This is a genomic window from Pseudomonas sp. PL-6 (assembly GCF_054110165.1).
Genome location: NZ_CM134189.1, coordinates 1,835,408 through 1,890,642 on the forward strand (window position 1 = coordinate 1,835,408; position 55,235 = coordinate 1,890,642).

The window sequence follows — 55,235 nt, forward strand, 5'->3', positions numbered from 1 at the left end:
GCCGAACTGTCGGTTCATGACACCTTCCCCATGCTCAAGGCCATGAGCGAGCTCAAGCTGGGCGCCGCCTCGGTGGACCTGGGCAAGCTGGTCGCCAAGTACAAGGCCGAGGGCGCCGGGCGCGGCGTCGAGCAGTTCGTCAAGGACGAGCTGGCCGACGTGGTCGGCAAGCAGAATGGCGCCGGTCGCGAAGGCACCGACGTGGTGCTGTACGGCTTCGGCCGTATCGGTCGCCTGCTGGCACGTATCCTGATCGAGAAGACCGGTGGCGGCGACGGCCTGCGCCTGCGCGCCATCGTCGTGCGCAAGGGCGCCGACAACGACCTGGTCAAGCGCGCCAGCCTGCTGCGTCGCGACTCGGTACACGGCAAGTTCGATGGCACCATCACCATCGACGAGGAGCACAATACCCTCACCGCCAACGGCAACCTGATCCAGGTGATCTACGCCAAGTCGCCGGCCGAGGTGGATTACACCCAGTACGGCATCAAGAACGCCCTGCTGGTGGACAACACCGGCGTATGGCGCGACGCCGACGGCCTCGGCCAGCACCTCAAGTGCCCGGGTGTCGACCGCGTGGTGCTGACCGCGCCGGGCAAGGGCGCGCTGAAGAACATCGTGCACGGCATCAACCATGGCGAGATCACCCTGGACGACAAGATCATCTCCGCGGCCTCCTGCACCACCAACGCCATCGTGCCGGTGCTCAAGGCGGTCAACGACAAGTTCGGCATCGTCAACGGCCACGTCGAAACCGTGCACTCGTACACCAACGACCAGAACCTGATCGACAACTTCCACAAGGGCAGCCGCCGTGGCCGCAGCGCCGCGCTGAACATGGTGATCACCGAGACCGGTGCCGCCACCGCCGCCGCCAAGGCGTTGCCGGTGCTCAAGGGCAAGCTGACCGGCAACGCCATTCGCGTGCCGACGCCGAACGTGTCGATGGCCATCCTCAACCTGAACCTGGAGAAGGCCACCACGCGCGAGGAAATCAACGAGTATCTGCGCCAGATGGCCATGCACTCGGATCTGCAGAAGCAGATCGACTTCGTCAGCTCGCAGGAAGTGGTGTCCACCGACTTCGTCGGCTCGCGCCATGCCGGTGTGGTCGATGCCGAAGCCACCATCTGCAACGACAACCGCGTCGTGCTCTATGTCTGGTACGACAACGAGTTCGGCTACAGCTGCCAGGTGGTGCGAGTGATGGAAGACATGGCTGGGGTCAACCCGCCGGCCTTCCCGCGCTAAGCGCCAGGGGTAATAAAGAACGGGAGCTTCGGCTCCCGTTTTTTATTGGCCGGCCAGCAGCTGGTCGCGCAGTTTGTCGGACAGACCGTCGGGCGCCAGCCAGATGCCCAGGTAGGCGTCGGCCAGCTCGGGGTTGGCGCTGCGAAAGGCGGTTTCGCCATTGCGCAGCAGGCGCAGGCCCTGCTCGCGGTCGTAGTCGAGGGCGTAGCGGTCGCCGGGGCGAATGTCCTTGAAGGTCGCGTGCAGGGCGTCCAGCTCATCGCGCAGGGCGGCCAGGCGTTGGGCGTCGAGCTGGCGTTCGAGGGTGAGCCAGGCGGCCTTGATCACATCGCTGCGCGCGATGTTGCGGAAGTAGTAGAGCTCCAGGCGTTTGGCGTGCGGGCCGTTCAGTGCCTCGCGCGGGCTGATGCCGTTGGGGGTGTAGAGCGCGGCGGCGTAGACGTCGGCCCACAGGTAGGTGAGCACCGCCTGGTTCTTGCGTTCGAGCTGCGCCACCTGCGGGGCGAAGGCCGCTTCGCGCAGGCGCAGGTCGCTGTTGGCCAGCAGCAGCGGGCTGGCGAGGGTCAGGAGGAGGGCGAGCAGGGCGCGCGGCATGGCGGCTATCCCCGGGCTGGAAAGGCTCTATTTAATTGCGCCGAAGGCTGATCCGGGTCAAGTCGCGATCTGTTGCGCGCTGTTACCGAAAAGTCAAAAAAAGCAAGCGCTTGGGTGGCCAGCCTCGGGGGGCGTCTTTATAATCAAGCGGATTTTTTACCCAGGTTCGGCATCATCATCCACGCCAATAATGCATCGGCGTGGTTGAGTCTATTAGACCTTCGGCTGCTGCCCCTGTCCTATAAAAAGCTTTCTAAATCAGTGGTTAGGCAAACCTATGATCAAACTAAAGCATGGGCTCGATTTGCCCATAACGGGTGCGCCGGCACAGCGTATCGAGGCCGCCAGGCCCGTGCGCAGTGTCGCCGTCATCGGCTTCGACTATCACGGGATGAAGCCGACGATGGAAGTGCAGGTCGGTGATCGGGTCAAGCTCGGTCAACTGCTCTTCACCGATAAGAAGACCCCCGGCGTGCGTTACACCGCACCGGCTGCCGGCGTGGTCAGCGCCATTCATCGCGGCGAGAAGCGCGTGCTGCAGTCGCTGGTGATCGATATCGACGGCGACGAGCAGGAAACCTTCGCCCAGTACCCGGCCGCTCAGCTCGATGCGCTGAGCGACGCCCAGGTGCGCGAGAACCTGCTGCAGTCCGGCCTGTGGACCGCGCTGCGCACGCGTCCGTTCAGCAAGGTGCCGGCCATCGATGCCGTGCCCAGTTCGATCTTCGTCACCGCCGTCGACACCCATCCGCTGGCCGCCGATCCGGCCGTGGTGATCGCCGAGCATGCCGCCGATTTCGAAAATGGCCTGAAAGTGCTGGGTAACCTGGCCAAGGTCTTCCTGTGCAAGGCCGATGGCGCCAACCTGCCCGGCGAGAAGCTGGCCAAGGTGCAGAGCGAGGCTTTCGCCGGCCCGCATCCGGCCGGCCTGCCGGGTACCCACATTCATTTCCTCGACCCGGTCGGCGCCAGCAAGAGCGTGTGGCAGATCGGCTACCAGGACGTGATCGCCGTGGGCAAGCTGTTCACCACCGGTCAGCTGTTCGTCGAGCGCGTGGTCGCGCTGGGCGGTCCGGTCGCCGAGCAGCCGCGTCTGCTGCGCACCCGTCTGGGCGCCAGCCTGGAAGAGCTCACCGCCGGCGAACTCAAGCCCGGCTTCAATCGGGTGATTTCCGGCTCGGTGTTCGGCGGGCGTACCGCTCAGGGCGCCTTCGCCTTCCTCGGCCGCTACCACAACCAGGTGTCGTGCCTGGGCGAGGGCAACGACCGCGAGATGATGCATTACCTGCGTGCCGGGGTTAACAAGCACTCGGTGCTGAACATCTTCGTCTCCAAGCTGGCCGGCGCCAAGCTGTTCAACTTCACCACCACCACCAACGGCAGCCCGCGCGCCATGGTGCCGGTAGGCAACTACGAAGCGGTGATGCCGCTGGACATCCTGCCGACCCAACTGCTGCGCTACCTGATCGTCGGCGACACCGAGATGGCCCAGAAACTGGGTTGCCTGGAACTCGACGAAGAAGATCTGGCGCTGTGCACCTACGTCTGTGCCGGCAAGTACGAATACGGCCCGATCCTGCGGGATAACCTCAGCCGCATCGAGAAGGAGGGTTAAGCCATGGGCATTCGTGCATTCCTCGACAAGATCGAGCACAACTTCGAGAAGGGTGGCAAGTACGAGAAGTGGTACGCCCTCTACGAGGCCATCGACACCTTCTTCTACCGCCCCGGCAGCGTGACCAAGACCACCGCCCACGTGCGTGACGGCATCGACCTCAAGCGCATGATGATCACCGTGTGGCTGTGCACCTTCCCGGCGATGTTCTTCGGCATGTGGAACACCGGCTACCAGGCCAACCTGATCTTCGCCCAGAGCCCCGAGCTGCTGGCGAGCCAGGAAGGCTGGCGCTTCGCCCTGATCGGCTCGCTGGCCGGCTTCGATCCCAGCAGCCTGTGGGACAACTTCGTCCAGGGCGCTGCCTGGTTCCTGCCCGTCTATGCGGTGACCTTCATCGTCGGCGGCTTCTGGGAAGTGCTGTTCGCCTCGATCCGCAAGCACGAGGTCAACGAAGGCTTCTTCGTCACCTCCGTGCTGTTCGCCCTGATCCTGCCGCCGAGCATTCCGCTGTGGCAGGTGGCCCTGGGCATCAGCTTCGGCGTGGTGATCGGCAAGGAAGTGTTCGGCGGTACCGGCAAGAACTTCCTCAACCCGGCGCTGACCGGCCGTGCCTTCCTGTTCTTCGCCTACCCGGCGCAGATGTCGGGCGATGCGGTGTGGACCGCGGTGGACGGCTTCGCCGGCGCCACCTCGCTGAGCCTGGCGGCTTCCGGCGGCGTGGAGAACGTGATCAACCACGGCATCACCTGGATGGACGCCTTCGTCGGCACCATTCACGGCTCGCTGGGCGAGACCAGCACCCTGGCCATCGCCATCGGCGGCCTGGTGCTCTTGATCACCAAGATCGCCGCCTGGCGCATCGTCGCCGGCGTGATGCTGGGCATGATCGGCCTGTCTCTGCTGCTCAACGCCATCGGCTCGACCACCAACCCGATGTTCGCCATGCCCTGGTACTGGCACCTGGTGGTGGGCGGTTTCGCCTTCGGCATGTTCTTCATGGCCACCGACCCGGTGTCGGCCTCCATGACCAACACCGGCAAGTGGATTTTCGGCGCCCTGATCGGTGTGATGGTGGTGTTGATCCGCGTGGTCAACCCGGCCTTCCCCGAGGGCATGATGCTGGCGATCCTGTTCGCCAACCTGTTTGCACCGCTGATCGACCACTTCGTCGTTCAAGCCAATATCAAGCGGAGGCTGGCACGCAATGTCTAGTCAAAAAGAATCCACCGTCCGCACCCTGACGGTGGCCCTGCTGGTGTGCCTGGTGTGCTCGGTGTTCGTCGCCGGCGCCGCCATCGCCCTGAAGCCGACCCAGGTGGAAAACCGCCTGCTCGACAAGCAGCGCAGCATCCTGGCCATCGCCGGTCTGGGCGAGGCGGGCATGTCAGCGGCCAAGGTCAAGGAGCTGTTCAACAGCACCATCACCGCCAAGCTGGTGGACCTGGAGAGCGGCAAGTTCTCCGATGCGCACAACCCGATCACCTTCGATCCGCTCAAGGCGTCCAAGGACCCGAGCCTGTCCAGCGTGCTGAAAGGCAGTGACGACATCGCCGGGATCAAGCGCCAGGAGCGTTTCAGCACCGTGTACATGGTGGAGAAGGACGGCCAGGTGGAAACCCTGATCCTGCCGGTGCGCGGCTACGGCCTGTGGTCGACCCTGCACGGCTTTATCGCGGTGAAAGGGGATCTGAACACCGTGGTGGGCATGGGCTTCTACCAGCACGGCGAGACCCCCGGTCTCGGCGGCGAGGTGGACAACCCGAAGTGGAAGGGCCAGTGGCCGGGCAAGACCCTGTTCGACGACAACGGCGAGTTGGCCGTGGAAGTCGTCAAGGGCAGCGTCGATCCGCAGGGTCCGAAGGCCGCGCACCAGGTCGACGGCCTGGCCGGCGCCACCCTCACCGGCAAAGGTGTCGACAACCTGCTGAAGTTCTGGCTCGGCCAGAACGGCTTCGGTCCGTTTATCGCTAACCTGCGTGCAGGGGAGGCCTGATCATGTCGCAGCCGACTATTAAAGAAGTCCTGCTCAATCCGATCTTCAACAACAACCCCATCGGCCTGCAGATCCTCGGGATCTGCTCGGCCCTGGCGGTGACCTCGAACCTGCAGACCGCGCTGGTGATGTCCGCCGCGCTGACCCTGGTGACCGGTTTCTCCAACCTGTTCATCTCGCTGATCCGCAGCCAGATCCCCAGCTCGATCCGCATGATCGTGCAGATGGTGATCATCGCCTCCCTGGTGATCGTGGTGGATCAGGTGCTCAAGGCCTACGCCTTCAGCCTGTCCAAGCAGCTCTCGGTGTTCGTCGGTCTGATCATCACCAACTGCATCGTGATGGGCCGCGCCGAGGCCTTCGCCATGCAGAACCCGCCGGTGCTGTCGTTCTTCGACGGGATCGGCAACGGTCTCGGCTACAGCGCCATGCTGATCGCCCTGGGCGTGATCCGCGAGCTGTTCGGCGCGGGCAAGCTGATGGGCTACGAGATCTTCTCGGTGGTCAACGACGGCGGCTGGTACCAGCCCAACGGCATGCTGCTGCTGCCGCCTTCGGCCTTCTTCCTGATCGGTCTGTTCATCTGGGGCATCCGCGCCTGGAAGAAAGACCAGGTTGAGAAGAACGCCTACAAGATGGCGCCTCAGGTATCCAACAAGGAGGCCTACTAATGGAGCATTACATCAGCCTGTTCGTCCGTGCGGTGTTCGTCGAGAACATGGCGCTGGCGTTCTTCCTCGGCATGTGCACCTTTATCGCCATCTCCAAGAAGGTGGAAACCGCCATCGGTCTCGGTATCGCCGTGGTCGTGGTGCTGGGTATCACCATGCCGGTGAACAACCTGATCTACACCAACATCCTCAAGGATGGTGCCCTGGCCTGGGCCGGCCTGCCTGAGGTGGACCTGTCCTTCCTCGGCCTGCTGACCTTCATCGGCGTGATCGCGGCCATCGTGCAGATCCTGGAAATGACCCTGGATAAGTACGTGCCCTCGCTGTACAACGCCCTCGGTGTGTTCCTGCCGCTGATCACCGTGAACTGCGCCATCATGGGTGGCTCGCTGTTCATGGTCGAGCGCGACTACAACCTGGCCGAGAGCACCGTCTACGGCGTCGGTGCCGGCGTCTCCTGGGCACTGGCCATCGCTGCGCTGGCGGGCATTCGCGAGAAGCTCAAGTACAGCGACGTGCCGGCTGGCCTGCAGGGTCTGGGCATCACCTTCATCACCATCGGTCTGATGTCGCTGGGCTTCATGTCCTTCTCCGGCGTGCAGCTGTAAGGAAAGGATGAGCAGATGATCAATTACGAAATCTTCCTCGCCATCGGCATGTTCACCGCCATCGTTCTGGCGCTGGTGCTGATCATTCTCGCCGCGCGCGCCAAGCTGGTGTCCAGCGGCGACGTGAGCATCGAGATCAACGGCGAAAAAACCATCGTGGTGCCGGCCGGCGGCAAGCTGCTGCAGACCCTGGCCGACAACAACGTGTTCCTGTCTTCCGCCTGCGGCGGCGGCGGCACCTGCGCCCAGTGCAAGTGCATCGTCGAATCCGGCGGCGGCGAGATGCTGTCCACCGAAGAGTCGCACTTCACCAAGCGCGAGGCCCGCGAGGGCTGGCGCCTGTCCTGCCAGACCCCGGTCAAGCAGGACATGAAGATCGAGGTGCCGGAAGAAGTCTTCGGCGTGAAGAAGTGGGAGTGCACCGTCGAGTCCAACCCGAACGTGGCCACCTTCATCAAGGAGCTGACGCTCAAACTGCCGGAAGGCGAGAACGTCGACTTCCGCGCCGGCGGTTACGTGCAGCTGGAATGCCCGCCGCACACCGTGTACTACAAGGACTTCGACATCCAGGAGGAGTACCGCGGCGACTGGGACAAGTTCAACCAGTGGAAGTACGTGTCCAAGGTCGACGAGACCGTGATCCGTGCCTATTCCATGGCCAACTACCCGGAAGAGCGCGGCCTGGTGAAGTTCAACATCCGTATCGCCTCGCCGCCCCCCGGCAAGGACGATCTGCCGCCGGGCAAGATGAGTTCCTACGTGTTCAGCCTCAAGCCGGGCGACAAGATCACCGTGTACGGACCCTTCGGCGAGTTCTTCGCCAAGGACACCGACGCCGAGATGGTCTTCATCGGTGGTGGTGCCGGCATGGCGCCGATGCGTTCGCACATCTTCGACCAGCTCAAGCGCCTCAAATCCAAGCGCAAGATCAGCTTCTGGTACGGCGCGCGCTCCATGCGCGAGGCCTTCTACGTCGAAGAGTATGACCAGCTGCAGGCCGAGAACGACAACTTCAAGTGGCACCTGGCGCTGTCCGACCCGCTGCCTGAAGACAACTGGACCGGCCTGAAAGGCTTCATCCACAACGTGCTGTACGAGAACTACCTGAAGGACCACCCGGCTCCGGAGGATTGCGAGTTCTACATGTGCGGCCCACCCATGATGAACGCCGCGGTGATCAAGATGCTGACCGACCTGGGCGTCGAGCCGGAGAACATTCTCCTCGACGACTTCGGCGGCTAAGCATGAGCTTTGCGCTACTCCAGCCCGTTATCGCTGTCGCCCTGGCGGCAGCCCTAACGGGCTGCTTGCATTCTAAACGGATCGAAGAGTTCGGCGGCCCGACCATGGGCAGCACCTATTCGGTCAAGTACGTGCGCAGCGACGGCGTGGCGGCGCAGGCCGAACTCAAGGCGGCGACCGAGGCGATCCTCGCCGAAATCGACCAGCAGATGTCCACCTACCGCGCCGACTCGCTGATCGAGCAGTTCAACCGCGCGCCGGCCGGCACCTGCCAGGCCATGCCGCCGGGGGTGCTGGAGCTGGTGCGCGCCGGCAATCGCCTGCATGCAGAGAGCCAGGGCTCGTTCGACCTGACGCTGGAGCCGCTGCTCGACCTCTGGGGCTTCGGTCCCAAGGGGCAGGGCGAGGCGGTGCCGAGTGCCGCGCAGCTGGCCGCGGTGCGCCAGCGGGTCGGTCAGCAGCACCTGCGCATCGACGGCGAGCGGCTGTGCAAGGCGGTCGACGTACAGGTCGACTTCAACAGCATCGCCGCCGGCTATGCGGTCGACCGCATCGTCGCCCGTCTGGCCGAACTGGGCGTCACCAGCTACCTGGTGGAAGCCACCGGCGAGCTCAAGGCGGCCGGCCTCAAGCCCGACGGCAGCCATTGGCGCATCGGCCTGGAGGCGCCGCGCGACGACCAGCGGGTGGCCCAGCGCATCCTCCAGCTCGACGGTTACGGCATCTCCACCTCGGGCGATTACCGCAACTACTTCGAGGAAAACGGCCAGCGCTACTCGCACACCCTCGATCCGCTGACCGGTATGCCGGTCAATCACCGGCTGGCGGCGGTCACCGTGGCCGATCCATCGACCTTGCGCGCCGATGGCTTGTCTACCCTATTGATGGTGCTCGGTCCCGAGGCTGGTCTGGCCTTCGCCGAGCGCAACGGTATCGCGGCGTTTTTCGTGACGCGTGAGGGCGAGGGCTTCGTCACACGCGGCAGCACCGCATTCGAGCAGCTATTCGCTGCAGGAGAGGAACAATGACTTTCTTGGTAGTTTTCCTGGCCATGCTGCTGGTCGTCGGCATGATGGCCGTGGGCGTGATCATGGGCCGTAAGCCGATCGCCGGTTCCTGCGGCGGCATCGCCAACCTGGGCATCGAGAAGGAATGCTCGATCTGCGGCGGTAGCCGCGAGAAGTGCGAAGAGGTCAACCGCGACCCGGCCGAGGCGCCGCGCACCGATCTGGCCTACGACGCGAGCAAGCGCTGATCCCCGTTTGATTGATTGCCGGCACCGCCCGTGCGGTGCCGGCCCTGCCGCGGCTGCGCCATGCGCGCCCCGGTCTGATGCGAAGGAGTAAACATGGCGGTCTACAACTACGATGTGGTGGTGCTGGGCTCCGGGCCAGCGGGCGAGGGCGCGGCGATGAACGCGGCCAAGGCCGGGCGCAAGGTGGCAGTGGTGGACAACCGTCCGTTGGTCGGCGGCAACTGCACCCACCTCGGCACCATCCCGTCCAAGGCGCTGCGCCACTCGGTGCGGCAGATCATGCAGTTCAACACCAACCCGATGTTCCGCCAGATCGGCGAGCCGCGCTGGTTCTCCTTCCCCGACGTGCTCAAGAGCGCGGAGAAGGTGATCGCCAAGCAGGTCACCTCGCGCACCGGCTACTACGCGCGCAACCGCATCGACACCTACTTCGGCACCGCCAGCTTCGCCGACGAGCAGACCGTGGAAGTGGTCTGCCTCAACGGCGTGGTGGAAAAACTGGTGGCCAAGCAGGTGGTCGTCGCCACCGGTTCGCGCCCCTACCGCCCGGCCGACGTCGACTTCCGGCACCCGCGCATCTACGACAGCGACACCATCCTCAGCCTCGGTCACACCCCGCGCCGGCTGATCATTTACGGCGCCGGGGTGATCGGCTGTGAATACGCCTCGATCTTCAGCGGCCTGGGCGTGCTGGTGGACCTGATCGACAACCGCGATCAGCTGCTCAGCTTCCTCGACGACGAGATCTCCGACGCACTCTCCTATCACCTGCGCAACAACAACGTGCTGATCCGCCACAACGAGGAATACGAGCGCATCGAGGGCCTGGAGAACGGGGTGATCCTGCACCTCAAGTCCGGCAAGAAGATCAAGGCCGACGCGCTGCTCTGGTGCAACGGTCGTACCGGCAACACCGACCAGCTGGGCCTGGAGAACATCGGCATCAAGGTCAACAGCCGCGGGCAGATCCAGGTCGACGAGCACTACCGCACCGAGGTCAGCAACATCTACGCCGCCGGCGACGTGATCGGCTGGCCGAGCCTGGCCAGCGCCGCCTCCGACCAGGGCCGTTCGGCGGCCGGCAGCATCGTCGACAACGGCAGCTGGCGTTTCGTCGACGACGTGCCGACCGGGATCTACACCATTCCGGAGATCAGCTCGATCGGCAAGAACGAGCGCGAACTGACCCAGGCCAAGGTGCCCTACGAAGTGGGCAAGGCCTTCTTCAAGGGCATGGCGCGGGCGCAGATCGCGGTGGAGCCGGTGGGCATGCTGAAGATCCTGTTCCACCGCGAGACGCTGGAAGTGCTGGGCGTGCACTGCTTCGGCTACCAGGCCTCGGAGATCGTGCATATCGGCCAGGCGATCATGAACCAGAAGGGCGAGGCGAACAGTATCAAGTACTTCGTCAACACCACCTTCAACTACCCGACCATGGCCGAGGCCTATCGGGTGGCGGCGTTCGACGGCCTCAACCGGCTTTTTTGAGCGGCTCCGGCCGGTGGCCTGAGCCGGTCGGGGAGACGGGCTGGGAGGATGCTTCCGAGTGGCGCTGGCCGAATCGGGAGAGCTTCTAGCGCACCAGGCGGCAAGACGAAAAAACCGGCCATTGGCCGGTTTTTTCGTTCTCGGGCGTTGCTTGTACGGGGCCTGGGGCGAGGGCATCCCCGGGTTGCATCCGGGCTACGCGGGGTAAAGCCGCCGAGCCTCAGCCGCGCAGCGTCTGCACCGCCAGGCCGGGGAAGTCGGTGATGATGCTGTCGGCGCCGAAGTCGGCGAGGCGGCGCATCAGCGCGGCGTCGTTGACCGTCCACACCGACACGTGCAGCCCCTGTTTCTGCGCCTTGAGCAGGCGTTCCGGGGTGCACAGCGTCCAGTTCAGCGCGAGCAGGTGACAGCCGTAATGGGCGGCCACCTTGAGCGGGTCGAGCCAGGCGTATTCGGCCACCAGGCCCAGCTGCAGCTGCGGGGTCAGCTCGCGGGCGGCCTTGAGCACCTCGCGCGAGCTGGAGGTGATGGTCACCTGCTCGTGCAGGCCGAAGCGCTCGGCCAGTTCGGCGATGGCCAGCACGGTGCGCGCGGCGCGCACCTTGGAGGCGCTCTTCACTTCCAGCTGCCAGTGGGCGAAGCGGCACTGCTCGAACAGTTGCTCCAGGCGCGGAATCGGGCAGGGACGCACCCAGCCGGGGCCGCCCTTGCGCGCGTCGTATGTCGCCAGTTCGGCGGCGTCGTGCTCGACCACCTTGCCGCGCAGGCCGGTGGTGCGTTTGAGGGTCGGGTCGTGAATCACCATCAGCTCGCCGTCGCGCGACAGGTGCAGGTCCAGCTCGCAGCGCTCGACGCCGTGCTCCAGGCAACGCTGGAAGCTGGCCAGGGTATTTTCCGGGGCTTCGCCCTTGGCGCCGCGATGGCCGTAGATAAGGGTCACTGTTGCTCCTTGGCGGGGTCCAGATGGCGCGGCCGGTGGTGGCGCACGCTGTTGATCACGTGGTCGTATTCGAAGTAGACGCTGAACTCGCGGTAGTCCCAGCGGGTGATCGGCGGCTGACCGACCGGCCGGTGTTCCTCGTCGGCCAGGCCGAAGCGCTCCAGCACCGAGCCTTTGGACTCGCCTTTTTGCGGCAGGTTGCGCGCATCGAGATCGGCGCCCTGGCTGCCCAATGGAACGGTCAGGGTGTCGGCGAGCAGGGTGGTAGGGGTGAGCAGGGCGAGCAGTAGCACGAAGCGATACATGAGGGTTCCTTGGCGGCGGTCATTCGCGGGCCTGGCGACGTTCCAGGGCCTGCTTCTGCAGGATATGCCGGGCCAGCAACTGGCGCTGTGCGTCGGTCAACGCTTCGAACTCGGTGCCGATCTCGTACTGGCCGTTCGCACGCGGACTGCAATGCACCACCTGGGCGCGCAGCAGCAGGCCGAGGGCTTGCGGCATCAGCACCATCTTGATCGCCAGGTGGCTGCCGGGCGCCACGGCCTGGCCATGGTTGAAGCTGATGCCGCCCTCGGACAGCGACACCTGGCGCGGCACGCCGATATCGCGCAGCAGGCTCTGCGCCACGGCCTGGCCGAGCAGGTCGATGCGCTTGTTGATCACCTTGAGGTAGTTGGCCAGGGTGCGGTCGCGCTCGCTGATATGGCGCAGCAGGTGCTGCGACTCGAAGTCCATCAGGTGCAGGTCGCTGAGCAGGTTGAACAGCGGCGAGGCATCGTGAAGCGCGTCGCTGGCCTGGGCTTCGGCGCCCGACAACAGGCTGAATTCCAGTGCTATCGTGTCGTCGATACGATAGTATTCGCGGCGATCATCTTCATCGTGTGTCGACATGGCGAACCCATGGCAGCAGTGGTGGTCTGAGTGTAAAGCTGCTCGCCGGGCCCTGCCACAAGGACGTTCCTCTTTCTCCGAATCCTCCCCGACATGTTCAGACCTCTGTTCGTATTTATCGGTACGCGCTATACGCGGGCCAAGCGCCGCAACCATTTCGTTTCCTTCATCTCCCTGACCTCCATGCTCGGCCTCACCCTCGGGGTGATGGTGATGATTCTGGTGCTGTCGGTGATGAACGGTTTCGACCACGAGATGCGTACCCGGGTGCTGGGCATGATTCCCCATGCCACGGTCGAGTCGCCCACCCCGGTGAGCGACTGGCCGTCCCTGGCGCGCCAGGTCGAGCGCCACCCGCGGGTCGAGGCGCTGGCGCCCTTCACCCAGATGCAGGGCCTGCTGACCCACCAGGGCAAGGTGCAGAAGGTGCTGATCAATGCCGTCGATCCCGAGCAGGAGCGCAAGGTGTCGATCATCGACGACTTCTTCCAGCAAGGCAGCCTCGACAGCCTGCAGCCGGGCGAATTCGCCATGGTCATCGGTGACAAGGCGGCGGCCAAGCTGGGTCTCGCGCTAGGCGACAAGGTCACCTTCGTCGCCCCCGAGGTCACCGTCACCCCGGCCGGCATGTTCCCGCGCCTGAAGCGCTTTACCGTAACCGGCATCTTTCACGTCGGCGCCGGCGAGATCGACGGTGCACTGGCCCTGGCCAATATCAGCGACCTGGCGCGCCTGCAGCGCTGGAAGCCGGATCAGGTACAGGGCCTGCGCCTGAAGTTCGACGACCTGTTCCAGGCGCCGCGCAGCGCCTGGGAAATCGCCCAGACCCTGGATGGCGACTTCTATGCCCGCGACTGGACGCGCAGCCACGGCAATCTGTACCAGGCCATCCGCATGGAGAAGACCATGATCGGCCTGCTGCTGCTGCTGATCGTCGCGGTGGCCGCGTTCAATATCATTTCCACCCTGGTGATGGTGGTCACCGACAAGAAGGCCGACATCGCCATCCTGCGCACCCTGGGCGCCACGCCGCGGCAGATCATGGCCATCTTCATGGTCCAGGGCACGGTGATCGGCGTGGTCGGCACCCTGATCGGCGCCGCGCTGGGCATCCTCGCCGCGCTCAATATCAGCAGCCTGATCGCCGGCCTGGAAAGGCTGCTGGGGATCAAGTTCCTCAACGCCGACGTGTATTTCATCGACTACCTGCCGTCGCAGCTGCAGACGGCCGACGTGGTCATGGTCTGCACCGCGGCGCTGTTCCTGAGTTTCTTCGCCACCCTGTACCCGGCCTGGCGCGCCGCGCGTACCCAGCCGGCCGAGGCCCTGCGTTATGAATGACCTGACCAACGAAAATGCCATGCAACAGCAGACCGCCGTGCTCAGCTGCCGCAACCTGGGCAAGCGTTATGACGAGGGCCCCGAGTCGGTGGTGGTGCTCGACGGCCTGGAGCTGGAACTGCTGGCCGGCGAGCGGGTGGCCATCGTCGGCAGCTCCGGCTCGGGCAAGAGCACCCTGCTGAACATGCTCGGCGGCCTGGATACGCCCAGCGCGGGCAGCGTCTGGCTGGCCGGCGAGCAGCTGTCGGCGCTGAGCGAAACGGCCCGCGGCCTGCTGCGCAACCGCGCGCTGGGCTTCGTCTACCAGTTCCATCACCTGCTGGCCGAATTCACCGCACTGGAAAACGCCTGCATGCCGCTGCTGATCGGCAAGACGCCGATCGCCGAGGCGCGCCAGCGCGCCACCGCACTGCTGGAGCGGGTCGGTCTGGGCCATCGCCTCAATCACAAGCCGGCCGAACTCTCCGGCGGCGAGCGCCAGCGCGTGGCCATCGCCCGCGCCCTGGTCAACCGCCCGGGGTTGGTGCTGCTCGACGAGCCCACCGGCAACCTCGACCACCACACCGCCGAAGGCATCCAGCAGCTGATGCGCGAGCTCAGCCGCGATTCCAACACCGCGTTTCTGGTGGTGACCCACGACATGCAGCTGGCGCGGCAGATGGATCGCGTGCTGAGCCTGCAGGACGGCAAGCTGGTGGCCCTCTGATGTTCCGCCCGCTGAGTCTCTTCATCGGCGCCCGCTACACCCGGGCCAAGCGCCGCAATCACTTCATTTCCTTTATCTCGCTGACCTCGATGATCGGCCTGGGCCTGGGCGTGCTGGCGATGATCGTGGTGCTGTCGGTGATGAACGGCTTCCAGAAGGAAATGAGCTCGCGCATCCTCGGCATGGTGCCGCACGCCACGCTCTACGGCGCCGAGCCGGTCGCCGACTGGCGCGCCCTGGCCGGCAAGGCCCTGGCCAATCCCCAGGTGCTGGCGGCGGCGCCGTTCGCCGAGCTGGAGGGCATGCTCTCGCATCGCGGGGTGATGCAGCCGATCCAGATCCACGGCATCGACCCGGCCGAAGAGGCCCAGGTGTCGATCCTGCCCGGGCATATCCGCCAGGGCAGCCTGGACAACCTGCAGCCGGGCGAATACGGCGTGGTCATCGGCGACATCACCGCACGGCGTTTCGGCCTGCAGGTGGGCGACAAGCTGACCCTGATCATTCCCGAGCTGAGCAGTGCCCCCGGCGGCGTCACCCCGCGCATGCAGCGGTTGAACGTGGCGGCGGTGTTCAAGGTCGGCGCCGAACTGGACAGCTCGCTGGCGCTGATCCACGTCGCCGACGCCGCCGCGCTGCAGCGCCTGCCGGAGGGCAGCGTGCCGGGCGTGCGCCTGGCGCTCAAGGACCTGTACCAGGCGCCGCAGGTATCCACGGCGCTGGCCGCGCAACTGGGCGAAGGCTACCGCACCGACGACTGGACCCATACCCAGGGCAGCCTGTTCAGCGCGATGAAGATGGAGAAGACCATGATCGGCCTGCTGCTGCTGCTGATCGTCGCGGTGGCGGCGTTCAACATCATCGCCACGCTGATCATGGTGGTGGCCGACAAGGGCGGCGACATCGCCATCCTGCGCACCCTGGGCGCCACGCCGCGGCAGATCATGGCGGTGTTCATGGTCCAGGGCACGGTGATCGGCGTGGTCGGCACCCTGGTCGGCACCCTGCTCGGCGTGCTCGCCGCGCTCAACGTCAGCGCCCTGGTGGCCTGGCTGGAATCCTTCGCCGGCCAGCAGGTGCTGAGCTCGGACGTCTACTTCATCAGCAGCCTGCCGTCGGACCTGCAGTGGCTCGACGTGGTGCTGATCTGCTCGGCGGCGCTGATCCTCAGCTTCCTCGCCACCCTCTATCCCTCCTGGCGGGCGGCGCAGGTGCAACCGGCCGAGGCGCTACGCTACGAGTGAAAGCAAAAAAGCCGTCGAATCCGACGGCTTTTTTCCAGCTCAACGCTGCTCGCGCTGGCGTCGATTTTCCTGGCGCTTGCGCCAGTTGTGCTGCACCCACCAGCGCCAGTAGAGCATGGTCAGCACATAGCCCAGAACGGCGAGCACCAGGCCGGAGACGAACGAGCCGATCAGCAGCGGCTTCCACAGGATGGCCAGTTCGGCGGTGATCCACTCCAGGCTCAGGTGGCTGGGCATCTTCATCGCCGGGGTCTGGGTGATCCAGGCGCCGAGCTTGTAGGTGCAGTAGAACACCGGCGGCATGGTGATCGGGTTGGTCAGCCACACCAGGCCGATGGAGATCGGCAGGTTGGCCCGCAGCGGAATGGCCACGGCGGCAGCGGCGAGCATCTGCATGGGCATGGGGATCATCGCCCAGAACAGGCCGATGGCCATGGCGCGGGCCACCGAATGGCGGTTGAGGTGCCAGAGGTTGGGGTCGTGGATCAGGCTGCCGAGAAAGCGCAGGGATTTGTTGCCCTTGATGCTGTCGGGATGGGGCATGTAGCGCTTAAATAAACGACGCGGCATGAAGAGTCTCTGGGCAGGCTGAAGCGCCGGTATTATGCACAGATTCATGACCGTTCGCTTTCTTAAGATTGTGACAGCGGGTGAGCGCTGCAAGGGTTTGCCAGGCGCTTTCGGACGAGGAAATGAGGATGCGCACAGGGATGTTGGCGCTGGCCGCGGGCTTGCTGTCGCTGCGATTTTTGCCGCAGTTGCCGCCGGGATGGCTGCTGGCGCTGCTGGCCGGCGCCGGGCTGCTGCTGTTGCTCTCGCGGCTCTATTTCATCGGCTGCTTTCTGCTCGGTTTGGCCTGGGCCTGCTGTTCGGCGCAGTGGGCCCTGGACGATCGCCTGGCGCCGGCGCTGGACGGCCGCACCCTGTGGCTGGAGGGGCGGGTGGTCGGCCTGCCGGAGGTCGGTGAGGGCGTGGTGCGTTTCCAGCTGGAGGGCGCCCATTCGCGCCGCGCCGAGCTGCCGCGGCGGCTGCGCCTGGCCTGGTATGGCGGGCCGGATATTCGCGGCGGCGAGCGCTGGCGCCTGGCGGTCAACCTCAAGCGCCCGCATGGTCTGGTCAATCCGCACAGCTTCGATTACGAGGCCTGGCTGCTGGCGCAGCGCATTGGCGCCACCGGTACGATCAAGGCCGGCCAGCGGCTGGCGCCGGCCAGTGGCCTGGGCAGCTGGCGCGATGGCTTGCGCCAGCGTTTGCTGGCGGCTCCGGCCTTCGGCCGCGAGGGCGGTATCGCCGCCCTGGTGCTGGGCGACGGCTCGGGGCTGACGAGCGCCGACTGGCGCCTGCTGCAGCACACCGGCACGGTGCACCTGATGGTCATTTCCGGTCAGCACATCGCCCTGCTGGCGGGGTTTCTCTATGGCCTGGTGGCCTTCCTGGCACGTGTGGGGGCCTGGCCACGGCGCTGGCCCTGGCTGCCGGCCGCCTGCGTCCTGGCCTTGGTCGGCGCCCTGGGGTACGGCCTGCTCGCCGGTTTCGAGGTGCCGGTGCGGCGGGCCTGCGTGATGGTGGCGCTGGTGCTGCTGTGGCGCCTGCGCTTTCGTCATCTCGGCGCCTGGTGGCCGCTGCTGCTGGCCTTGCTCGCGGTGTTGCTGCTGGAACCGCTGGCCTCGCTGCAGCCGGGCTTCTGGTTGTCCTTCGCCGCGGTGGCGATCCTGATTCTGGTGTTCGGCGGCCGCCTGGGCGTGTGGGGCTGGTGGCGCGGGCTGACCCGCGCGCAGTGGACCATGGCCATCGGCCTGCTGCCGCTGATGCTGATCCTCGGCTTGCCGGTCAGCAGCAGCGGGCCGTTGGCCAACCTGATCGCCGTGCCCTGGGTCGGTCTGCTGGTGGTGCCGCTGGCCTTGCTCGGCACCCTGTTGCTGCCCGTGCCGGGCTTGGGCGAGGGTCTGCTGTGGCTGGCCGGCGGCGCCTTGCAGCTGTTATTCCTGTTGCTCTGCCATATCGCTGGCTGGCTGCCGGCCTGGTTGCCGAGCAATCTGCCGCTGTGGGCCTGGCTGCTGGCCCTGGGCGGGGCGCTGCTGTTGTTGCTGCCGGGCGGGGTGCCGCTACGCCTGCCCGGCCTGGCCCTGCTCTTGCCGGCGCTGTTTCTGCCGCCGCCGGCGTTGCCGGAGGGGCGCGCCGAGGTCTGGCTGCTGGACGTGGGGCAGGGGTTATCGGTGCTGGTGCGCACCCGCGCGCACAGTCTGCTGTACGACGCCGGGCCGCGTTTCGGCGATTTCGACAGCGGCGAGCGTATCGTCCTGCCGTCGTTGCGCGCGCTGAACCTGCAGCACCTCGATCTGCTGTTGCTCAGCCATGCCGACAACGACCACGCCGGCGGCGCCGCCGCGATCGTCGCCGGCCTGCCGGTGGCGCGCCTGCTCAGCGGCGAGCCCGAACGCCTGGGGGCGCGGCTTGCGGCCGAGCCCTGCGAGTCGGGCCGGCAGTGGCAGTGGGATGGCGTCAGCTTTCGCCTGTGGCGCTGGGTGCAGGCGGCGCCTGGCAACCAGAGCTCCTGCGTGCTGCTGGTGGAGGCGGGCGGCGAGCGCCTGCTGCTGACCGGCGATATCGATGCGCGCGCCGAGCAAGCGTTGCTGCAGGATGACTTTCCCCTGGCGGCGCACTGGCTGCTGGCGCCGCACCATGGCAGCCGCAGCTCCTCCAGCCGGGCCTTCGTCGACGCGGTGGCGCCGCGCCATGTGCTGATCGCCCGCGGCCGTCACAACAACTTCGGCCATCCCCATCCGCAGGTGTTGGCGCGTTACCGCGAGGCCGGCGCCCGGCTGCACGACAGCGCCACCAGCGGCGCCCTGCGCCTGCTGCTGGGCGAGCAGGGCGAGGCGCAGGCGTTGCGACGCCAGGCACGTTTCTGGCGGGAAAAATGAGAACGGCGGCGGTCGGCGAGGGCGGCACCCTATGCTAGAGTGGCGCCACTTTTTCGAGGGGGATTCTCTACCGTGTGGGAACTGGTCAAAGCTGGCGGCTGGATGATGCTGCCGATCATTCTCTGCTCCATCGCCGCGGCCGGCATCGTTGCCGAGCGCCTGTGGACCCTGCGGCCCGCCCGCGTCACCCCGGCCAACCTGCTGGCCCAGGTCTGGCGCTGGATCAAGGACAAGAAACTCAACAACCAGAAGCTCAAGGAGCTGCGCGAGGACTCGCCGCTGGGGCAGATTCTCGCCGCCGGCCTGGCCAACTCCAAGCATGGTCGCGAGATCATGAAGGAGTGCATCGAGGAGGCCGCTGCCCGCGTCATCCACGAGCTGGAACGCTACCTCAATGCCCTCGGCACCATTGCCGGCATCGCGCCGCTGCTCGGCCTGCTCGGCACCGTGCTGGGCATGATCGAAATCTTCAGCTCCTTCATGGGCTCGGGCATGGCCAATGCGCCGATGCTCGCCGGTGGTATCTCCAAGGCGTTGATTACCACAGCAGCCGGCCTGATGGTGGCGATCCCGGCGCTGTTCTTCCACCGTTACCTGCAGCGTCGCGTCGACGAGCTGGTAGTCGGCATGGAGCAGGAAGCGATCAAGCTGGTGGAAATGGTGCAGGGTGATCGCGACGTCGACCTGGGTGAGGGCAAGGCGTGAAATTCCGGCGCAAACCGCGGGAGAACGTCGAGATCAACCTGGCCTCGTTGATCGACGTGGTATTCATCCTGCTGCTGTTCTTCGTGGTCACCACCACCTTCACCCGCGAGACCCAGCTCAAGGTCGACCTACCCGAGGCAGCCAGTGGCACGCCGCCCGAGCAGACCGAACTGAAGCAGGTCGAGGTGCTGATCGGCGCTGATGGCGCCTACTCGGTCAATGGCAAGGCGCTGCTGGAAAGTAACCTGAGCAATCTCATGGCGGCGCTGCAGAAGGAGTCCGACGGCGACAACAGCCTGCCGTTGATCATCAGTGCCGACGGCAAGACCCCACACCAGGCGGTGATCACCGCCATGGACGCCGCCGGCAAGCTGGGCTTCTCGCACTTGCGCATTACCACGGTGGAAGCACAGGAAAATCCTTAAGTGAGCGCTGCTGATCGCTTGCTCGAGGCCTGGTATCGCGGCCACCCGGCGCTGGCGCTGCTGCGTCCGCTGGAGTGGCTGTACCGCCGCGTGGTGCAGGGCAAGCGCGCGCGCTTTCTCGCCGGCGCGGGCGAAATCTACCGTGCGCCGGTGGCGGTGCTGGTGGTGGGCAACATCACCGTCGGCGGCACCGGCAAGACTCCGTTGATCCTCTTTCTGATCCAGCACTGCCGTGCCCGCGGCCTCAAGGTCGGCGTGGTCAGTCGCGGCTATGGCGCCACGCCGCCGAGCCTGCCCTGGCGGGTGCGCGCCGAGCAGCCGGCGGCGCAGGCCGGCGACGAGCCGCTGTTGATCGTCCAGCGCACCGCTGTACCGCTGATGATCGACCCGGATCGCGGCCGTGCGGTGCGTGCGCTGTTGGCCGAGGAGCCGCTGGATCTGATCCTCTGCGACGACGGCCTGCAGCACTACCGCCTGGCGCGCGACCTGGAGCTGGTGCTGATCGACGCCGCCCGCGGCCTGGGCAACCGCCGCTGCCTGCCGGCCGGACCGTTGCGCGAGCCGGCCGAGCGCCTCGATGAGGTGGACGCCGTGCTGTTCAACGGCGCCGAGGCCGATCGCGCCGACGGCTACGCCTTCCGCCTGCAGCCGACCGCCCTGGTCAACCTGGCCAGCGGCGAGCGCGTGCCCCTGGATCATTTCCCCGCCGGCCAGGCCGTGCATGCGGTAGCCGGCATCGGCAACCCGCAGCGTTTCTTCGCCACCCTCGAAGCGCTAAACTGGCGACCGGTTCCGCACCCTTTCGCCGACCATGCCCGGTACGACGCCGCGCAGCTCCGTTTCGAGCCGCCGCTGCCCGTGCTGATGACCGAGAAGGATGCGGTGAAATGCCGGGCCTTCGCCGCCGCCGACTGGTGGTACCTGGCCGTCGATGCCGTGCCCACGCCGGCCTTCGTCGCCTGGTTGGACAAGGAGTTGGCCCGCCTCATACCGGGGTCTTCATGACCCCATCAAGGACTCCGCCATGGACCCTAAACTGCTCGATATCCTCGCCTGCCCGATCTGCAAGGGCCCGCTGCAGCTCTCCGAAGACAAGACCGAACTGATCAGCAAGGGCGCCGGAGTGGCCTACCCGATTCGCGACGGCATCCCGGTGATGCTGGAAAGCGAGGCGCGCACCCTCAGCACCGACGAGCGCCTGGACAAGTAAATGAGCGCAGCCTTTACCGTCGTCATTCCCGCCCGTTACGCCTCCACCCGCCTGCCCGGCAAGCCGCTGCAGGACATCGCCGGCAAGCCCATGGTGCAGCACGTCTGGGAGCAGGCGAAGAAGAGTTCCGCCGCCCGTGTGGTGGTGGCCACCGACGATGCGCGCATCGTCGAGGCCTGCCAGGCCTTCGGCGCCGAGGTGCTGCTGACCCGCGAGGATCACAACTCCGGCACCGACCGCCTGGCCGAGGTCGCCAGCCAGCTCGGCCTGGCCGACGATGCCATAGTGGTCAACGTGCAGGGCGACGAGCCGCTGATCCCGCCGGCGATCATCGACCAGGTGGCGACCAACCTGGCGGCCAATCCGCAGGCCGCTATCGCCACCCTGGCCGAGCCCATCGAGGACGTCCAGGCGTTGTTCAACCCCAATGTGGTCAAGGTGGTCGCCGACAAGAATGGTCTGGCCCTGACCTTCAGCCGCGCGCCGCTGGCCTGGGCGCGCGACGCCTTCGCCCAGAGTCGCGACGTACTGCCACAAGGCGTGCCCTATCGTCGTCATATCGGCATCTACGCCTACCGCGCCGGCTTCCTCCACGACTTCGTCGCCTGGGGCCCGTGCTGGCTGGAAGACACCGAGTGCCTGGAGCAGCTGCGCGCGCTGTACCACGGCGTGCGCATCCATGTCGCCGATGCCCTCGAGGCGCCGGCCGCCGGCGTGGATACTGCCGAAGACCTGGAGCGGGTGCGCCGCCTGCTGGGGGCCTGATGAAAGTTCTGTTCGTCTGCCTGGGCAATATCTGCCGTTCGCCCACGGCCGAAGGCGTCTTGCGCCACAAGCTGCGCGCCGCCGGCCTGGAGGATCGGGTGCAGGTGGATTCCGCCGGTACCGGCGACTGGCATGTCGGCAAGGCGCCCGACAGTCGCACCCGCATCGCCGCGCAGCGCCGCGGCTATGACCTGTCGGCGCTGCGCGCGCGGCAGGTCGAGGCGGCCGATTTTCAGCGCTTCGACCTGATCCTGGCCATGGACCAGAGCAATCTGCGCAATCTGCAGGCGCTGCGTCCGGCAGGTGCCCAGGCGGATCTGGATCTCTATCTGCGTCGCTATGAGCTGGCCCTGGACGAAGTGCCTGATCCTTATTACGGCGGCGAAGATGGCTTCGAGCAGGTGCTGGACCTGATCGAGCAGGCCAGCGAGGCATTGCTGACCGAGATCAGGGGGCGCCTGTGAGCCTGCATCTGCAGAGCGAGGTTTCGCTCAAGGCCTTCAACAGCTTCGGCGTCGAGGTAAGCGCCCGACTGTTTGCCCAAGCCCATAACGACGACGAAGTGCGCGAAGCGCTGCGTCTGGCTGAGTCACATGATCTGCCGCTGCTGGTGATCGGTGGCGGCAGCAACCTGCTGCTGACCCGCGATGTCGAGGCGCTGGTGCTGCGCATGGCCAGTCGCGGCATTCGCATCCTCGAAGACGATGGCGAACGGGTGCTGGTGGAGGCCGAAGCCGGCGAACCCTGGCATCCCTTCGTGCTGTGGAGCCTGGAACAGGGGCTTAACGGTCTGGAGAATCTCAGCCTGATCCCCGGCACCGTCGGCGCCGCGCCGATGCAGAACATCGGCGCCTATGGCGTCGAGCTCAAGGACCTGTTCGTCGGCCTCACCGCGCTGGATCGGCAGAGCGGCGAGCTGCGCGACTTCAGCCTGGACGAATGCGCCTTCGCCTACCGCGACAGCCTGTTCAAGCGCGAGGCGGGGCGCTGGCTGATCCTGCGCGTGCGCTTGCAACTGAGCCGTGTGGCGGCGCTGCGCCTGGATTATGGCCCGGTGCGCCAGCGCCTGGCCGCGATGGGCATCGAGGCGCCGACCGCCAGCGATGTGAGCCGGGCGATCTGCGCCATCCGCAGCGAGAAGCTGCCGGATCCGGCCGAGCTGGGCAATGCCGGCAGCTTCTTCAAGAACCCGCTGGTGTCGAACGCGGTCGCCGAGCGCATTCGCGCCGAGCATGCCGATCTGGTCGGCTATCCGGCGGGCGAGGGGCTGCTGAAGCTGGCCGCCGGCTGGCTGATCGAGCGGGCAGGGTGGAAGGGCTTTCGCGACGGCGATGCCGGGGTGCACCGCCTGCAGGCGCTGGTCCTGGTCAACTATGGCCAGGCCAGCGGCGAGCAACTGCTGGCCCTGGCGCGGCGTATCCAGGCGGATATTCAGGCGCGCTTCGGCGTCGAGCTGGAAATCGAACCCAACGTGCTCTGAGCGCCAGGTTCGAGCCCATTCGCGGATACCACTGCATGGATGCAGGAGGTAGGGCGAAGCAGGATGCCAGAGCCGAAAGCCGCCCCCACAGGAACTGCACCGCTCTCGTAGGAGCGGCTTCAGCCGCGAACGTGCAAAGTCCAAGGCGCTTTTCGCCCAGACATAAAAAAGGGGATGCCTAGGCATCCCCTTTTTCATTGCGAGCCGAGCATCAAACCTGCGGCTTGACCTCTTCCTTCTCGCTTTCCACTTCGCTCTCGGCGTTCGGCTGTTCGTCGGTCGCTTCGCTCGGCTGTTGAACGGCTTCGCTCGGCTCGACCACTACCTGCTCGCTGGCAACCGGGGCGCTTTCGACGCTTTGCTCGGTCGCAACGGCCGGCTGAGCTTCGACCGGAGCGGCCTCGGCTTCGGCAACAACGGCGTGCGCTGTCGGAGCGGCGGCGGCTGCTTCGGCGGCTTCGCGGGCCAGGCGCTCGGCTTCGCGCTGACGACGGCGCACTTCGCGCGGATCGTTCGGCGCGCGACCGCCGCTGCTGAGCGGAGCCGCGGCAACCGGCTCTTGCGCCGCTGCAACCGGAGCTTCTGGCACGGCTGCCGGGGCTTCTTCCTGCACGGCGGCTGGCGCGGCCGCTGGTTCGGCTACCGGCGCTTCGACGACCTGGGCTTCGGCAGCCGGAGCAGCCTCGGCCACGACTTCGGCGACCTGCTCGGCTACCACCGCAGGCTCACTCGGTTCGGCGGCGACAGCGACCTCTACCGGCGCGGTGGGTTCTTCGCTGGCTACTTGCGCGGCGGGCGCTGCAACCGGCTCGACGGCCTGCACTTCGACCGCGTGCTGTTCGTCGCTGCTGGCGGCCACTACCGCGGCTGCCGTGGCGGCGGCTACGGCGAGCTGGGCGCTCTGCGCGTCGCCTTCAGCGGTTTCTTCGGCGCCTTCGATCAGGTTGCCGTCGGCATCGCGCTGACGCTCGCGGCGATTGCTGCGACGACGCTGGCCGCGCGAACGGCGACGCGGACGCTCGCCCTCGTTGCTGTCCTGCTCGTCGTCCTGCAGTTGTTCCTCGTTCGGCAGGACTTCGTCTTGCAGGGCTTCATCCTGCAGGGCCTCGGCCTGTTCGGCGCGCGGCTGACGCTCCTCGCGCGGCGGACGTTGACGCTCCTGGCGCTCGGCGCGCGGCGGGCGTTCTGCACGCGGCTCTTCGCTGCGGGCTTCTACGGCATTGCCGTCGAGCGGCTCGCGCAGTTCACGCACGCGTTCCTCGCGTGGGGTACGCTCTTCGCGCGGCTTGCGTTCGCGGCGGTTTTCCTGGCCTTCGCGCGGGGCGCGTTCTTCACGCGGAGCACGCTCCTCACGCGGTTGACGCTCTTCGCGCGGCTCGCGGGCCTGACGCTCTTCACGCGGGGCGCGCTCTTCGCGCGGCTTGCGCTCTTCGTCGCGACGACCGCCGCGATTGCGGCTCTGCTGACGACCGTTGCGGCGCTCTTCGCGCGGCGGACGCTCGCTGCTCTTCTTCTCCACCACGGCCGGCTTGGCTTCTTCTTCCTTGCCGGCGAACAGGCTGACCAGCGACTTGACCAGGCCCTTGAACAGGCTCGGCTCCGGCGCGGGGGTCGGGGCCAGCGGTGCGGCGGCCGGCTCGGCGGCAGCCGGTGCGCTGCTGCGCGGGGCGGCCTTGATCGCGGCTTCCTGGCGTACCAGGGTGCGAGTGGCGGCAGCCGGCTGGGCTTCTTCGCTCTCGGCGGTGGCGGTGATTTCGTAGCTGGACTGGCCGCTCAGGGCCTCCGGGCTGTCGTCACGCAGGCGCTGCACTTCGAAGTGCGGGGTTTCCAGGTGATCGTTGGGCAGGATCACGATGCGCGCGCGGGTGCGCAGTTCGATCTTGGTGATCGAGTTGCGCTTCTCGTTGAGCAGGAAGGCGGCGACCGGGATCGGCACCTGGGCGCGGACTTCGGCGGTGCGATCCTTCAGCGCTTCTTCTTCGATCAGGCGCAGGATGGCCAGCGACAGCGATTCGACGTCGCGGATGATGCCTTGACCGTTGCAGCGCGGGCAGACGATGCCGCTGGTCTCGCCCAGGGACGGACGCAGGCGCTGACGGGACATTTCCAGCAGGCCGAAGCGCGAGATGCGGCCGACCTGAACGCGGGCGCGGTCGGCTTCCAGGGCTTCGCGCACCTTCTCCTCGACGGCGCGCTGGTTCTTCGCCGGGGTCATGTCGATGAAGTCGATGACGATCAGGCCGCCGATGTCGCGCAGGCGCAGCTGGCGGGCGATTTCCTCGGCCGCTTCCAGGTTGGTCTGCAGCGCGGTCTCCTCGATGTCGCTGCCCTTGGTGGCGCGCGCCGAGTTGATGTCGATGGAGACCAGGGCTTCGGTCGGGTCGATGACGATGGAGCCACCGGACGGCAGCTTCACTTCACGCTGGAAGGCGGTTTCGATCTGGCTTTCGATCTGGAAGCGGTTGAACAGCGGCACGCTGTCTTCGTACAGCTTGATCTTGCTGGCGTACTGCGGCATCACCTGCTGGATGAAGGAGAGCGCTTCTTCCTGGGCTTCGACGCTGTCGACCAGCACTTCGCCGATGTCCTGGCGCAGGTAGTCGCGGATGGCGCGGATGATGACGTTGGATTCCTGGTAGATCAGGAACGGCGCGGGGCGGCTGGTGGAGGCTTCCTTGATGGCGCTCCACAGCTGCAGCAGGTAGTCGAGGTCCCACTGCATTTCTTCGCTGGAGCGGCCCAGGCCGGCGGTGCGCACGATCAGGCCCATGTCGGCCGGGGCGTTGAGGCCGTTCAGCGCTTCGCGCAGTTCGTTGCGCTCTTCGCCTTCGATGCGGCGGCTGATGCCACCGGCACGCGGGTTGTTCGGCATCAGCACCAGGTAACGACCGGCCAGGCTGATGAAGGTGGTCAGGGCCGCGCCCTTGTTGCCGCGTTCTTCCTTCTCGACCTGGACTATGACTTCCTGGCCTTCCTTGAGCACGTCCTTGATATTGACGCGGCCGCCTTCAGGGGCCTTGGAGAAGTATTCGCGGGAGATTTCTTTGAGGGGGAGGAAGCCGTGGCGTTCGGAGCCGAAATCGACGAAGGCGGCTTCAAGGCTGGGTTCGACGCGGGTGATGCGGCCTTTATAGATGTTGGCCTTCTTCTGTTCGCGGGCGCCGGACTCGATGTCCAGGTCGTAGAGTTTTTGGCCGTCTACCAGGGCAACACGCAACTCTTCGGGCTGAGTCGCGTTAATAAGCATTCTTTTCATGTGGTACCAATGGGTTCCGGGGCTGCCGGAAGCCACGTCAGGCACACACGACTCTCAGGGTCGGTGTCAGGCGCGTCAGAAACGGTCGTAAATCGTTCCACTGTCTAGCGACGGCCAGCCACTATCGGGCTGCGGTCGCGACGGACGTCTCCTGCTTGCTGTGGTGACAGAAGCACTCAGTCAGGAGGAGGAATCAACTGGCGGTAGCGGACGAGATGAGGCGTCTTTGATCAAGCGATGTGCTACGCAGTCCGACAGTTGTACATCTCCACCCTACACGTATCGCTGAAAATCGGGTGCCGCGCGCGGATTCCGCAGCGGTTGTCAGTTACCGCGACCGCCCGACCGGGCGAATCGCGCATCATACTCAAGGCTTTATTTCCGAACTCTTCGCGGCCTTTTGCGGCCTTTCTAAGCCGAAGAATCCGTCGGACGGCCTCACGTCCTCAATGGGTTGCGCGGGCAGGGGATGGCACGTTTGGCGATCATCCGCAAGCCAGGCCGCTTTTGGCGGCGTTCGCGACTATAGCAGCAATGATTAAGTGCTTCAATTCCATAAAAAATTGTTATGATTGCGCGATGACTACTCCCGCCTCTCCAACCTCCGGCGTTCAGCTGATCGAGGTTGCACCGGAACTCGCCGGCCAACGCATCGACAATTTCCTCCGGACACAGCTCAAGGGCGTGCCCAAGACCCTGATTTACCGCATCTTGCGCAAAGGCGAGGTGCGGGTGAACAAGGGTCGGATCAAGCCCGAGTACAAGCTGCAGGCCGGCGACATCGTGCGCGTGCCGCCGCTGCGCCTGGCCGAACGCGACGAGCCCGAGCCGCTGGCGCAGGGCCTGCTCGAGCGCCTGGAGGCGGCCATCGTCTACGAGGACAAGGCGCTGATCGTGCTGAACAAGCCGGCCGGCATCGCCGTGCATGGCGGCAGCGGCCTCAACTACGGCGTGATCGAAGCGTTCCGCCAGTTGCGTCCTGAGGCCAAGGATCTGGAGCTGGTGCATCGCCTGGATCGTGACACCTCCGGCCTTTTGATGATCGCCAAGAAGCGCAGCATGTTGCGCCACCTGCACGAGGCGCTGCGCGGCGACGGCGTCGACAAGCGCTATATGGCGCTGGTGCGCGGCCATTGGGCGACCGCCAAGAAGCAGGTCAATGCGCCGCTGCAGAAGAGCAACCTGCGTTCCGGCGAGCGCATGGTCGAGGTCGACGGTGAAGGCAAGGAGGCGCTGACGCTGTTCCGCGTGCTGCGCCGCTTCGGCGAGTTCGCCACCCTGGTCGAGGCCAAGCCGGTGACCGGCCGCACCCACCAGATTCGCGTGCATGCCAAGCATGCCGGGCACTCGATTGCCGGTGACTCCAAGTACGGCGACGACGACTTCACCCGCGAGATTCGCGAGCTGGGTGGTAAGCGCCTGTTCCTGCACGCCTATGCGCTGACCGTGCCGCTGCCCGAGGGCGGCGAGTTGCGCCTGGAGGCGCCGGTGGATGAGATGTGGGCGCGAACCCTGGAGCGTCTGAGTGCCTGACTATCGACTGCTGATCTTCGATTGGGACGGCACCCTGGTGGATTCCATCGGGCGCATCGTCGAGGCCATGCATCGCGCCGCCGATGTCGGCGGCGTGCCGCGCCGCAGCGACGTCGAGGTGCGCGGCATCATCGGCCTGGAGCTGGGGCGGGCGATCGAGACGCTCTATCCGGAACTCCGCGATCCGGCGTGCATCGAAGCCTTTCGCCGCTGCTACAGCGAGCAGTACCTGGCGCTGGAAACCGATCCTTCGCCGCTGTTCGATGGCGTGAGCGAGTCGCTCGAAGCCTTTCGTGAGCAGGGGTATCGATTGGCGGTGGCCACCGGCAAGGGGCGCCATGGCCTGCAGCGGGTGCTGGCGGACAAGGGCTGGCTGGATTACTTCGACGTCACCCGCTGCGCCGACGAGACCGCGAGCAAGCCCGACCCGCGCATGCTGCATGAGATTCTGCGACATTGTCGGATGGAGCCGGCGCAGGCGCTGATGGTGGGTGACTCGACCTTCGATCTGCTGATGGCGCGCAATGCCGGGATGGATGCGGTGGCGGTCGGTTTCGGGGCTCAACCATTGTCGGTGCTGCGCGAATGTGCGCCGCGGCTGGCGATCAACCAATTCAATGAGCTGCGCACCTGGCTGGATGGTCAGGCGGCGAAGCGCTCGATAGAGGTGAATGAATATGTCGGATGAGTGGAAGTCATCGGCGTCGCCCGAGGCCGAGGATGCCAAGAGCTGGAAATTGCTGGAGAAGGCCCTGTTGTCCAGCGTGCAGGAGCAGCGTCGCTCGCGGCGCTGGGGCATCTTCTTCAAGTTGCTGACCTTCGTTTACCTGTTCGTGGCGCTGGCCTTGTTCGTGCCGATGCTGGATCTGAAGAAGGCCTCGACGGCTGGGGCGCATACCGCGCTGATCGAGATCCGCGGGATGATCGCCGATCAGGAAGCGGCCAGTGCCGACAAGGTAGTCGGCAGCCTGCGCGCCGCCTTCGAGGACGCCAATACCAAGGGCGTGATCCTGCGCATCAATAGCCCGGGCGGCAGCCCGGTGCAGTCCGGCTACATCTATGACGAGATCCGCCGCCTGCGCGGCGAGTACCCGCAGACCAAGGTCTATGCGGTGATCAGCGACCTGGGGGCGTCCGGCGCCTACTACATCGCCAGTGCGGCGGATGAAATCTACGCCGACAAGGCCAGTCTGGTCGGCTCCATCGGCGTCACGGCGGCGGGTTTCGGTTTTGTCGGGGTGATGGAGAAGCTGGGCGTGGATCGTCGGGTCTACACCTCGGGCGAGCACAAGGCCTTCCTCGATCCCTTCCAGCCGCCGAAGGAAGAGGAAACCCAGTTCTGGAAGAGCGTGCTGGAAACCACTCATCGCCAGTTCATCGACAGCGTCAAGCAGGGGCGTGGCGAGCGACTCAAGGCCGAGGAGAATCCCGAGTTGTTCTCCGGGCTGGTGTGGTCGGGCGAGCAGGCGTTGCAGTTGGGGTTGATCGACGCCCTGGGCAGTGCCAGCTATGTGGCGCGCGAGGTGGTGGGGGCGAAGGAGATCGTCGATTTCACCGTGCGCGACACGCCGTTCGATCGCTTCGCCAAACGCCTGGGCACCAGCGTGGCCGATCGTATCGCGCTGTGGATGGGCTTTCAGGGGCCGACGCTGCGCTGATTTCTCTGCCGTGTGCGAAAAGGCCTGCTTGTCAGGCCTTTTTCGTGGCTGTCAGGGAATCTCGATGCCCTCGTTGAGCAGCATATCGACCAGGCGAATCAGTGGCAGGCCGATCAGGCTGGTGGCGTCTTCGCCTTCGGTACTGCGAAACAGGCTGATGCCCAGGCCTTCGGACTTGAAGCTGCCGGCGCAGTCGAAGGGTTGCTCGCGCTGCAGGTAGCGCAGGATCTGCGCCTCGTCGAGCTGGCGAAAGTGCACGGTGAAGGGCACGCAGTCCACCTGGCAGCGGCCGCTGGCGCTGTCGAGCAGGGCCAGGCCGGTGAGAAAGGTGACGCTGCTGCCGCTGGCGGCGCGCAGTTGCGCCTGGGCGCGCTCCAGGTCGTGCGGTTTGCCGAGAATCTGGCCATCGTCCAGCGCGGCGACCTGATCCGAGCCGATGATCAGGTGATTCGGGTGGCTGGCGGCCAGGGCGCGGGCCTTCTCCTCGGCCAGGCGTTTGACCAGCTCTGTGGCGGTCTCGTCGGGGCGGTGCGTCTCGTCGATACTTGGCGACTGCCAGCTGAAGGGCAGTTGCAGGCGGGCGAGCAGTTCGCGGCGATAGGGCGAGCTGGAGGCGAGTAGCAGCGGCATATGAGGCTCCTATATATAAGGAGGCCATTCTAAAGAGCCGCCAGGTGCCGCGACAGGCCGAATTTCCTTTGACAGGGGCAGGGTGCATCCCTAGAATGCTGCGCCTATGTTGAATGGGCCGATTCCACCTCACGTTGATCCGCGCAAGCTCGCCGACCGCGAAGTTACCCTAGAAGGGCAACTCGAACTGGCCAGCCTGCCGCGTCTCTGCGACCCGCTTGCCGGTACGGCCGGCGTGGTGCAGGCGAAGTTTCACTTCGCGCGTGACGAGCAGAAAACTGTGGTCATCCGCAGCGAGCTCGAGGTTGAGGTCAAAATGGTCTGCCAGCGTTGTCTGGAGCTGGTCGCGCTACCCATCCGCAGCGAATGTGAATACGCCGTGGTTCGGGTTGGAGCGAACACTCAGTCCTTGCCGAAGGGCTACGACGTGCTGGAAGTGGGCGAAGAGCCGCTTGAAATGCTGGGCCTGGTCGAGGATGAATTGCTCCTCGCCCTGCCCATCGTTCCTGCTCACGCCCCAGGTGATTGCCAGCAGCCGGACGGTCTCGACGAGATCGAACCGGGCGAGGACGAGGTATCGCGGTCCAACCCGTTCAGTGTATTGGCGCAGTTAAAGCGTGACCCAAACGTTTAGGAGTTAATCAGTTATGGCTGTTCAGCAGAACAAAAAATCCCGTTCCGCCCGCGACATGCGTCGTTCGCACGACGCCCTCGAGGCCAGCACCCTGTCCGTAGAGAAGAGCACCGGTGAAGTTCACCTGCGCCACCACGTTTCTCCGGAAGGCGTGTACCGCGGTCGCAAGGTGATCGACAAGGGCGCCGACGAGTAATCCTTGTCCGCCTCGATCATCGCGATTGATGCAATGGGTGGGGACTTCGGTCCCCACTGCATTGTTCCGGCCTGCATTGCCGCGCTGGCCGAATTCCCCTCGCTGCACCTGACCCTCGTCGGTCAAGCCCCCCTTATCGAAGAACAGCTCGCCCGCCAGCCCGGCGTCGATCGCGCACGCCTGCAGGTTCATCACGCCGGCGAAGTGATCGCCATGGACGAGCGTCCGGCGCAGGCCTTGCGTGGTAAGCCTGATGCCTCGATGCGCGTGGCGCTGGAGCTGGTGCGTCAGCGCCAGGCCCATGCCTGCGTCAGTGCCGGCAATACTGGGGCGCTGATGGCGCTGTCGCGCTATGTGCTCAAGACCCTGCCGGGCATCGACCGGCCGGCCATGGTCAGCCCGGTGCCCACCGAGCGCGGCTACTGCTACCTGCTGGATCTGGGGGCCAATGTCGATTGCAGTGCCGAGCATCTCTACCAGTTCGCCATCATGGGCGCGGTGGCGGCCGAGACCCTGGGCGTCAGCCGGCCGCGGGTGGCGCTGCTCAACGTCGGCACCGAGGACATCAAGGGCAACCAGCAGGTCAAGCTGGCGGCCAGCCTCCTGCAGCAGGCGCGTGGGCTGAACTTCGTCGGCTATGTCGAGGGCGACGGCCTGTACCGCGGCGAGGCCGATGTGGTGGTGTGCGACGGTTTCGTCGGCAATATCCTGCTCAAGTCCAGCGAGGGCCTGGCGCAACTGATCGCCGGGCGGGTCGAGGCATTGTTCCGCCAGGGCCTGTTCGCCCAGGCCGTGGGGGCGCTGGCCATGCCGTTGCTGCGCCGCCTGAAGGCCGACCTGGCGCCGGCGCAGCACAATGGCGCGAGCTTTCTCGGCCTGCAGGGTATCGTGGTCAAGAGCCATGGCGCAGCGGGGCAGGAGGGTTTCCAGAGCGCGATTCGCTGCGCGCTGCGCGAGGTGCAGGAGAATCTGCCGCAGCGCCTGCACGGTCGCCTCGAGGATCTGTTGCTGTAGGATGTGACCACGGCCGACGGCCTGTCATCCAACTGTCAGTTCGCTGCGCCAGGCTTGCCCTGGCGCTGGTTTTCCGACTCAAGGGACTTATCCATGTCTGCATCCCTCGCATTCGTCTTCCCCGGTCAGGGCTCGCAAGCCCTGGCCATGCTCGCCGAGCACGGTGCCCAGCAGCAGCTGGTGATCGATACCTTCGGTGAAGCCTCCGAAGCGCTCGGCTACGACCTCTGGGCGCTGACCCAGCAGGGCCCGGAAGAGCAACTGAACCAGACCGACAAGACCCAGCCGGCCATCCTCACCGCCTCCATCGCCCTGTGGCGTCTGTGGCAGGCCGAGGGCGGCGCGCAGCCGGCGTTCGTCGCCGGCCACAGCCTGGGCGAGTATTCCGCGCTGGTCGCCGCCGGCAGCCTGGGCTTCGCCGATGCGGTGACGCTGGTGGAGCGCCGCGGCCAACTGATGCAGCAGGCCGTGCCGGCCGGGCAGGGCGGCATGGCCGCGATCCTCGGCCTGGACGATGCCGACGTGCTGGCCGCCTGCGCCGAAGCGGCGCAGGGCGATGTGGTTAGCGCGGTGAACTTCAACGCACCGGGCCAGGTGGTGATCGCCGGCAGCGCGGCTGCCGTCGAGCGTGCCATCGAGGCGTGCAAGGCGCGTGGTGCCAAGCGCGCCATGGCGCTACCGGTCAGCGTGCCGTCGCACTGTGCGCTGATGAAGCCGGCTGCCGAGCGTTTCGCCGAGTCGGTCGAGGCCATCGCCTGGCAGGCACCGCAGATTCCGCTGGTGCAGAACGTCAGCGCCGCCGTGGTGTCCGACCTGGCCACCCTCAAGGCCGACCTGTTGGCGCAGCTGTACAGCCCGGTGCGCTGGGTCGAGTCGATGGTGCGTCTGTCCGAGCAGGGCGTCACCGACCTGGTCGAGTGCGGTCCCGGCAAGGTGCTGGGCGGCCTCAACAAGCGCTGCGTCAAGGGCATCAACACCCACAACCTGGATACCCCGGATGCCTTTGCCGCCGCCCGCGCGGCTCTGGCCTGAGCAAGGAGAACGAACATGAGTCTGCAAGGTAAGGTCGCGCTGGTCACCGGCGCCAGCCGCGGTATCGGCCAGGCGATTGCCCTGGAGCTGGGCCGTCAGGGCGCCATCGTCATCGGCACCGCCACCAGCGCCTCGGGCGCCGAGCGCATCGCCGAAACCCTCAAGGCCAACGGCGTCGAAGGCGCCGGCCTGGTGCTCGACGTGAGCAACGATGAGTCGGTCGCCAGCACCCTGGAACACATCCAGCAACATCTTGGTCAGCCGTTGATCCTGGTCAACAACGCCGGCATCACCCGTGACAACCTGATGCTGCGGATGAAGGACGACGAGTGGTACGACGTGATCAACACCAACCTCAACAGCCTGTATCGCCTGTCCAAGGCAGTACTGCGCGGGATGACCAAGGCGCGTTTCGGCCGCATCATCAACATTGGCTCCGTCGTCGGCGCCATGGGCAATGCCGGGCAGGTCAACTACGCCGCGGCCAAGGCCGGCCTGGAAGGTTTCAGCCGTGCCCTGGCGCGTGAAGTGGGCTCGCGGGCGATCACCGTCAACTCGGTGGCCCCCGGTTTCATCGACACCGACATGACCCGCGAACTGCCGGAAGCCCAGCGCGACGCGCTGCTGACCCAGATTCCGCTGGGCCGTCTGGGCCAGGCCGAGGAGATCGCCAAGGTGGTGGCCTTCCTCGCCTCCGATGGCGCAGCCTACGTCACTGGGGCTACTATCCCCGTGAACGGCGGAATGTATATGAGCTGAATGTGACGAGCGCCTTCAGAAAACTGTCATAGTGGCTGTCTAAAATCCGTTATAAAGCTGCAACAGGTTTATAGACAGATCGTTGAAGTGTTCCTGGGGGCTCCCCGGCATTCAGCTTGAAATGCTAAAAACCCTTTCTATACACTTGGCCGCTACCAGCTAGCTGCCTGGATTTGTCCAATAGGAGTGAAAACAAGGTATGAGCACCATCGAAGAACGCGTCAAGAAAATCGTTGCCGAGCAACTGGGCGTGAAGGAAGAGGAAGTCACCAACAGCGCTTCCTTCGTCGAAGACCTGGGTGCCGACTCCCTTGACACCGTCGAGCTGGTGATGGCTCTCGAAGAGGAATTCGAGACCGAGATCCCGGACGAGCAAGCTGAGAAGATCACCACCGTTCAGGAAGCCATCGACTACGTGACCGCGCACGCGCAATAAGTCACCGTCGCTTCCCGACACGGAAAAGCCGCACTGCCCTCATCAGGCGTGCGGTTTTTCTTTACGTGCAAGGCGCATTCCGGCGCTATCAGGCAGAACAAGAGGAGATTGCTGTGTCGCGTAGACGCGTCGTGGTTACCGGTATGGGCATGTTGTCGCCGCTGGGTAACGATGTGCCGAGCAGCTGGCAGGGCATTTTGGCCGGGCGCAGTGGCATCGGCCTGATCGAGCACATGGACCTGTCCGCCTACTCCACCCGTTTCGGTGGGTCGGTCAAGGGTTTCAACGTCGAGGAGTACCTCTCCGCCAAGGAGGCGCGCAAGCTCGACCTGTTCATTCAGTACGGCCTCGCCGCCAGCTTCCAGGCGATGCGCGATGCCGGTCTGGAAGTCACCGACGCCAACCGTGAGCGCATCGGCGTGGTCATGGGCTCCGGCATCGGCGGCCTGACCAATATCGAGAACAACTGCAGGTCGCTACACGAGCAGGGGCCGCGGCGCATTTCGCCGTTCTTCGTGCCCGGCTCGATCATCAACATGATTTCCGGCTTCCTGTCGATCCACCTGGGTCTGCAGGGCCCCAACTACGCCATCGCCACGGCATGCACCACCGGCACCCACTGCATCGGCATGGCCGCACGCAACATCGCCTATGGCGAGGCCGACGTGATGGTCGCCGGCGGCGCCGAGATGGCCGCCTGCGGCCTGGGCATGGGCGGCTTCGGCGCGGCCCGGGCGCTGTCCACCCGCAACGACGAGCCGACCAAGGCCAGCCGGCCGTGGGACAAGGGCCGCGACGGTTTCGTACTGTCCGACGGCGCCGGCGCCCTGGTGCTGGAAGAGCTGGAACACGCCAAGGCGCGTGGCGCCACCATCTACGCCGAGCTGATCGGCTTCGGCATGAGCGGCGACGCCTTCCACATGACCTCGCCGCCCGAGGATGGCGCCGGTGCCGCGCGTTGCATGGCCGCCGCCCTGCGCGATGCCGGCATCAACGCCGACCAGGTGCAGTACATCAACGCCCACGGCACTTCGACTCCGGCCGGCGACATCGCCGAGGCTGCGGCGGTGAAGAGCGTGTTCGGCGAGCACGCCTATAAGCTGTCGGTCAGCTCGACCAAGTCGATGACCGGCCACCTGCTCGGCGCGGCCGGTGCGGTGGAGGCGATCTTCAGCGTGCTGGCGATCCGCGACCAGGTGGCGCCGCCGACCATCAACCTGGACGAGCCGGACGAAGGCTGCGACCTGGACTTCGTCGCGCACCAGGCCAAGGCCATGCCGATCGAGGTGGCGCTGTCCAACTCCTTCGGTTTCGGCGGCACCAACGGTTCGCTGCTGTTCCGTCGGTACCACGGCTGATGCCGGGCTGGGTCAACGGCGCGCCCGGCGAACAGTTGTCGGTGCGTGACCGTGGCCTGGCTTACGGCGATGGTCTGTTCGAGACCATCGCCGTGCGTGGCGGGCGCATCCCGCTGCTGGCGCGGCACCTGGCGCGCCTGGCCGAGGGCTGTCGGCGCCTGGCCATTCCCCTCGACCTCGCGCTGATGGACAGCGAGCTGCAGGCCTTCGCCGGGCAGCTCGGCGAGGGCGTGGCCAAGCTGATCGTTACCCGCGGCGAGGGTCAGCGTGGCTATGCGCCACCGCAGCCCTGTCAGCCGCTGCGTATCCTGCAGGCTGCGCCGCTGCCGCAGTATCCCGTCGCGCATGCCGAGCAGGGCGTGCGCCTGTTTCCCTGCGTCACCCGTCTGGCCGAGCAGCCGCTGCTGGCCGGGCTCAAGCACCTCAATCGCCTGGAACAGGTGTTGGCTCGCGCCGAATGGCAGGATGCCGAGCACGCCGAAGGCTTGATGTGCGATGCCAGCGGGCGGGTGATCGAAGGGGTCTACAGCAACCTGTTTCTGCTGCGCGGCGGTGCTCTGCTGACCGCCGACCTGTCGCGCTGCGGCGTCGCCGGGGTGATGCGCGCCGAATTGCTGGAGCAGGCGAGGGCGCTCGGGGTGCCGGTGGAAGTACGCGACATCGGCCATGACGAACTGCTGGCGGCGGACGAAGTCTTTCTCTGCAACAGCCTCTACGGCGTCTGGCCGGTACGGGCCCTGCAGGCGCAGCACTGGCCGGTCGGGCCGCTCACCCGTAAACTGCAGACCATCGTCCGCGACTTACTGGATATCTGATTAGTGCTACGCAAGATCTTGGTGCTGCTCGAGTGCGGCGTGCTGCTGGCTGCGCTGCTGGTGGTCGGGGCCGCCTGGCAACAGCAGAAGGCGCTGGAGCAGCCCCTGCAACTGAGCGAGGAAATGCTGCTGGAGGTGCCGTCCGGCGCCACTCCCAGTGGCCTGCTCAATCGTCTGCAAAGCGAGGGCGTGATCGACGACGCCTTCTGGCTGCGCCTGTACTGGCGTTTCAATCTGCGCGCTCCGGCCCTGCACAGCGGCGAATATCGCCTGCTGCCCGGGCAGAGCGCCAAGGACATGCTCGGCCTGTGGCAGCGCGGCGAGGTGATGCAGTACAGCCTGACCCTGGTCGAGGGCTGGAACTTCCGCCAGGTGCGCACCGCCCTGGCGCGCCAGGAGCGTCTCGAACAACGCCTGGCCGAGCTTAGCGACGCCGAGCTGATGGCGCGCCTGGGGCTGGCCGGGCAGAACCCGGAAGGGCGCTTCTTTCCCGATACCTACCGCTACGTGCGCGGCATGAGCGACGAGGACCTGCTCAAGCAGGCCAATGCCCGCCTCGAGGCGGTGCTGGCCGAGGAGTGGGACAAGCGCGCCGAGGGCCTGCCCTATCGCGAGCCCTACGACGCGCTGATCATGGCCTCGCTGATCGAGAAGGAAACCGGCGTGCCGGAAGAGCGCGGCGAGATCGCCGGCGTCTTCGTCCGCCGCCTGCGTATCGGCATGCGCCTGCAGACCGACCCGACCGTCATCTACGGCATGGGCGAGCGCTACAACGGGCGCATCACCCGTGCCGACCTGCGCACGCCGACGCCCTACAACACCTACACCATCGACGGCATGCCGCCGACGCCGATTGCCATGGTCGGCCGCGAAGCCATCCATGCTGCGCTCAATCCGCTCGATGGCAAGTCGCTGTACTTCGTGGCCAAGGGCGACGGCAGCCACGTGTTCTCCAATACCCTGGCCGAGCACAACCGCGCGGTGCGCGAGTACCAGCTCAAGCGCCGTGCCGACTATCGCTCCAGCCCCGCACCGCGTGCGGCCGACACTCAATAAGGGCAACCCGTGACCGGTCTGTTTATCACCCTGGAAGGCCCGGAAGGCGCCGGCAAGAGCACCAACCGCGACTACCTCGCCGAGCGCTTGCGCGAGCGCGGCGTCGACGTGCTGCTGACCCGCGAGCCGGGCGGCACGCCGCTGGCCGAGCGCATCCGCGAACTGCTGCTGGCACCCAGCGACGAGCCCATGGCCAGCGATACCGAGCTGCTGCTGGTGTTCGCCGCGCGCGCCCAGCACCTGCAGCAGGTCATCCGCCCGGCGCTGGCGCGCGGCGCCGTGGTGCTGTGCGACCGTTTCACCGATGCCACCTACGCCTACCAGGGCGGCGGCCGCGGCTTGTCCGGCGAGCGCATCGCCCTGCTGGAGAACTTCGTCCAGGGCGAGCTGCGCCCCGATCTGACCCTGATCTTCGACCTGCCGGTGGAGGTGGGCCTGGCCCGCGCCGCCGCCCGTGGCCGGCTGGATCGTTTCGAGCAGGAAGGCCGCGGCTTCTTCGAGGCGGTGCGCCAGGCCTATCTGCAGCGCGCGGCGCAGGCCCCACAGCGCTACCGCGTGCTGGATGCCGGACAGACCCTGGCCCAGGTGCAGGCCGATCTCGACGCCCTGCTGCCGAGCCTGCTGGAGATCTGCCGTGGCTGACGCCTATCCCTGGCAGCAAAGCCTCTGGCAGCACCTCGCCGGCCGCAGCCAGCATGCCCACGCCTACCTGCTGCACGGCCCTGCCGGGATCGGCAAGCGCGCCCTGGCCGAACGCCTGATGGCGCGACTGCTGTGCCAGAGCCCGAACGGCCTGGACGCCTGCGGCCAGTGCAAGTCCTGCCACCTGCTGGCGGCCGGCACCCACCCGGACAACTACGTGCTGGAGCCGGAAGAGGCGGACAAGCCGATCAAGGTCGATCAGGTGCGCGAGCTGGTCGACTTCGTGGTGCAGACCGCCCAGCTCGGCGGGCGCAAGGTGGTGCTGCTGGAGCCGGCCGAAGCGATGAACCTCAACGCCGCCAATGCCCTGCTGAAAAGCCTGGAGGAGCCCTCCGGCGCCACCGTGCTGCTGCTGATCAGCCACCAGCCCAGCCGTCTGTTGCCGACCATCAAGAGCCGCTGCGTGCAGCAGGCTTGCCCGCTGCCGAGCGAGGCGCTGAGCCTGGCCTGGCTGGCCCAGGCGCTGCCCGAGTCGAGCGAGGAGGAGCGCGCCGAGCTGCTGACCCTGGCCGCCGGTTCGCCGCTGGCGGCGCTGCGTCTGCAGGGGCAGGGCGTGCGCGAACAGCGCGCGCAGGCGGTGGAAGGGGTGAAGAAGCTGCTCAAGCAGCAGATCGCCCCCAGCCAGCTGGCGGAAAGCTGGAATGCGCTGCCGCTGAACCTGCTGTTCGACTGGTTCTGCGACTGGGCGCAGCTGATGCTGCGCTACCAGCTGACCCGCGACGAGGCCGGCCTGGGCCAGGCCGACATGCGCAAGGTGGTGCAATACCTGGCCGAGAAAACCCCCCAGGCCAAGGTGCTGGCGATCCAGGAGTGGCTGCTGGCGCAGCGGCAGAAGGTGATCGGCAAGGCCAACCTCAACCGTGTCTTGCTTCTCGAAGCCCTACTGGTGCAGTGGGCAAGCTTGCCCGGACCGGGCTAGAATCGGGCATTACGCAATAGACGCCAGGAATACCTGATGAGCTTGCCACCCAATCTGGGCCCCCGTAACGGCATTTTGTCCCTGACCATCAAGGACAAGTCCGTGCTCTACGCGGCCTACATGCCCTTCATCAAGAACGGCGGACTCTTCATCCCCACCAATAAGAGCTACAAGCTCGGCGACGAAGTGTTCATGCTGCTCAACCTGATGGACGAGCCGGAGAAGATCCCGGTGGCCGGCAAGGTGGTGTGGATTACTCCCAAGGGCGCCCAGGGCAACCGCGCCGCCGGCGTCGGCGTGCAGTTCAACGATGGCGACAACACCGCCCGCAACAAGATCGAGACCTACCTGGCCGGCGCGCTGAAGTCCGATCGTCCGACCCATACCATGTAACGGCAGCCGCAGCATGGGCTGAGCGCAGCGCACCCGTCGATGTCTGGATGATGGGTATCGGCGCTACGCTGCTCAACCCATCCTGCGCTCCCAAGCCCCTTCCACGCGCCCAGCCTTCCGCCGCTTTCGATTACAATTCGGGCCTTTCCCTTGCCCGAGTTCCCCGCTGTGCTGATCGATTCCCACTGCCACCTCGACCGTCTCGACCTGGCCGCCCACGGCGGTTCGCTGGATGCTGCCCTGGATGCGGCGCGCGCGGCGGGCGTCGGGCATTTCCTGTGCATCGGCGTCAGCGCCGACAACGCCGCCACGGTCAAGGGGCTGGCCGAGCGCTATGCCGATGTCGACTGCTCGGTGGGCGTGCATCCGCTGGATCTGGAGCCGGGCGCCGCGCCGGCACTGGACTGGCTGCTGGCCGAGCTGGCCCATCCCAAGGTGGTGGCCATCGGCGAAACCGGCCTGGACTACCACTACGAACCCGAATCCGCCGCGCTGCAGCAGGCCTCCTTCCGCCTGCACCTGGAGGCGGCGCGCATCACCGGCAAGCCGGTGATAGTGCATACCCGCGAAGCCCGCGCCGACACCCTGGCGCTGCTGCGCGAGGCGGCGCTGCCGCAGGCCGGCGTGCTGCACTGCTTCACCGAGGACTGGGAGATGGCCAAGGCGGCGCTGGATATCGGCTTCTATATCTCGCTGTCCGGCATCGTCACCTTCCGCAATGCCGAGGCGCTGCGCGAGGTGGCGCGCCAGGTGCCGGCCGACCGCCTGCTGGTGGAGACCGACTCGCCCTACCTGGCGCCGGTGCCGCATCGCGGCAAGCCCAACCTGCCGCAATACGTGCGCGAGGTGGCTGAATACCTGGCCGTGCTGCGCGGCGTGAGCTTCGAGGTCCTGGCCGAGCAGACCTCGGCCAACTTCAAGCGCCTGTTCCCGCTGGCCGGCGTGTAACCCGGAGGCAATCCGCGGCTGCAAGATTCCCGGGTTGCACCCGGACCAGGCTTGCGCAGAGCCGCCGGGCGGCGTAGCGCGTCAACCGCGAAGGCCGATACCGGCTTCGCGGCTGAAGCCGCTGCCACGCTTATGAATCAGGGTGAATTTTCATCGGCCAAAAAAAACCCGGGTTCTGGGGGATGAATCCGGGTCAAGACCATTAGGAGTAAATCAAGGTACGCGGTCCACGGTACCTTGGCTGGCGGGGCACTTGGGGGGAGATGCCGCGCACCAGTAATCTCCAGTATTGGCCAGGATTGCCGCGCGTCCAGGCGAAATCGTGCGTTTTTTAAACAGATTTGGAATACCGCGGCGGCTGCTGAGTTCTCAGCCTCTTGCCAGCTGGCCCAGCAGCCCCAGGGTTTCCTCGATCACCTGGGCGCTGGTGTAGAAATGCGGCGAAAAGCGCACGCCCGGTCCACGTTGTGCGCAGATCACCCCGGCGTCGCGCAGGCGCTGGTGCAGCGCCTGGTTGTCGTGTCCGGCCAGGCTGAAGGTGAGGATGCCGGCGCGCCGTTCGACCTCGACCGGGCTGTGCAGCGTCGCACCGGGCAGGGCCTGGATGCCGTCGAGCAGCCACTGCACGCGTTCGGCGAGCAGTGCGCCGACCCGCTGCATGCCGACCTCTTCCAGCAGCGACAGGCTGGCCTCCAGGGCGAAGGCGCCGAGCATGTTCGGGCTGCCGCACTCGAAGCGCCGCGCGCTGCGCGCCGGCTGCCAGTCCTGGCGGTTGTAGTCGCCGGCGTGTTCCAGCATGTGCCAGCCGTATTCGTGCAGCTTGAGTTGATCGCGCAGCTCGCTGCGGCAATAGAACAGCCCCAGGCCCTCCGGCCCCAGCAGCCACTTGTGGCCGTCGGCCATGGCGAAGTCGCAGGCGCAGGCCTGCACGTCGAAGGGCAGGGCGCCGAGCTGCTGGATGGCGTCCACGCAAAACAGCACGCTGCGCGCGCGACAGCCCTGGCCGAGGCGCGGCAGGTCCAGGCGCAGGCCGCTGGCATACTGCACCGCGCTGATCGACAGCAGTCGGGTTCGCGGCCCGATGGCCTGGAGCAGGGCGGCCTCGGCATCGACGCCGCGCAGGCTGACCTCGATCACCTCCACTCCCAGCGGCGCCAGGGTCAGCCAGACCACGCGGTTGGAGGGGAATTCCTCGTCGCTGATGATCACCTGGTCGCCCGGGCGCCAGTCGAGGCCGAAGGCGACGAAGGACAGGGCCTCGGAGGTGTTCTTGACCAGTGCGATATCGCCGGTGCTCGGTGCATTCAGCAGACGCACTGATCGTTCGCGTAGGCTACGCTCTAGTTTCAGCCAGTCCGGATAATCACGCGCGCCGCTGCTCACGTTCGCTTCGGCGAAGCGCCGAACCGCTTCGGCACTGCGTTTCGGCCAGGGCGCCACCGCCGCGTGGTTCAGATAACGCAGTCCACTTTCTTGGGGAAACTCATCGTGAAACACGTACATGGTCGGATGATCCGTGCAATTTGGCCACATTTAGGCATAATACGCGGCTTCGATTTTTGACCCCACAGTCCCTTTATGCAGAAAGAACCCCGTAAGGTCCGCGAATTCCGTCGCCGCGAGCAGGAGATTCTCGACACAGCGCTGAAACTCTTCCTCGAACAGGGCGAAGACAGCGTCACCGTCGAGATGATCGCCGATGCGGTCGGTATCGGCAAAGGCACCATCTACAAGCACTTCAAGTCCAAGGCGGAGATCTATCTGCGCCTGATGCTCGACTACGAGCGCGATCTCAACGCCCTGCTGCATTCGGCCGACGTGGATCGCGACAAGGAAGCGCTGTCGCGTGCCTACTTCGAGTTCCGCATGCGCGACCCGCAGCGCTATCGCCTGTTCGACCGCCTGGAAGAGAAGGTGGTCAAGGGCAACCAGGTGCCGGAGATGGTCGAGCAGCTGCACAAGATCCGCGCCTCCAACTTCGAACGCCTGACCCAGCTGATCAAGGGCCGCATCGCCGAAGGCAAGCTGGAAGACGTGCCGCCGTACTTCCACTACTGCGCCGCCTGGGCGCTGGTGCATGGCGCCGTGGCGCTGTACCACTCGCCGTTCTGGAGCAACGTGCTGGAGGATCAGGAAGGCTTCTTCCAGTTCCTCATGGATATCGGCGTGCGCATGGGCAATAAGCGCAAACGCGACTAACCCTTCCCCGCCGCGACCCCGGTCGCGGCCGATGCCCGGGGCGACCACTGTCCATAGTGAACGCGACTCGGCTCATTCAGCCGCTGGATGACCCATGTGCCGCGGCCGGTTACGGCGATATACTCCGGCCTATTCCCCCTCGGAGTCCGCCATGATCGTCGACCGTCAGGGCAGGCGCTTTCGCAACCTGCGCATCAGCTTGACCGCCGCCTGCAACTACGCCTGCACCTACTGCGTGCCGGACGGCAAGCGCCTGGTGGCGGCGCAGGACGAACTCTCCGCCGACGCCATGGCCCGCGGCGTCGCCTACCTGATCGAAGCCGCCGGCATCGAACGCCTGCGCATCACTGGCGGCGAGCCGCTGGTCAGTCCGCGCCTGGAACCCTTCCTGCGCCAGGTCAGCCAGCTCGGCCTCGACGACATCAGCCTGACCAGCAACGGCCAGCTGCTCGAACGCAAGCTGCCGCTGCTGCTGGAATGCGGCATTCGCCGCCTGAACATTTCCCTGGATACCCTCGACGCCGAGGCCTTCGCCCGCATCGCCCGTGGCGGCGACCTGGCCACCGTGCTGGCCGGCCTGGAGGCGGCGCGCGCCGCCGGGATGAAGATCAAGCTCAACATGGTGCCGCTGCGCGGGCAGAACCTCGACCAGGTGCTGCCGCTGCTGGATTACTGCCTGGAGCGCGGCTTCGAGCTGCGTTTCATCGAGCTGATGCGCATGGGCCACCTGGCCCGCCACCCCAACGCCTTCAACCAGCAGTTCGTCGGCCTGCCCGAGCTGCTGGAACTGATCGGCAGCCGTCACGATTACGTCCAGGCCGACGCCCCGGTCGATGCCACCGCGCTGCGCTACGCCATCCCCGGTGCCGGCCATTTCGGCGTGATCGCCAACGAGAGCGTGCCGTTCTGCCGCACCTGCTCGCGCCTGCGCCTGTCGTCGACCGGCTGGCTGCACGGCTGCCTGTCGTCGAGCAACCGCCACTACGTCGGCGACCTGCTGGACAAGCCGCGCCACCAGGCCCTGCCGGCGCTGCAGCGGCTGCTGGTCAAGGCCCTCGGCGACAAGCAGGAGCTGGCCTTCTCCGGCGGCGTGACGGTGATGAAGATCATCGGCGGCTGACCCTCGCGGCTTGGCAGGTCGGCCTGGGCGGCGCTGCGCTTTGCCCGGGTCTGGCATCGCTGGTGGGCTGAAGCCCACCCTACCAGTAGGGCCCGCATTTCAATTGAGCATTCGACTGACACCCGTTGCATCGTAGGGTGGGCCGGGCGGCGATCCGCTTCAGCCCACCTTGACCAGGGCGCCGCAGGGGCGCTTCCTCAGCGTGTCGACCTTCTGCCTCCGATTCAGGAGGGGGGAGTGGCTCGGCAGTCACGACTGCACTGGTTACACTGGCGCAGCCTCAGCCAACCAAGCACGGTCACCTATGTCCGCCAGTTTCCCCATCGCCTATATCGAGCCGGTGTTCCGCCCGCCCAGCGAGGCCCACTCGCTGATTCTGCCGGTGACCAACGGTTGCTCCTGGAACCAGTGCAGCTTCTGCGATTAGTTACCCCTAAACTAAGTACTAAATCCCCTTCAAAACCCCTTCTTTCCTTGAAAATAATTCCGCTCTAGCAGCAAATTTGGCTACTTTGTACGGATAGCTAGTATTAGAGTTATCCCAATAAAGTACAGAAAAACCAAAAGTATCGCAGGGCAGCGCATGTCTACCACCCTCGTATCGTCGCATCGCGAGTTCAGAACTTTTGTGGCTGATGCGACTGGCGTTCAGTCAGTCCTGCCAGTCATCGTTACCGATCATGGCGTTCTGGATCAGTTCGCTCGATACATGCACCTGAACCGGCTCAAGAGCCGTTCCTGGCAAGAGTCTGCGACTTTCGCGGTGCAGTTGAATCGCCCCTGGATTCGTAGGCAGAGCCAAACGACCGCAATGGGTCGATTCTGTTGTGTTGAAAAAGTCCCGTCGCGATTTTTGCCCATGAAAGAGTTTGAGCGACGTTGAAATCTGGTTCACTCAGAAGACGGAGCTGCCTTGATTTTTACGTAGCAACGCCGAAATCGAGCGCTTTTTGAGCTGCCGACAAGCAGCTCTCTCAGAAACCGACTTTTTCAACAGGATCGGTCGGAAGCCGACAGATCCGGTCTGCCAGCAAGCTCTCTTCCCGTAGGAGCCGATTCGGGCACCCTAGTCAAGCAGGCGTTGCGGTGTCCATTCGCGATGGGCTTGGTGCGCGGCGGGCATGTGTTCGCGTTGCGTGCTTTAGGCTCCGCGTCGACCCTAAGGATTCCACGCACATCCGGACATTTTTCTGACAGGCAGCTACGCAGGGTTTCTTCACGCGCAGCCGGAGCAGAAGCGCCGGTCACGTATTAGCGAAGCGCTCGGTCACGTTCGCCGAAATCCGCAATATGATAAGCAAACTTTTAGGAGTACCTGAAGAATCATTCAACAAAAACAATCCAATAAAAAATCTATATAAATCAATTGCATAAAAAGTATTTATGAATTTTTGGATACTATTAGGGTAACTACCTGAGAGATGTACACGGCGCCGCAGAAGAAATTCCGTGCCCGCGACGAGGCCGAGGTGCTCGAGGAGATTCGCCGCGCCGGCGCGCAGCTGATCGTCAACCGGGTGTTCCTCGCCGACGGCGATGCCCTGGTGCTGCCGACGCGGCGCCTGCTCAATATTCTCGAAGCGATCCGCAGCCATATGCCCGAAGTGCGCCGGGTATCCAGCTACTGCCTGCCGCGCAACCTGCGCAAGAAGTCGGTGGCCGAGCTCAAGGAGTTGGCCGACGCCGGGCTGAAGATGGCCTACGTCGGTTGCGAGTCCGGCGACGACGAAGTGCTGGCGCGGGTCAACAAGGGCGAGACCTTTGATTCCAGCCTCAGCGCCCTGGACAAGCTCGGCCAGGCCGGCATCACCCGTTCGGTGATGATCTTGAACGGCCTCGGCGGCCAGACCCTCAGCGCCCAGCATGCGGACAACTCGGCGCGGCTGATGAATGCCGCGCAGCCGGAATACCTGTCCACCCTGGTGGTCAGCTTCCCCCTGGGCGAGGCGCGGTTTCGTGAGCAGTTCGCCGATTACCAGCCGCTGACCCAGCTGCAGCTGTTCGGCGAAGTCGAGCGCCTGCTGCAGGGCCTGGAGCTGCAGCAGACGGTATTTCGCAGCGACCACGCCTCCAACTACCTGGTGCTCAAGGGCAACCTCGGCCGCGACAAGGCGCGCCTGCTGGCGCAGGTGCGCGAGGCCATCGAGCGGCCGCAGCAGGCCGGCCTGCGTCAGGAGTGGCAGCGCGGGCTGTAGGGTGGGTTAGCGGCGCCAACCTTCGAACCCTCGGACACTCCCAGAGTGGCGCGCCGCGTAACCCACCAGGCGGTCTCTCCGCGCTGCGCCAATGGTGGGTTAGGGCGCACCAGAACTTGCGGGGTCATTAGGGTTTTGTCATGCGCCTAACCCAGCCTACAGGGGATCGCGGCACATGGATAAGGCTGTGATCAACCGGCAATGCGACGTTGTCGCGATGCTGGGGGCAGCCCTTGGTGGCGAGCCTGGCGCAGAATCTGCATCCCTGCCTTATCCGCCGGTTTTCCGTCGCCGGCACGAGGAGGATCGATTGATGCGTAACCTGCTTCTACTGCTGGCGCTGCTGGGCCTGGCCGGCTGCATGAAGGTCAGCGACCTGGCCAGCGGCGCCGGCTATCACCTGCGCGACGCCGGTTTTCTCGACCACGGCCGCACCGAGCGCATGGCCTCGCGGCGCCTGCAGCAGGATTCCTTCATCTATATCGCCCAGGGCCATTTCGTGCCGCCGGGTCACGGTTACCCGCGGCCCAACGTGGTGGCCGAGGAGGCCTTCAACGGCTTCGTCGAATACTTCCCGCTGGTCCGCCGCGCGCGCGAGCCGCGCGGGCTGGAGGAGGCCATGGCCGAGGCGCGTGCCGCCGGCGCCCACTACCTGCTGTACAGCCGCTTCGCCTACAGCGACGACCGCATCGGCACCGTCGAGGAGTGGGAGGATCAGGAAGCGCTGGACCGTCTCGGCACCGACCGCGCGACCATCCAGCTGATGCTGATCGAAACCAACACCCGCTACCTGGTGGACACCGCGCGCATCCGCAGCCGCGGCGGCTTTCTGACCTTCTACGACGCCCAGCCGCAGGACCTGATCGGCCCGCCGCTGCACGACTACGCGCGCAGCCTGCTCGGCGTGGCGCGCTGACAGAGCGTCGCTGGCGCTCTGTGGGAGGGGCTGTAGCCGCGACGGGTATCCGCCGCTTGTTGTCGCGGCTACGACTGCATGGATGCAGGAGGTAGTGCGAAGCAGGACGCCAGAGCCGAAAGCCCCTCCCACGGTGTATCCTCTTCGGTTCGCAGCAATGTGGACGAGCAAAACCATGAGCGATCCAGGCAAGGCCGGCGACCTGCTGGCGCAGATTCCCAAGGGCGAGGGCAAGGGCCTGCCGCCGGTGCACCTGTGGAACCCCGACTTCTGCGGCGATATCGACATGCGCATCGCCCGCGACGGCACCTGGTATTACCTGGGCACGCCGATCGGCCGCAAACCCATGGTGCGGCTGTTCTCCACCATCATCCGCCGCGACGGCGACGACTACTTCCTGATCACCCCGGTGGAGAAGGTCGGCATTCGCGTCGACGACGCCCCCTTCGTCGCCGTGACCCTGCAGGTCATCGGTGAGGGCGAGACCCAGCTGTTGCGCTTCACCACCAACGTCGAGGACGAGGTAACGGCCGGCGCCGAACACCCGATCCGCGTCGAGATCGACCCGGCAACGCTCGAACCTGCGCCCTACCTGCTGGTGCGGCGCAACCTCGAGGCGCTGATCCATCGCAACGTGTTCTACCAACTGGTGGAGCTGGCGGTGGAGCGCGAGATCGACGGCCAGCCCTGGCTCGGCGTGTGGAGCGGCGGGCAGTTCTATCCCATCGGGCCGCAGCCGGCCTGAGCACCTCGAGGGATCACCATGGACGAAGCCCTGCTGGAAACCGCACGCCTGCTGCTGCGCCCGCTGCGAGGCGAGGATGCCGCGCAGGTGGCGCGTCTGGCCGGTGATTTTCGCATCGCCGACGTGACCCGCAGCATTCCCCATCCCTATCCGCCGGAGCTGGCGCAGCGCTGGATCGCGCAGTGCGCGCTGGACTGGGCCGCCGGTCGCGCGGCCTGTTTCGCCATGGTCGAGCGTGCCAGCGGCGAGCTGATCGGCAGCATCGCCCTCAAGGACATCGCCCGCGGCGAGGCCGAGGTCGGCTACTGGGTCGGCGTGCCCTACTGGAGCCGCGGCTACGCCAGCGAGGCCTGCCAGGCGCTGGTCGAATTCGCCTTCGCCCGCCTGCACCTGCGCCGCCTGCACGCCAGCCACCTGGCGCGCAACCCGCAGTCCGGGCGGGTGCTGTTCAAGGCCGGCTTCCGCCACCTGGGTCTCGGCCACAGCCAGTGCGGCTGCCAGGGCGCGCTGGAGCCGGTGGAGCTGTACGAGCGGGTCGGCGACGCGTGATTCGCGCGCTGTTTATCTGCAGCCGCAACCGCTGCGCAGCCCGACCGCCGAACAGCTGTTCGGCGCCTGGCCCGGCGTGCAAACCGACTCCGCCGGGCTGGCGGCGGATGCCGAGGTACGCCTGTCGGCCGAGCAGCTCGACTGGGCGACGCTGATCTTCGTGATGGAAAAGGCCCAGCGCAGTAAGCTGCAGCGCCAGTACCGGCGCGCCCTGGCCGGCAAGCGGGTGATCTGCCTGGACATTGCCGACGACTACGCCTTTATGCAGTTGGAGCTGCAGGCCTTGCTGCACAGCCGGGTTGGGCGCTACCTGCGCTGAGAACAGACGGGCGATGCCCAGTGTCAACGGCGCGGCGAATCCTTTAGGCTCAGCGAACCCCTGCGGGTAGCGTCATATGGCCATCAGGATTAGACGGCGATCTGGATATGGCCTATCAATAGCAGGCGGCGTCCACAGTTCTAGCGAAGCAGAGCCCCTATGCAGTCCCTGTATTCGAACGATGCGCCGGCGAGCGCCAATGACGAGCGATTCGATGGCCTGCTACGCCTGGCCCGGCGGCATTTCGACGTCATGGCCGCGCTGCTGCTGACCGGTGGCGAAGGGCGACGGCAGGTGCGTGCCTGCGCCGGCCTCAGCGCCGTTCAGCTCGCCCGGGTCGGTCCGCTGGGTAACTGGGCGTGTGCCGACGGGCTGTACCTGGTGGCCGACGCGCAGCGCGACGCCAGCCTGCGCCATCACGACCTGGTGGTAGCCGCTCCCCATCTGCGCTTCCTCGCCGCCTGTCCAATGCGGGCGCCGGGCGGCGACGTGCTCGGCATGCTCTACCTGTTCGACGACCGCCCCCGCGAGCTGGACGCCGCGCAGCAGCAGGCGCTGCTCGAGTTCGCCGGTCTGGCGCTGGAGCTGCTCGGGCGCGACGAGGCGGACGCCCAGCAGCGCCAGGAGATCGCCGCCCTGCGCGACAGCGAGCGGCGCATGGCCCTGGCCATCGCCGGCAGCGGCACCGGCATCTGGGATCGCAACGTCGCCACCGGCGAAATCCACTACTCGAGCGGCTGGAAGGCGCTGCTCGGCTACGCCGACCATGAAGTCGGCAATCGCATCGAGGAGAGCTACACGCGGGTGCACCCGGCGGACCTGGACTACGTCAAGGCGACCATTGCCGCGCACTTGGAGCAGCGCACCGCCGCCTACGAGGTGGAGCACCGCCTGCGCTGCCGCGATGGCCGCTACAAGTGGGTGTGCAGCCGCGGCAAGGTGGTCGAACGCGATGGTGCCGGCAAGCCGCTACGGATGATCGGCACCACCACCGACATCACCGCCATGCGCACGCTGGCCGAGCGGCTGCAGCAGAGCGCCGCGCTGATGACCGACCTGACCAACGAGATTCCCGGCATGGTCTTCCAGTACCGACGCCAGCCGGACGGCGAGTCGGCCTTTTCCTACGTCAGCGCCGGAGCCGAGGTCATCTGCGGACTCAGCGCGGAGCAGCTGCTGCGCGACGCGCAGGCGTTGCCGGCGCTGGTGCACCCGGACGATCGGGCGGCCTACCTGGCATCCTTCGAGGCCTCCGCCAGGCAGCTGACGCCCTGGCGCCTGGAATTTCGCCTGCAGCTGCCGGGGCAGGCGCTCGCCTGGCGTCAGGGCGAGGCCTGCCCGCGCCGCCTGGAGGACGGCAGCGTGCTGTGGCACGGCTTCATCACCGACGTCACCGAGCGCAAGCAGATCGAGGCCGAGCTGCAAGCCTTCGCCACCACGGACTTCCTGACCCAGCTGGCCAACCGCCGGCACTTCATGCAGCTGCTCGACGCCGAGCTGGCCCGGCTGCAACGCAGCCCAGGCCAGTGCGCGACCATCCTGATGTTCGACCTGGATCACTTCAAGGCCATCAACGACCGCTGGGGCCATAGCGTCGGCGACCAGGCCCTGCGGCATTTCGCGGCCATCCTCTGTGCCCAGCTGCGCAAGACCGATGCCGCCGGGCGCATGGGCGGCGAAGAGTTCGCCGCGGTGCTCAGCGACGCCGATCTGCACCAGGCCAGGCACTTCGCCCAGCGCATCCAGGGCGAACTGGCCAAGACGCCGATCCTGCATGGTGGCGAGCAGATCTTCCTCGCCGTTAGCGTCGGCATCTCAGCGCTGCGCGCCGCCGATGCCAGCGCCGAGGCTGCCCTGTCGCGCAGCGATATCGCCCTGTACTGCGCCAAGCGCGGCGGACGCAACCGCATCGAGTGCCACTGAGCCGCGGCGCGCTGCGGCTCAGGCCACCGGGATCGCCGGGTCGGCGGCGGCCAGGGCGAGGGCGCGGTCGGCCGCGGGCGGGTAGATCCACTGGCTGTTGATCTGCTGCTTGAGCGCCTTGGCCTCGCTGCCCACCAGCTTCACCTGACGCTCCCAGCCTTCGCTGAACACCGCGCCCCAGGCGCCGAGGTCGAGGCAGGTGACGTACTTGGGCTGGCTGTAGCGCGTCGGGGCCACGCCGATCAGCTCGGCGGCCGCGTTGTTGCCGGCGTGGCGGCCCAGGGCGATGGCGTGCTGGCAGGACATCACCGTGAAGTTGCCGAACTCGTCGGTGGCCGCCCGCGCGGTATCGCCGGCGGCGAAGATCGCCGCCTGGCCCTCGACCTTGAGCCAGGCATCCACCTGCAGCCGGCCCTGGGCGTCGCGCGGCGCGGGAATCTGCGCGGTCAGCTCGCTGGCGCGAAAGCCCACGGTCCAGATCACCGTATTCGCGGCGATGCGCTGGCCGTCGTCCAGGCTCACGCCGTCGGCATCGACCGAGGCCACCGAGCGGCCCAGGCACCACTCGATGCCCAGCTCGCGCGACGCCGCCTCGATCGCCGGACGAATGCCGTCGCCCAGCGCTGCGCCGATCCGCTCGCCGCGGTCGACCACCACCACGCGGATCGCCGCGTCCTCGCCCAGCACGGCGCGCAGCCGCGCGGGCATTTCCGTGGCCGTCTCGATGCCGGTAAAGCCGCCGCCGGCCACCACCACGGTATTGCGCGCCGCCGTCTGCGGGCGCTGCGCCAGGCCCAGCAGGTGCTGCTCCAGGCGCGCCGCCTGCTCGATCTCGTCCACGTCGAACAGGTGCGCGTCCATCCCCGCCTGCGTCGGGCGCAGCAGGCGGCTGCCGGAGGCCAGCACCAGGCGCTGGTAGCCCAGCTCGGCGAAGGGGGGGGGGGGGTTGCGGTAGCTGACCTGCTGGCGCTGCGGATCGATGCCCTCGGCGCTGCCCTGGACGAACTCGACGCCCACCGCTGCCAGCAGCGCTGTCAGCGGCGCCTGCATGGTATGCACCTCGGGCTCGTAGAAGCGCGGGCGGATGCGCAGCTGCGGCTGCGGCGCGAGCAGGGTCACGGCGATATCCGTGCGCCCGTGCCGGTCGAGCAGGCGCATGGCGCTCAGCGCGCTCCATACCCCGGCGAAACCGCCACCGACAATCAGAATGCGTTGTTTCATCTGGTACTCCTGGCTTGGGCTCTTGGTGTTTGACGGGCCCATGCTAGGAGAGGAGCATTTCGGCAGAAATGACAGATACCCCGGAAATCATGCCAAACCGTCCGCGTACCATCCTTTTTCTCGCCTACCCGCAAGTCGGGCTGCTCGACCTCACCGGCGCGCAGACCGTGTTCTGGGCCGCCAGCAAGGCCATGCACGCACGCGGCCTGCCCGGCTACCAGCGCCTGACCGCCAGCTTGCCGGGCGGCCTGGTCGGCAGCGCCGAGGGCCTGGTGGTGCAGACCCAGGCGCTGGCCGAGGTGCCGCTGGCGCAGGTCGACACCCTGATCGTGCCGGGCGCACCGGAAATCGAACGGGCGGTGGCCGAGTCCGCCGAGCTGATCGCCTGGATCGGCGCCAACGCACGGCGGGTACGGCGCACCGCCTCGGTGTGCAGCGGCACCTTCCTGCTGGCCGAAGCCGGGTTGCTGGAAGGCAAGCGCGCGGCGACCCACTGGGCCATGTGCGACATGCTCAAGGCGCGCTTTCCGGGCATCGAGGTGGACAGCGACGCGATCTTCGTCGAGCAGGGCGCGCTGTGGACCTCGGCCGGCGTCAGCGCCGGCATCGACCTCGCCCTGGCGCTGGTGGAGGCCGACTGCGGCCGCGAGGTGGCCATGCAGGTGGCGCGGGAGCTGGTGGTGTTCCTCAAGCGCCCCGGTGGCCAGGCCCAGTTCAGCGAGCTGCTGCAGGCCCAGGCCCGCGATACCGCGACCTTCGACGAACTGCACCGCTGGCTCGGCGACAACCTGGACAGTCCGGCACTCGGCATCGAAGCCATGGCCGAACGCTGCCACATGAGCCCGCGGCATTTCTCCCGGCTGTACAAGCAGAAGACCGGGCGCACCCCGGCCAAGGCGGTGGAGATCTTCCGCCTGGAAGCGGCGCGGCGCCTGCTGGAAGACTCCAGCCGCAATATCGACCAGATCGCCCGGCAGTGCGGCTTCCGCGACGAGGAGCGGATGCGCGCCACCTTCCAGCGCCACCTGGCCATTTCCCCGCGGGACTATCGGCGGCGCTTCTCGCGCTAGGCGCCTGCGGCCTGTTGGGCTAGCGGCGACCCAGCACCGGTGCGTGCTGCGCCATCAGCTCGACGACCCAGTCGATAAATACCCGCAGCTTGGCGCTGACATGGCGGTTGGGCGGGAAGGCCAGGTACAGCGGCATCGGCTCGAGCCGCCAGTGCTCCAGCAGCGGCACCAGCTCGCCGCGCTGGCGGTGCGCCTTGGCCATGTAGTCCGGCAGCCAGAGGATGCCCAGGCCGGCCAGGCCGGCGGCGAGGTAGGCGTTGCCGTCGTCCACCGCCAGCACGTAGCGGCCCTGCACCCTGAGGCGCTCGTCGCCGCACTGCATGGCGTAGGGCAGCGGCTTGCCGGCGCGCGCCCAGAGGAAACCGACGATGCGGTGATGGCTGTCCTCCAGCTCGCGCGGGTGGCTGGGCGTGCCGGCGCGCTGCAGGTAGCTCGGCGCGGCGTACACGCCCAGCTGCAGGTCGCCCACGTGCCGCGCGATCAGCGACTGATCGGCGATCTCGCCGCCGCGCACCACGCAGTCCACCTTGTCGCCGATCAGGTCCACCACGCGGTCGCTCACCCCCATGTCCAGCTGGATGTCGGGGTACTTCGCGTGAAAGGCCGGCAGCGCCGGTACCAGAATCATCCGCGCCAGCGGGCTGGGCACGTCCACCCGCAAGCGCCCCCTGGGCAGGGCGGCGGCGCTGGAGAGGCTGGTTTCGGCGTCGTCCATATCGGCCAGCAGGCGCACCGCGCGCTCGTAGTAGGCGGCGCCGTCGGCGGTGACCGCGACCCGGCGCGTGGTGCGGTTGAGCAGGCGCACGCGCAGCCGTGCCTCCAGCTGCTGCACCAGCTGCGTCACGCTGGTCTTGCTCATGTGCAGCGTCGTCGCCGCCTTGGTGAAGCTGCCGGCCTCCACCACGCGCACGAACGCCTGCATCGCATCGAAACGGTCCATTGCTCTTCTCACTCATGGGGGATTGTTTGGATTCTACAAACAGTCATGACCAGAGTTGCCGGTTTATCCAGCCTGGCGCGCTTCTTACAGTGGCTCCATCTTAAGCAACGGGCCGCAGCGGCCCATGGAGACCCGCAATGACCAGCAAACGCGATGTGGTATTCCCGCCCGACCGCCATGCCCTGTACGAGCTCCACCGCTATTCGCCGGCGATCCGTTCCAACGGCTTCCTGTTCGTCTCCGGCCAGGTCGGCAGCCGCCAGGACGGCTCGCCCGAGCCCGACCTCGAAGCCCAGGTGCGCCTCACCTTCGCCAACCTCAATGCGATCCTGGGCGAGGCGGGATGCAGCTTCGCCGACGTGGTCGACACCACTATCTTCATGCTCGAGCCCGACGCGAAGTTCGAGACCATCTGGGAGGTGGCGGCCGAGTTCTGGGGCCAGGCGCCTTACCCGACAGTGACCGCCATCGGCGTGACCTGGCTGGCCGGCTTCCAGTTCGAGATCAAGGTGATCGCCAAGCTGCCGGAGGACGCGGCGGGTTGAGCGGACGGGGAGGACCGGGATAGCGCGGGGCTCTGACGGGCCCCGCGATGGTTAGCTATCTGGCCGGGAGGAATAGTTCGCGGACCCTCCGTTGTCCTGTTGCGGTGTTGAGCAGGGAGGCTTTCAACCGGGAGCAATCTGCGGTTACGGAAACCGGCCACAAGCGGGCATTGCAGAAGGCGAACAAGCCCGGAGCGAGCATCGCCAGCTTTCGAGGTCAGCTGCAGCGCGAAAGGCTTTTTCTTTCAGGAACTCAAGGCTGAGGTGCGCCGCAGTGTCGCCTTTGAATGGCTCATGGGCGAACCTCACCCGTCGTCGAGCTCGACTCACGGGGAGAAAGAGCATTGATCAACGCGGCCGCGCAGGACAGCAGGATGCCAACAGCGGCAAGGCCGAGCCAGCCTGCCCGGTGCACGCCATAGTTTCCCAATGCGGCGCCTATCGCTCCACCCAGGAAATACGATCCCATGAATACGGTATTGAGCCGGCTGCGGGCCTCGGGACGCAGGGTGAATACGCGTGCCTGGTTGGCAACCAGTCCGGCACGATTGCCCAAGTCGAGCAGCACCATGCCGAGGATCAGCCAGCCAAGACTTTGCCCGCCCGCAGCGATGCAGGCGAAACCCGCGGCGAGGGCCATCGCGCCGGCGAGGACCATGGTGCGTACGCCCAGACGATCGCTCAGTGCGCCGATATGTGGTGACGCGACGATGCCCAACAGGGCGACCAGGCCAAACAGGCCGATGGTGGCGGAATCGAACCCGTAGGGTGGTTGTGCCAGCAGCGCGGCCAGCGAGGCCCAC

At 66.3% G+C, this 55,235-nt stretch carries 56 protein-coding genes and 3 pseudogenes (2 of these 59 running past the window's edge); 48 read left to right on the forward strand and 11 right to left on the reverse strand.

What is annotated here, in order from left to right; genetic code table 11:
* Positions 1-1,251: the 3' portion of a glyceraldehyde-3-phosphate dehydrogenase gene (locus ACW9UL_RS08460; protein WP_457790124.1), read on the forward strand. It extends 216 nt beyond the left edge of the window; 1,251 of the gene's 1,467 nt are visible here — the last part of the coding sequence; the start codon falls outside the window, past its left edge; it ends in the stop codon at positions 1,249-1,251.
* 42 nt (positions 1,252-1,293) lie between these two features.
* Here ACW9UL_RS08460 and ACW9UL_RS08465 read toward each other — a convergent pair whose 3' ends face one another.
* Positions 1,294-1,845, reverse strand: coding sequence for a chalcone isomerase family protein (locus ACW9UL_RS08465; RefSeq protein WP_021445494.1), 552 nt, complete (start codon positions 1,843-1,845; stop codon positions 1,294-1,296).
* Between the two features lie 277 nt (positions 1,846-2,122).
* On the opposite strand from ACW9UL_RS08465, the gene ACW9UL_RS08470 reads away from it, so the two are divergent.
* From ACW9UL_RS08470 to sthA, 9 genes are all read left to right on the forward strand, one after another.
* A complete protein-coding gene (locus ACW9UL_RS08470; protein WP_457790126.1) occupies positions 2,123-3,460 on the forward strand; it encodes a Na(+)-translocating NADH-quinone reductase subunit A in 1,338 nt (445 codons plus the stop codon).
* A gap of 3 nt (positions 3,461-3,463) precedes the next feature.
* The gene (locus ACW9UL_RS08475) at positions 3,464-4,675 is read left to right on the forward strand and encodes an NADH:ubiquinone reductase (Na(+)-transporting) subunit B (protein ID WP_122107251.1); all 1,212 of its coding nucleotides are present in this window, start codon (positions 3,464-3,466) and stop codon (positions 4,673-4,675) included.
* Positions 4,668-5,456 carry a Na(+)-translocating NADH-quinone reductase subunit C gene (locus tag ACW9UL_RS08480; protein WP_031303644.1) on the forward strand — a complete coding sequence of 263 codons (789 nt, stop codon included), beginning with the start codon at positions 4,668-4,670 and terminating at the stop codon, positions 5,454-5,456. Before ACW9UL_RS08475 ends, ACW9UL_RS08480 begins: the two co-directional genes overlap by 8 nt.
* Entirely contained in the window at positions 5,453-6,127 is a 675-nt protein-coding gene (locus ACW9UL_RS08485) for an NADH:ubiquinone reductase (Na(+)-transporting) subunit D (RefSeq protein WP_177342921.1), read from the forward strand. Before ACW9UL_RS08480 ends, ACW9UL_RS08485 begins: the two co-directional genes overlap by 4 nt.
* Positions 6,127-6,735 (forward strand): NADH:ubiquinone reductase (Na(+)-transporting) subunit E, encoded by a 609-nt coding sequence (nqrE, locus tag ACW9UL_RS08490; RefSeq protein WP_021445499.1) that lies wholly within the window; start codon positions 6,127-6,129, stop codon positions 6,733-6,735. The genes ACW9UL_RS08485 and nqrE overlap by 1 nt, the downstream gene beginning before the upstream one ends.
* A gap of 15 nt (positions 6,736-6,750) precedes the next feature.
* Complete coding sequence (gene nqrF, locus ACW9UL_RS08495) at positions 6,751-7,977, forward strand: NADH:ubiquinone reductase (Na(+)-transporting) subunit F (protein ID WP_021445500.1); 1,227 nt, start codon at positions 6,751-6,753, stop codon at positions 7,975-7,977.
* 2 nt (positions 7,978-7,979) lie between these two features.
* Positions 7,980-9,005: an FAD:protein FMN transferase gene (locus ACW9UL_RS08500; RefSeq protein ID WP_082457909.1), complete on the forward strand. Its 1,026-nt coding sequence runs from the start codon at positions 7,980-7,982 to the stop codon at positions 9,003-9,005.
* The gene (gene nqrM / locus ACW9UL_RS08505; protein WP_021445502.1) at positions 9,002-9,232 is read left to right on the forward strand and encodes a (Na+)-NQR maturation NqrM; all 231 of its coding nucleotides are present in this window, start codon (positions 9,002-9,004) and stop codon (positions 9,230-9,232) included. Before ACW9UL_RS08500 ends, nqrM begins: the two co-directional genes overlap by 4 nt.
* 93 nt (positions 9,233-9,325) lie before the next feature.
* Complete coding sequence (gene sthA, locus ACW9UL_RS08510) at positions 9,326-10,720, forward strand: Si-specific NAD(P)(+) transhydrogenase (RefSeq protein WP_021445503.1); 1,395 nt, start codon at positions 9,326-9,328, stop codon at positions 10,718-10,720.
* 220 nt (positions 10,721-10,940) lie between these two features.
* Here sthA and ACW9UL_RS08515 read toward each other — a convergent pair whose 3' ends face one another.
* From ACW9UL_RS08515 to ACW9UL_RS08525, 3 genes are read right to left on the reverse strand one after another with little or no spacing between them, the layout of a single operon-like run.
* Complete coding sequence (locus ACW9UL_RS08515) at positions 10,941-11,660, reverse strand: glycerophosphodiester phosphodiesterase (protein ID WP_457790129.1); 720 nt, start codon at positions 11,658-11,660, stop codon at positions 10,941-10,943.
* Positions 11,657-11,965 carry a phosphodiesterase gene (locus ACW9UL_RS08520; RefSeq protein WP_457790131.1) on the reverse strand — a complete coding sequence of 103 codons (309 nt, stop codon included), beginning with the start codon at positions 11,963-11,965 and terminating at the stop codon, positions 11,657-11,659. The genes ACW9UL_RS08515 and ACW9UL_RS08520 overlap by 4 nt, the downstream gene beginning before the upstream one ends.
* 19 nt (positions 11,966-11,984) lie before the next feature.
* Positions 11,985-12,551 carry a PilZ domain-containing protein gene (locus tag ACW9UL_RS08525; protein WP_122107243.1) on the reverse strand — a complete coding sequence of 189 codons (567 nt, stop codon included), beginning with the start codon at positions 12,549-12,551 and terminating at the stop codon, positions 11,985-11,987.
* A 93-nt stretch (positions 12,552-12,644) separates the two neighbouring features.
* On the opposite strand from ACW9UL_RS08525, the gene ACW9UL_RS08530 reads away from it, so the two are divergent.
* From ACW9UL_RS08530 to ACW9UL_RS08540, 3 genes are read left to right on the forward strand one after another with little or no spacing between them, the layout of a single operon-like run.
* A complete protein-coding gene (locus tag ACW9UL_RS08530) occupies positions 12,645-13,892 on the forward strand; it encodes a lipoprotein-releasing ABC transporter permease subunit (protein ID WP_457790133.1) in 1,248 nt (415 codons plus the stop codon).
* Positions 13,893-13,911: 19 nt separating this feature from the next.
* Positions 13,912-14,598: a lipoprotein-releasing ABC transporter ATP-binding protein LolD gene (gene lolD / locus ACW9UL_RS08535; protein ID WP_177342919.1), complete on the forward strand. Its 687-nt coding sequence runs from the start codon at positions 13,912-13,914 to the stop codon at positions 14,596-14,598.
* Positions 14,598-15,842 (forward strand): lipoprotein-releasing ABC transporter permease subunit, encoded by a 1,245-nt coding sequence (locus ACW9UL_RS08540; protein ID WP_457790135.1) that lies wholly within the window; start codon positions 14,598-14,600, stop codon positions 15,840-15,842. Before lolD ends, ACW9UL_RS08540 begins: the two co-directional genes overlap by 1 nt.
* A gap of 39 nt (positions 15,843-15,881) precedes the next feature.
* On the opposite strand, the gene ACW9UL_RS08545 is transcribed toward ACW9UL_RS08540, so the two are convergent.
* On the reverse strand, positions 15,882-16,412 hold the full coding sequence (locus tag ACW9UL_RS08545; RefSeq protein WP_457790137.1) for a DUF2062 domain-containing protein: 531 nt from the start codon (positions 16,410-16,412) through the stop codon (positions 15,882-15,884).
* Between the two features lie 128 nt (positions 16,413-16,540).
* Here ACW9UL_RS08545 and ACW9UL_RS08550 point away from each other — a divergent pair, with 128 nt between their 5' ends.
* The 8 genes from ACW9UL_RS08550 (at position 16,541) to murB (ending at position 23,351) form a co-directional block, all read left to right on the forward strand.
* The gene (locus ACW9UL_RS08550; RefSeq protein ID WP_457790139.1) at positions 16,541-18,766 is read left to right on the forward strand and encodes a DNA internalization-related competence protein ComEC/Rec2; all 2,226 of its coding nucleotides are present in this window, start codon (positions 16,541-16,543) and stop codon (positions 18,764-18,766) included.
* Between the two features lie 72 nt (positions 18,767-18,838).
* Positions 18,839-19,471, forward strand: a complete 633-nt coding sequence (gene pocA / locus ACW9UL_RS08555; RefSeq protein WP_017677620.1) for a flagellar polar localization protein PocA — start codon at positions 18,839-18,841, stop codon at positions 19,469-19,471.
* The gene (gene pocB / locus ACW9UL_RS08560) at positions 19,468-19,896 is read left to right on the forward strand and encodes a flagellar polar localization protein PocB (protein ID WP_013714802.1); all 429 of its coding nucleotides are present in this window, start codon (positions 19,468-19,470) and stop codon (positions 19,894-19,896) included. Before pocA ends, pocB begins: the two co-directional genes overlap by 4 nt.
* A complete protein-coding gene (gene lpxK / locus ACW9UL_RS08565) occupies positions 19,897-20,901 on the forward strand; it encodes a tetraacyldisaccharide 4'-kinase (RefSeq protein WP_457790141.1) in 1,005 nt (334 codons plus the stop codon).
* A 19-nt stretch (positions 20,902-20,920) separates the two neighbouring features.
* The gene (locus ACW9UL_RS08570) at positions 20,921-21,106 is read left to right on the forward strand and encodes a Trm112 family protein (RefSeq protein ID WP_021444518.1); all 186 of its coding nucleotides are present in this window, start codon (positions 20,921-20,923) and stop codon (positions 21,104-21,106) included.
* Positions 21,107-21,871, forward strand: coding sequence for a 3-deoxy-manno-octulosonate cytidylyltransferase (gene kdsB / locus ACW9UL_RS08575; RefSeq protein ID WP_457790142.1), 765 nt, complete (start codon positions 21,107-21,109; stop codon positions 21,869-21,871).
* Positions 21,871-22,335, forward strand: a complete 465-nt coding sequence (locus ACW9UL_RS08580) for a low molecular weight protein-tyrosine-phosphatase (RefSeq protein WP_457790144.1) — start codon at positions 21,871-21,873, stop codon at positions 22,333-22,335. The genes kdsB and ACW9UL_RS08580 overlap by 1 nt, the downstream gene beginning before the upstream one ends.
* Entirely contained in the window at positions 22,332-23,351 is a 1,020-nt protein-coding gene (gene murB / locus ACW9UL_RS08585; protein ID WP_457790145.1) for a UDP-N-acetylmuramate dehydrogenase, read from the forward strand. The genes ACW9UL_RS08580 and murB overlap by 4 nt, the downstream gene beginning before the upstream one ends.
* A 211-nt stretch (positions 23,352-23,562) precedes the next feature.
* Here murB and rne read toward each other — a convergent pair whose 3' ends face one another.
* Positions 23,563-26,607, reverse strand: a complete 3,045-nt coding sequence (gene rne, locus ACW9UL_RS08590; protein WP_457790147.1) for a ribonuclease E — start codon at positions 26,605-26,607, stop codon at positions 23,563-23,565.
* Between the two features lie 579 nt (positions 26,608-27,186).
* Between rne and rluC the strand changes: the two genes are divergently transcribed.
* The 3 genes from rluC to sppA are packed head-to-tail and all read left to right on the forward strand — an operon-like array spanning position 27,187 to position 29,798.
* Positions 27,187-28,140 (forward strand): 23S rRNA pseudouridine(955/2504/2580) synthase RluC, encoded by a 954-nt coding sequence (rluC, locus tag ACW9UL_RS08595; RefSeq protein ID WP_457790149.1) that lies wholly within the window; start codon positions 27,187-27,189, stop codon positions 28,138-28,140.
* The gene (locus ACW9UL_RS08600) at positions 28,133-28,828 is read left to right on the forward strand and encodes an HAD-IA family hydrolase (RefSeq protein ID WP_457790151.1); all 696 of its coding nucleotides are present in this window, start codon (positions 28,133-28,135) and stop codon (positions 28,826-28,828) included. Before rluC ends, ACW9UL_RS08600 begins: the two co-directional genes overlap by 8 nt.
* Entirely contained in the window at positions 28,818-29,798 is a 981-nt protein-coding gene (gene sppA, locus ACW9UL_RS08605; protein ID WP_021443198.1) for a signal peptide peptidase SppA, read from the forward strand. The genes ACW9UL_RS08600 and sppA overlap by 11 nt, the downstream gene beginning before the upstream one ends.
* A gap of 51 nt (positions 29,799-29,849) precedes the next feature.
* On the opposite strand, the gene ACW9UL_RS08610 is transcribed toward sppA, so the two are convergent.
* Positions 29,850-30,428, reverse strand: a complete 579-nt coding sequence (locus tag ACW9UL_RS08610; RefSeq protein ID WP_021443199.1) for a Maf family protein — start codon at positions 30,426-30,428, stop codon at positions 29,850-29,852.
* 106 nt (positions 30,429-30,534) lie between these two features.
* On the opposite strand from ACW9UL_RS08610, the gene ACW9UL_RS08615 reads away from it, so the two are divergent.
* The 13 genes from ACW9UL_RS08615 to ACW9UL_RS08675 all read left to right on the forward strand — a co-directional run bounded on the left by ACW9UL_RS08615 (position 30,535) and on the right by ACW9UL_RS08675 (position 40,690).
* On the forward strand, positions 30,535-31,062 hold the full coding sequence (locus tag ACW9UL_RS08615) for a YceD family protein (protein WP_397497464.1): 528 nt from the start codon (positions 30,535-30,537) through the stop codon (positions 31,060-31,062).
* 13 nt (positions 31,063-31,075) lie between these two features.
* Positions 31,076-31,258 carry a 50S ribosomal protein L32 gene (gene rpmF / locus ACW9UL_RS08620; protein WP_003245185.1) on the forward strand — a complete coding sequence of 61 codons (183 nt, stop codon included), beginning with the start codon at positions 31,076-31,078 and terminating at the stop codon, positions 31,256-31,258.
* A gap of 3 nt (positions 31,259-31,261) precedes the next feature.
* Positions 31,262-32,272 carry a phosphate acyltransferase PlsX gene (gene plsX, locus ACW9UL_RS08625; RefSeq protein ID WP_457790153.1) on the forward strand — a complete coding sequence of 337 codons (1,011 nt, stop codon included), beginning with the start codon at positions 31,262-31,264 and terminating at the stop codon, positions 32,270-32,272.
* Between the two features lie 93 nt (positions 32,273-32,365).
* On the forward strand, positions 32,366-33,304 hold the full coding sequence (gene fabD, locus ACW9UL_RS08630) for an ACP S-malonyltransferase (RefSeq protein WP_457790155.1): 939 nt from the start codon (positions 32,366-32,368) through the stop codon (positions 33,302-33,304).
* Between the two features lie 15 nt (positions 33,305-33,319).
* Positions 33,320-34,063: a 3-oxoacyl-ACP reductase FabG gene (gene fabG, locus ACW9UL_RS08635; protein ID WP_021445437.1), complete on the forward strand. Its 744-nt coding sequence runs from the start codon at positions 33,320-33,322 to the stop codon at positions 34,061-34,063.
* Between the two features lie 199 nt (positions 34,064-34,262).
* Entirely contained in the window at positions 34,263-34,499 is a 237-nt protein-coding gene (gene acpP / locus ACW9UL_RS08640) for an acyl carrier protein (protein WP_003245177.1), read from the forward strand.
* 113 nt (positions 34,500-34,612) lie between these two features.
* Complete coding sequence (gene fabF, locus ACW9UL_RS08645; protein ID WP_031303625.1) at positions 34,613-35,857, forward strand: beta-ketoacyl-ACP synthase II; 1,245 nt, start codon at positions 34,613-34,615, stop codon at positions 35,855-35,857.
* Positions 35,857-36,672, forward strand: a complete 816-nt coding sequence (pabC, locus tag ACW9UL_RS08650) for an aminodeoxychorismate lyase (RefSeq protein WP_457790158.1) — start codon at positions 35,857-35,859, stop codon at positions 36,670-36,672. The genes fabF and pabC overlap by 1 nt, the downstream gene beginning before the upstream one ends.
* A 3-nt stretch (positions 36,673-36,675) precedes the next feature.
* Positions 36,676-37,728, forward strand: a complete 1,053-nt coding sequence (mltG, locus tag ACW9UL_RS08655; protein WP_457790160.1) for an endolytic transglycosylase MltG — start codon at positions 36,676-36,678, stop codon at positions 37,726-37,728.
* Between the two features lie 9 nt (positions 37,729-37,737).
* Positions 37,738-38,370: a dTMP kinase gene (gene tmk / locus ACW9UL_RS08660; RefSeq protein ID WP_457790162.1), complete on the forward strand. Its 633-nt coding sequence runs from the start codon at positions 37,738-37,740 to the stop codon at positions 38,368-38,370.
* Entirely contained in the window at positions 38,363-39,349 is a 987-nt protein-coding gene (locus ACW9UL_RS08665) for a DNA polymerase III subunit delta' (RefSeq protein WP_021445432.1), read from the forward strand. Before tmk ends, ACW9UL_RS08665 begins: the two co-directional genes overlap by 8 nt.
* Before the next feature lie 36 nt (positions 39,350-39,385).
* Positions 39,386-39,742: a PilZ domain-containing protein gene (locus ACW9UL_RS08670; RefSeq protein WP_003245164.1), complete on the forward strand. Its 357-nt coding sequence runs from the start codon at positions 39,386-39,388 to the stop codon at positions 39,740-39,742.
* A 168-nt stretch (positions 39,743-39,910) separates the two neighbouring features.
* On the forward strand, positions 39,911-40,690 hold the full coding sequence (locus ACW9UL_RS08675) for a TatD family hydrolase (RefSeq protein WP_122107222.1): 780 nt from the start codon (positions 39,911-39,913) through the stop codon (positions 40,688-40,690).
* A 369-nt stretch (positions 40,691-41,059) separates the two neighbouring features.
* On the opposite strand, the gene ACW9UL_RS08680 is transcribed toward ACW9UL_RS08675, so the two are convergent.
* Positions 41,060-42,193, reverse strand: a complete 1,134-nt coding sequence (locus ACW9UL_RS08680; protein WP_457790165.1) for an aminotransferase class V-fold PLP-dependent enzyme — start codon at positions 42,191-42,193, stop codon at positions 41,060-41,062.
* A gap of 75 nt (positions 42,194-42,268) precedes the next feature.
* On the opposite strand from ACW9UL_RS08680, the gene ACW9UL_RS08685 reads away from it, so the two are divergent.
* The 9 genes and pseudogenes from ACW9UL_RS08685 to ACW9UL_RS08725 all read left to right on the forward strand — a co-directional run bounded on the left by ACW9UL_RS08685 (position 42,269) and on the right by ACW9UL_RS08725 (position 50,656).
* Entirely contained in the window at positions 42,269-42,889 is a 621-nt protein-coding gene (locus tag ACW9UL_RS08685; RefSeq protein ID WP_021445429.1) for a TetR/AcrR family transcriptional regulator, read from the forward strand.
* A 151-nt stretch (positions 42,890-43,040) separates the two neighbouring features.
* Positions 43,041-44,009, forward strand: a complete 969-nt coding sequence (locus ACW9UL_RS08690; protein WP_457790167.1) for a GTP 3',8-cyclase MoaA — start codon at positions 43,041-43,043, stop codon at positions 44,007-44,009.
* Positions 44,010-44,313: 304 nt separating this feature from the next.
* Positions 44,314-44,433: pseudogene (locus ACW9UL_RS08695) on the forward strand (radical SAM protein); the annotation flags it as partial.
* A gap of 994 nt (positions 44,434-45,427) precedes the next feature.
* Positions 45,428-46,204, forward strand: a pseudogene (locus ACW9UL_RS08700) (radical SAM protein); the annotation flags it as partial.
* Positions 46,205-46,517: 313 nt separating this feature from the next.
* Entirely contained in the window at positions 46,518-47,120 is a 603-nt protein-coding gene (locus tag ACW9UL_RS08705; protein ID WP_457790169.1) for a DUF4823 domain-containing protein, read from the forward strand.
* A gap of 175 nt (positions 47,121-47,295) precedes the next feature.
* Entirely contained in the window at positions 47,296-47,865 is a 570-nt protein-coding gene (locus ACW9UL_RS08710; protein ID WP_021445425.1) for a DUF1285 domain-containing protein, read from the forward strand.
* Between the two features lie 18 nt (positions 47,866-47,883).
* On the forward strand, positions 47,884-48,414 hold the full coding sequence (locus tag ACW9UL_RS08715) for a GNAT family N-acetyltransferase (RefSeq protein ID WP_457790170.1): 531 nt from the start codon (positions 47,884-47,886) through the stop codon (positions 48,412-48,414).
* Positions 48,411-48,733, forward strand: a pseudogene (locus tag ACW9UL_RS08720) (low molecular weight protein tyrosine phosphatase family protein). Before ACW9UL_RS08715 ends, ACW9UL_RS08720 begins: the two are co-directional and overlap by 4 nt.
* Before the next feature lie 159 nt (positions 48,734-48,892).
* The gene (locus tag ACW9UL_RS08725) at positions 48,893-50,656 is read left to right on the forward strand and encodes a sensor domain-containing diguanylate cyclase (RefSeq protein WP_457790171.1); all 1,764 of its coding nucleotides are present in this window, start codon (positions 48,893-48,895) and stop codon (positions 50,654-50,656) included.
* 18 nt (positions 50,657-50,674) lie between these two features.
* Here the strand turns inward: ACW9UL_RS08725 and ACW9UL_RS08730 are convergent, their stop codons facing one another.
* Positions 50,675-51,877 (reverse strand): NAD(P)/FAD-dependent oxidoreductase, encoded by a 1,203-nt coding sequence (locus ACW9UL_RS08730; protein WP_457790173.1) that lies wholly within the window; start codon positions 51,875-51,877, stop codon positions 50,675-50,677.
* 68 nt (positions 51,878-51,945) lie between these two features.
* Here ACW9UL_RS08730 and ACW9UL_RS08735 point away from each other — a divergent pair, with 68 nt between their 5' ends.
* A complete protein-coding gene (locus ACW9UL_RS08735; RefSeq protein WP_457790175.1) occupies positions 51,946-52,947 on the forward strand; it encodes a GlxA family transcriptional regulator in 1,002 nt (333 codons plus the stop codon).
* 19 nt (positions 52,948-52,966) lie between these two features.
* On the opposite strand, the gene ACW9UL_RS08740 is transcribed toward ACW9UL_RS08735, so the two are convergent.
* A complete protein-coding gene (locus ACW9UL_RS08740; RefSeq protein WP_457790177.1) occupies positions 52,967-53,887 on the reverse strand; it encodes a LysR family transcriptional regulator in 921 nt (306 codons plus the stop codon).
* A gap of 137 nt (positions 53,888-54,024) precedes the next feature.
* On the opposite strand from ACW9UL_RS08740, the gene ACW9UL_RS08745 reads away from it, so the two are divergent.
* Positions 54,025-54,432 (forward strand): RidA family protein, encoded by a 408-nt coding sequence (locus ACW9UL_RS08745; protein WP_457790179.1) that lies wholly within the window; start codon positions 54,025-54,027, stop codon positions 54,430-54,432.
* 292 nt (positions 54,433-54,724) lie between these two features.
* Here the strand turns inward: ACW9UL_RS08745 and ACW9UL_RS08750 are convergent, their stop codons facing one another.
* On the reverse strand, positions 54,725-55,235 hold the end of the coding sequence (locus tag ACW9UL_RS08750; RefSeq protein ID WP_457790181.1) for an MFS transporter. Its footprint extends 698 nt past the window's final position; only the last 511 of its 1,209 coding nucleotides appear in the window; the start codon falls outside the window, past its right edge — the gene reads right to left on this strand; it ends in the stop codon at positions 54,725-54,727.

Coding starts and splice junctions, on each gene's coding strand:
- ACW9UL_RS08465 (WP_021445494.1), bottom strand. CDS start 1,845: ATGCCGCGCGCCCTGCTCGCCCTCCTCCTGACCCTCGCCAGCCCGCTG.
- ACW9UL_RS08470 (WP_457790126.1), top strand. CDS start 2,123: ATGATCAAACTAAAGCATGGGCTCGATTTGCCCATAACGGGTGCGCCG.
- ACW9UL_RS08475 (WP_122107251.1), top strand. CDS start 3,464: ATGGGCATTCGTGCATTCCTCGACAAGATCGAGCACAACTTCGAGAAG.
- ACW9UL_RS08480 (WP_031303644.1), top strand. CDS start 4,668: ATGTCTAGTCAAAAAGAATCCACCGTCCGCACCCTGACGGTGGCCCTG.
- nqrE (WP_021445499.1), top strand. CDS start 6,127: ATGGAGCATTACATCAGCCTGTTCGTCCGTGCGGTGTTCGTCGAGAAC.
- nqrF (WP_021445500.1), top strand. CDS start 6,751: ATGATCAATTACGAAATCTTCCTCGCCATCGGCATGTTCACCGCCATC.
- ACW9UL_RS08500 (WP_082457909.1), top strand. CDS start 7,980: ATGAGCTTTGCGCTACTCCAGCCCGTTATCGCTGTCGCCCTGGCGGCA.
- nqrM (WP_021445502.1), top strand. CDS start 9,002: ATGACTTTCTTGGTAGTTTTCCTGGCCATGCTGCTGGTCGTCGGCATG.
- sthA (WP_021445503.1), top strand. CDS start 9,326: ATGGCGGTCTACAACTACGATGTGGTGGTGCTGGGCTCCGGGCCAGCG.
- ACW9UL_RS08520 (WP_457790131.1), bottom strand. CDS start 11,965: ATGTATCGCTTCGTGCTACTGCTCGCCCTGCTCACCCCTACCACCCTG.
- ACW9UL_RS08525 (WP_122107243.1), bottom strand. CDS start 12,551: ATGTCGACACACGATGAAGATGATCGCCGCGAATACTATCGTATCGAC.
- ACW9UL_RS08530 (WP_457790133.1), top strand. CDS start 12,645: ATGTTCAGACCTCTGTTCGTATTTATCGGTACGCGCTATACGCGGGCC.
- lolD (WP_177342919.1), top strand. CDS start 13,912: ATGCAACAGCAGACCGCCGTGCTCAGCTGCCGCAACCTGGGCAAGCGT.
- ACW9UL_RS08540 (WP_457790135.1), top strand. CDS start 14,598: ATGTTCCGCCCGCTGAGTCTCTTCATCGGCGCCCGCTACACCCGGGCC.
- ACW9UL_RS08545 (WP_457790137.1), bottom strand. CDS start 16,412: ATGCCGCGTCGTTTATTTAAGCGCTACATGCCCCATCCCGACAGCATC.
- ACW9UL_RS08550 (WP_457790139.1), top strand. CDS start 16,541: ATGCGCACAGGGATGTTGGCGCTGGCCGCGGGCTTGCTGTCGCTGCGA.
- ACW9UL_RS08570 (WP_021444518.1), top strand. CDS start 20,921: ATGGACCCTAAACTGCTCGATATCCTCGCCTGCCCGATCTGCAAGGGC.
- kdsB (WP_457790142.1), top strand. CDS start 21,107: ATGAGCGCAGCCTTTACCGTCGTCATTCCCGCCCGTTACGCCTCCACC.
- ACW9UL_RS08580 (WP_457790144.1), top strand. CDS start 21,871: ATGAAAGTTCTGTTCGTCTGCCTGGGCAATATCTGCCGTTCGCCCACG.
- rne (WP_457790147.1), bottom strand. CDS start 26,607: ATGAAAAGAATGCTTATTAACGCGACTCAGCCCGAAGAGTTGCGTGTT.
- rluC (WP_457790149.1), top strand. CDS start 27,187: ATGACTACTCCCGCCTCTCCAACCTCCGGCGTTCAGCTGATCGAGGTT.
- sppA (WP_021443198.1), top strand. CDS start 28,818: ATGTCGGATGAGTGGAAGTCATCGGCGTCGCCCGAGGCCGAGGATGCC.
- ACW9UL_RS08610 (WP_021443199.1), bottom strand. CDS start 30,428: ATGCCGCTGCTACTCGCCTCCAGCTCGCCCTATCGCCGCGAACTGCTC.
- ACW9UL_RS08615 (WP_397497464.1), top strand. CDS start 30,535: ATGTTGAATGGGCCGATTCCACCTCACGTTGATCCGCGCAAGCTCGCC.
- rpmF (WP_003245185.1), top strand. CDS start 31,076: ATGGCTGTTCAGCAGAACAAAAAATCCCGTTCCGCCCGCGACATGCGT.
- fabD (WP_457790155.1), top strand. CDS start 32,366: ATGTCTGCATCCCTCGCATTCGTCTTCCCCGGTCAGGGCTCGCAAGCC.
- fabG (WP_021445437.1), top strand. CDS start 33,320: ATGAGTCTGCAAGGTAAGGTCGCGCTGGTCACCGGCGCCAGCCGCGGT.
- acpP (WP_003245177.1), top strand. CDS start 34,263: ATGAGCACCATCGAAGAACGCGTCAAGAAAATCGTTGCCGAGCAACTG.
- pabC (WP_457790158.1), top strand. CDS start 35,857: ATGCCGGGCTGGGTCAACGGCGCGCCCGGCGAACAGTTGTCGGTGCGT.
- ACW9UL_RS08670 (WP_003245164.1), top strand. CDS start 39,386: ATGAGCTTGCCACCCAATCTGGGCCCCCGTAACGGCATTTTGTCCCTG.
- ACW9UL_RS08680 (WP_457790165.1), bottom strand. CDS start 42,193: ATGTACGTGTTTCACGATGAGTTTCCCCAAGAAAGTGGACTGCGTTAT.
- ACW9UL_RS08685 (WP_021445429.1), top strand. CDS start 42,269: ATGCAGAAAGAACCCCGTAAGGTCCGCGAATTCCGTCGCCGCGAGCAG.
- ACW9UL_RS08690 (WP_457790167.1), top strand. CDS start 43,041: ATGATCGTCGACCGTCAGGGCAGGCGCTTTCGCAACCTGCGCATCAGC.
- ACW9UL_RS08705 (WP_457790169.1), top strand. CDS start 46,518: ATGCGTAACCTGCTTCTACTGCTGGCGCTGCTGGGCCTGGCCGGCTGC.
- ACW9UL_RS08710 (WP_021445425.1), top strand. CDS start 47,296: ATGAGCGATCCAGGCAAGGCCGGCGACCTGCTGGCGCAGATTCCCAAG.
- ACW9UL_RS08715 (WP_457790170.1), top strand. CDS start 47,884: ATGGACGAAGCCCTGCTGGAAACCGCACGCCTGCTGCTGCGCCCGCTG.
- ACW9UL_RS08725 (WP_457790171.1), top strand. CDS start 48,893: ATGCAGTCCCTGTATTCGAACGATGCGCCGGCGAGCGCCAATGACGAG.
- ACW9UL_RS08730 (WP_457790173.1), bottom strand. CDS start 51,877: ATGAAACAACGCATTCTGATTGTCGGTGGCGGTTTCGCCGGGGTATGG.
- ACW9UL_RS08735 (WP_457790175.1), top strand. CDS start 51,946: ATGACAGATACCCCGGAAATCATGCCAAACCGTCCGCGTACCATCCTT.
- ACW9UL_RS08740 (WP_457790177.1), bottom strand. CDS start 53,887: ATGGACCGTTTCGATGCGATGCAGGCGTTCGTGCGCGTGGTGGAGGCC.
- ACW9UL_RS08745 (WP_457790179.1), top strand. CDS start 54,025: ATGACCAGCAAACGCGATGTGGTATTCCCGCCCGACCGCCATGCCCTG.